Consider the following 57671-nt stretch of genomic DNA (forward strand, 5'->3'; position numbering starts at 1 on the left):
GCTCGATACGTGCCGAACGAAGTGCGCATTGATCGCGGCCCGATCCCTCGATGCACCGTCGACGAGATGCTCGGTTGACCGTTCACTGAGGACAAGTCGCCGTCAGAATGTCCGCGCGACGCGACTAACGAATGACGCTTGTTGGCCGACCGCTGCCCCACGCGGTTGGCTTTGGTCGACCCGTTGGAGACATTACGAACATCACGGAAGACCCGACGGCGCAGTGGCCCGATGCGTACAAGGCCCGAACAGATGCGGCGACAGAAGCAGCAAGGCGTCGATCCGGGCGCGGCGACAGTGGATGTCGATGCGGTGGCCGTCGTCGTCGAAGTCAGTGGCAGTAGAGCATTGGCGACGGGTGTCGGGGAACGCTGATGCGTCACTTTATTGAGGCGCTGACGATAGCGACGCATCCGTTCGGCATGTGCAAAGCGGCCACGACGACTGAGTTTATAGCGTTGGCCAGCCTCGCGCAGGCGGGCGCGGCGCGAGGCCTGTGAGCAGTCGCCACCGCAGTAGATCTGGCCGCGATCGCAACGGCGGCACACGACGACCTGCGCCCGGCAGCGGGCGCACAGAAAGAGGCGGCCAGTGGCCGGCATCGGCGGTCCCCCGTCAATGCCGAAGCGGTATCGACGAGGCGGATCAGCCGTGCCATACTGGCCCGGCACCCGTACCCCGTTGTGCGCGTGTGGGGCTCGACACTGGAATGAACTTGGCGGTTAGGACCGGTGTCGGGCCTGTTTCTTCGGCGGTCAGTTGTAGTCCTTCTTCTACCGCATCCCGATTCCCGCGTCATCCCCCTGCCGAACCGCACATCCCCGGTGCGTCTGCGCTCGCCCTACGGGCTCCCTCCGACGCACCCGAATCTGAGCCTCATGAAACGTCCCAGAGTCGCCGGGCTGAACAGCAATCGCGTCGCACGGCTGTCCGACGCCGCCATCCAATGTCGGATTCCGACCGCCATTCACAAGTGTTCTACGTGGGTCAATATTCGATGCAAATTACTACGCAGGGTGGGTCAGGATTCCGTGCAAATCAACAAGCAGTGCACCGGCCGACCGTATCGGTATCTTTACGCTGCCGAACAGCCTGCGCCTGACGAGATGCGTGGGGTCATGCGGTACGACTGGCACAGCGATAAGCTCGAACGATATGAGGTGCCCTTCGGCGATCAGAACAGCGAGCCGGTTTCCGTACCGCGACGGGCAGCCACGGAGGAAGACGACGGGTGGTTGCTGTGTTGCGTATATCGACGTGTGACACATACCAGCGATGTAGTCGTGCTGAATGCGCGTGATGTTGCTGCCGGGCCGGTCGCAACCGTGCATCTGCCGACGCGCATTCCAGCCGGATTTCATGGTGCCTGGTTGGCGAATGAAAATTGAAGTGGATTGAACTTGGGCGAGTGCGAAGTGGAGAGCGTTCCGACGGACAAATGGCCGTTTGCGAAACGCGATCACTTGAATGTCCGAGCGGCCCTTCGGGCGAAGGTCCTTTCATGGTCGAACTGCGACCGACTATCTGACAGCGAAGGCGTCCCGCAGGAACTTGGCCACCGGCTTTCGCTGGCCGGCCTGATCCCTCCACGCCTGAAGCGCGAGCCCACGCTCGTCGATTTCTCGTCGAACCCCTCCCGAAGAGGAGCACAATCACCTTGCTGCACCGTCAATCACCCCCGTAAGGAGTAGCCATGAGCACCGAAGCTTTGAAGAAACTGTGGGCGGAGTTCGACGATCTCGCATCCAAGAGCGAAAGCGAGGACGTTCAATTTCTGATCAGGGCCATTAAGCTGCACGCGAAAGTAATGGACTCCCGCCTCGCTGCCATTGAGGCGACAGCAAGCGCGTCCACCAAGCATCCAACGAAGTAGCCTTAGGGCTACGCTGAACAAGCAGCTGAATTGGCGGCGTGTTGGCGATGTGGAGGTGTTCAGGTCGTGAAGCCGACCGTCACTCCTTTGCTTTTGGCCCTTGCGGGCATTGCACGCGGGCGTTTTGCCCGCCTTTCGCCCATTACGGGCGCAACTGCGCCATCAATCGCGTGCGCGACAGGTACACGTTGGCGAGCGCCAAAGCGACGAAGGCCCGGTTCGCATTCTTCGCCAACCCGCGGTAGCGCACCTTCGTGAAGCCCCACAGTCGTTTGACCACCGCGAACACATGCTCCACGCGTGCACGGATCCTCGACTTGTGGCGGTTCTTGCCGCGCTGCACCTCATCGACTTCACCCGCGCGACGGGTGCGCTGATTCGTGAAGTCGCGCGCCTTCGGCGCTTTGCTGTGGATCAGCGCTTTCTGGCTGGCGTATGCGCTGTCACCGTAGACCCGCCGCTCCTGTCCGTGCAGCAATTGCGGCAGCGGATGCCTGTCATGCACGTTGGCCGGCGTGAGCACTGCGCTGTGCGCCAGGCCGCTCTGGCTGTCCACGCCGATATGCAGCTTCGCGCCAAAGTACCATTGCTTGCCTTTGCGCGTCTGATGCATCCCGGGGTCGCGCGACTTCTGCTCATTCTTCGTCGAACTCGGCGCACCGATGATCGTGGCGTCCACGATCGTGCCGCTCTTGAGTTTCATGCCGCTCGCCTGCAGCACCCGGCCGACTTCGGCAAACAGCTTCTCGCCCAGTTTGTGGGTTTCGAGAAGACGACGAAATTTGAGCAGCGTGGTGGCATCTGGTGCCGCCTCGCAGCCCAGATCAATTCTCGCAAAGCGACGCAGGCTGGCACTATCGTAAAGCGCCTCTTCACACGCGAAAGAGCAATCGTCAATAGTGGTGTACGGGCGGGACGGCATGATCAGGCGGCCAGCGCTTGAGGAGCCGGTGTGCTTTCAATCACCGGGTTTCCGTCTTTGAACGGAACGCCCTTCAGAAGCTGATCAATTTTCTCGGCGCTGCGAATCTTCCTCCAGGTCTGCCCGGCCGCTTCAATCAGCTTGAACGCCATCGCCAGGAAGGTCGCGCGCGACAGACAGTTGCGCGTGCGGCTCGTGCGATGGCGTACCGTCGCAAACGTCGATTCGATCGGATTCGTGGTCCGCACATGCTGCCAGTGCTCCGCAGGGACATCGTAGAACGTGAGCAGTGCGTCTCGATCCTTCGTGAGCTTCTCGACAGCCTTCGGGTACTTGGCCGCGTACACGTCGACGAACTGATTGAACGCAACAATCGCATCGGCGCGCGTCGCGGCATTCCAGATCTCTGCGAGCGCCGCCTTGGCCTTGCCGTGCTGCGATTTGGGCATCGCGTTGAGGATATTTCCGACCTTATGAAACCAGCAGCGCTGATGTCGCGTTTGCGGGAACACCTCATCGAGTGCCGCCCATAGTCCCATCGCGCCGTCACCAACCGCGAGCAGTGGCGGCGCCTGCAGGCCGCGCGCTTTCAGATCGAGCAGCAGTTCAATCCACGACTGTTTCGACTCGCGGTAACCGTCGCTGAGCGCAACGCGCTCCTTGCCGCCGTCCGGTTTCACGCCGATGATCACGAGCAGGCACTGCCCGTCCGAATCCTCTGTGCGGGCTTGAGTATGGATGCCGTCGGCCCACCAGTAGACCCAGCGCGAGGCGGACAGGTCGCGCTTGTTCCACTTCTCGTACTCTTCTGACCATGCGGCCTTCAGGCGGCTCACGACGCTCGCTGACAGCCCTTTAGCCTGCTCGCCGAGCAGCTCGGACAGTGCGTCGCCCATGTCGCCGGTTGAGACGCCTCGCAGGTACAGCCACGGCAGCGACGATGACACGCGCGGCGACTTGCGCACATAGGGCGGCACGATCGTCGAATTGAACTTGATGCCGGAGCTCGAGCGGTCGCGAACCTTCGGTACCTTGACCGGCACCGGGCCTACCGCCGTGACGATCTCGCGCTCTGGCAGGTAGCCGTTGCGCACGACCGCGCGCCGGCCGTCCATCGTCTTCACATTCGAATATTGCTCGAGCATCGCCGCCAGTTCCGCCTCGATTGCCTGCTGGATGATCCGCCGCGCCCCTTGCTGGATCAGATCGTCCAGGCCGGGTGCGCCCTCAAATTGCGGTTCTGCTGTTTGACTGCTGCTCGTTTCCTGCGTATGTTTCGCCATGGTGGTGGAGTTCGATTGAGGAAGTGTTACCGTGGAAAGCAACATTCTCCATCAATCGCCACCGCCTTCTCCTGCCTCCTCCCTACGCCGCATACACCACTTCCGACGATAACTCATGTCCGGACGTCGGCCTGTGCAGCACCAATGGCACAAATTCGGGAATTCCGGCGTCTACGAGGAAATCGCCACTCGTGACGCAATTTCTGGCGTCACCATCGCACGTCAATCCTCCTGGTCGTGCCGCCCGGCATTGTGCAATTTAAGGGGGGCCCACTATGGCAGCCGTTCGCCCCTGGTTCGTTCACGCAATAACTGGCAATCCTCGCAATGCTCTGCGGTCGGACAGGCGACAAGAGACGAAAATCCGATGTCACGATGGCAGTCAACGCACACGCCATAGCTATGTGAATCGAGGTGCAGGCGTGCCTGAGCAACCGCAGCGAATTCAGACATCAGGTGACGTGTTGTCGCCAGATGCTCATCCAGGACCTGCCGCGCGCGACCTTCTTCCGCTCCAACCGGCGTGGCAAGTTCGGATGACTTAATGCTGTGCTCCATGGATTCGCGCGCAAGGGCCGCTCGAACTTCCGCTTCCTCCCTAGACAGCAAATCACGAAGCCGGCTTTCCTGTTGACGCGTAATCGGCTTCATTGCTGCTCCCCATGAGGATTCCGTATGCGAAGGCTCGTCAGGCTAGATGCAACCGAGGCCGGCGAGATCGAGAATGTGAATCTGCTTGCCGTCCGTGTCTACCAGGCGCTTTCGTCGGAACTCTGAAAACATGCGGCTGACCGTTTCAAGCTTTATCCCGAGATAACAACCGATCTCTTCGCGTGACATTCGCAAATTGAACTCCACCGGCGAGTAACCCCGCGCCTTGAAGCGTATCGAAATGTTGAGCAAGAAGGCCGCAAGACGTTGTTCAGCCGTCATCGTGCCAAGCAGCATCATGAGGGCCGACTCACGAGCAATCTCGCTACTCATCATCCGATGTACATGCTCCTGGATCGCCTTTACATCGCGGCACAGCAGTTCGAGCTGAAGGAATGGAACAATGCGGACACTGCTGTCTTCGAGTGCGACAGCCTCACAATTGTGATGCATCGTAGAGATACCTTCGAACCCCAGTGCGTCGTCGAAGAAATAAAATCCTGTTACCTGCAACGGGCCATCGCGATGCCGGACAACAGTCTTGAACGATCCCGCGCGTATGAAATATATGCTCCGGAACGAATCGTTCTCACGGTATAACGTGGTGCCGTCTTTGACCAGCCGCGTCGAAGACGTGATTGAATTGAGCCGGTCAAGATCGGTGGCCGTCAGGCCACGCGGAACAATCATCGACCGCATCGGATGATCGGGAGCGAATGAAACGGTGTTCGACGCCGGAGGCACACGAGGCCCAACAAGCCACGGATACGTAATTTCAAGCACGACATTCTCCCGCTGGTTCGGTGGCACTTGCGAGGCAGGTCACCGGCTATGCCTTGAAGAGCAGTCAATGTCAGATTGAGCGCTGTTCCTGGCGACTCGGAACGAAGGGCTGCTTTAATCTTCGCCGTGGATCGCGTGTTTCGTTGTCCCGGCGTCAGTCGAAAACCTCGCGCGGCATTGCTCGCTCGGGAACACTCAGCCTCTGTTCGAGAGCACGCCACAGGACGTTCCGTGTGATGTGACAGTAAAAACCGACGGCGTGCACGAAGGATGCGCCGCCCACGCAGATCGTGTCCAGTGCTTTTGGGAAGTAAGGGATGTTGCGCGGGTTATGACGTAAGCCGGGACAAAACTACTGTCTTTCCCGCTGTGTGAGTAGATGCCACTCGCGCCGCCGATGCTTTGCATCCAAAACCACCCCGGCCTTCAGACTGATCGACTGCCGACAACTCGGCGGAGCCCTATTGCCCCGGAAATGATCGTGCCCGTCGAGCACTGGTGAATGTCGCTTTCGGGCGTGGCCCGCCGGCCGGGACGTCTCGCCGAGCCGGCAATGACATGCGTCAATTGAACGACAAGGTGCAGAAGTAGGCTGGCAGTGCCGCTCGAGTGCTGACGGATGCCAATGCGCGCGGAAGCATAGAAGAAGACGGGCGCCGCGCGAACGCCAGCCCGCACGTCGGCACGGCCCACTAACACACCGAGGCAAACTTCTGGCATTTATTTTATTGGCCGCAATCTTTCTTTCATCCACCGGATTCCTCGTCAGCGCTTCGCTAGCGCCGGCGACGGTGCCGGCGATTGTCCCCGCCCATGCTGCCAGAGAAGGGGAAGGCGGGGCGACGGCCCCGCAGCCGCGCCCCGAGTTGCCCGCGATCAGCGCTACGCTCTCTCAGCCAGGATCCTGAGCGGCCCCGCCAACACCGCGGCGAACGAACCCATAAATGGCATGGGTGTAGCCGCCGCACCGCTTCGATGCAGTGACGCCCTATGTGCAATAGCAATCGCAGCGAACGGCAGTTGTCCGATTAAAGACGGCCGTTACGGTCATCCATCTCTGAACGGCAGTTCAGGGTCGCCCCGCGACAGTCGACATGGGTCCGCATTGCGCTCAGCGGACCGATAGCTGGGGGAGGACAGCGGGGAAGTCGCCCTCCAGCTGACGGATGCTCAGTCCGACCGTCTAAGGCAAAGCTGATCAAGTCCACCGCAGAACTGCTCCGAGCGTTATAGATCGGGGTGGATAAGGAAGGCAGAACAGGATGAAGCAGCAGACGTTGGCGATGGCAGCTGATGAAGGTGCGGGTTTCGAGACACACCGCAAGCGAACACGGCGCGATGAGTTTCTCGATACGATGAATGCAATTCTGCCGTGGACTGAGTTGTGCGCGGTGGTCGAGCCGCATTACCCGAAGCGCGGCAATGGCCGCCCGCCGATTGGTCTGGAGCGCATGCTGCGAATCCATTTCATCCAGCACTGGTTCAACCTGGCCGATTTCGCGTGTGAAGAGGCGCTTTACGATAGTGCCAGCCTGCGTCGCTTTGCGAGAATTGATCTGGGCTGCGAGGCGGCACCAGATGCCACCACGCTGCTCAAATTTCGTCGTCTTCTCGAAACCCACAAACTGGGCGAGAAGCTGTTTGCCGAAGTCGGCCGGGTGCTGCAGGCGAGCGGCATGAAACTCAAGAGCGGCACGATCGTGGACGCCACGATCATCGGTGCGCCGAGTTCGACGAAGAATGAGCAGAAGTCGCGCGACCCCGGGATGCATCAGACGCGCAAAGGCAAGCAATGGTACTTTGGCGCGAAGCTGCATATCGGCGTGGACAGCCAGAGCGGCCTGGCGCACAGCGCAGTGCTCACGCCGGCCAACGTGCATGACAGGCATCCGCTGCCGCAATTGCTGCACGGACAGGAGCGGCGGGTCTACGGTGACAGCGCATACGCCAGCCAGAAAGCGCTGATCCACAGCAAAGCGCCGAAGGCGCGCGACTTCACGAATCAGCGCACCCGTCGCGCGGGTGAAGTCGATGAGGTGCAGCGCGGCAAGAACCGCCACAAGTCGAGGATCCGTGCACGCGTGGAGCATGTGTTCGCGGTGGTCAAACGACTGTGGGGCTTCACGAAGGTGCGCTACCGCGGGTTGGCGAAGAATGCGAACCGGGCCTTCGTCGCTTTGGCGCTCGCCAACGTGTACCTGTCGCGCACGCGATTGATGGCGCAGTTGCGCCCGTAATGGGCGAAAGGCGGGCAAAACGCCCGCGTGCAATGCCCGCAAGGGCCAAAAGCAAAGGAGTGACGGTCGGCTTCACGACCTGAACACCTCCACATCGCCAACACGCCGCCAATTCAGCTGCTTGTTCAGCGTAGCCCTAGAGCAATCGTCGTGCCGTTGCCAATGGCGTTACATCATTGCAAAGACCGGGAGTGTCAAAAATCACCAAGCCCATTAAACAGAACGTGCTGACGGAACGTCAGCTAGTACGGCCGTAGGGCACCCAAAAGGGTAAGGACACGGGTGCCGCCTGCGTCCGTCACGTACGGTCATGCGGCTGAAGTGATCGGGTGACCGATCCCCGCTGGCGTTATCAAGCCTGTGGGCGATCAAGTGCCGCGGCATGGGATCGGTAGTACCCAACCCCGCACCGACATCGCAATCATCTGGACCCATTGTCCGTGCTCGGGTGAGGAGCTGACATTCGAACGACACAATCGCCGTAGCAGCGAAAATGGCGCTCCCTGGCCGACTGCGTCCCTCGAGCGAGCGCGACGATCATCTCGGGTACGCGCGTTATGCGAAAGGCATAACGCGACCCACAAGGGACAATCGAGTTTCGCCAGACCGGTCGTCCGCCGGCGTCCTGTGTCACACCGGTTTACAGCCTGCGCGTTCTGACCAGCTTTTCATGTCGTCAATCGAGCACTGGCCATTGCGCCATGCGATATGACCATCTGGCCTCGCGACCCATACAGCACCACTCGCCGGTCGATACGCGGCTGCAAATTCACCCGCCGTATCAGTCAATGTCGTCACGAGTTCTGAGTCCGGCGTGTCGCAGCCCGGTGCCCTCACGAGAATTGCCGATCCAGCGTCACTGGACCACGCAGCGAAAGCTCGCCAGAGTTCACTGAAAGCGCCGGATTGCGGCTCCGTCGCGTCGACGTAACCAATAAGCGCATACCGGCCATGGCCGATAAACTCATGCAGCCGCCTTGCATGTCCGACAAAACGTTGCGATAGACCACCGGCATCCGGAAGCCGGTCGCCCGGTGCAGGTGACGCCGGGTCTGCGTCGGGCCAACCATCGGTGACGATCGGGCTTCCGCGATACGTGACGAACAGTTGTGTTTCGCGCATTGCCGGATTGCTGGCCTGCCGCGCGAGAACGGCATTGAGTGCCGCGCTCGTCGATTTGACGACATCGACGCCGACGGGATGTCGTTCCGCCTGGTAGCTATCCAGCAACTCCGGCGCCGCGAGACCCTTCGCGACATGGGCAAGCTTCCACGCAAGATTGTGAACATCCTGCAGGCCCGTGTTCATGCCCTGACCGCCTACGGGAGGATGAATGTGCGCGGCGTCACCAGCAATAAATACCCGGCCGCGCCCGTAACCCGATGCGATGCGATGGCTTACCCGATAGACCGACGACCATCGCATTGACGACAGTCGCACGCCCTCTGGCAGTGACGGCAACAGCAGACCGCACATCATGTCGAAGTCTGGTGCGTCAATCGCCGCGAGTGAGGACGCCCGGTCTTCTGGCACGATCATCGAGAGCCGGTAGCGTCGCGTCGAGCCACGAACGGGCACGGCTGCCGCACTCGTCTTCGCGTGCTCCGGACCGGCCCTTTCGAACCGGTACATGGGCCCGCGCGACAATGTCCAGTCCACTTCCATGTCGGCGAGCGCAAAGGTCTGCGGATACTGCTCGCCTTCGAACGATAAACCGAGTGCTGAGCGCACCTTGCTGTGGGCTCCATCGCACCCCACGAGCCACTTGCAACGCACGACGTGCGCCTCGCCGTGGGCGTCGGCTAGATACGCCCTGACGCAATCCGTATCGTCCTCGAACCGGTCCAGCACAAGACCATAGTTTACCTGACCACCGTGCTCGGCGAATGCTGCCTCGAGTAGGCGCTCCGTCTCGTACTGCGCGAGCGAGAGTGATCCGTAAGACAGACCATGTTCTGGCAAGCGCATGCTGCGCCCCGGCACCATCGCGCCATCGACCCATGTCTCGACGCCGGTCAGCCATACACCGGCCTCGATTGCGCGATCCACGATACCGAGATCGTCGAAAATTTCGAGCGTCCGTGGCGTAATGCCCAGCGCCTTGCAGAAAAATCCCCTCGCGGGCATCTTGTCAATCACGCCTACGGCGACACGCGCGCGCTGCAATTCGGCGCCGAGCAGCAGGCCGACCGGTCCTGCGCCGATGACCAGCACATCCACGTCTTCCATGCGTTCCTCCTGACGGACCCGTCGCACAGCTTTTGAAGATGCAGAAAAGCATAGTCCGGCACTGTGCGTGTTCGTACAAAAGAGCTCAAAATGCGTAGTTCGCATTAAAACTGACACCGTTGCGATAATAATCGTGTCACCGCCCCCGCGCCGGGCTTCCGACGTGATGCCGTCAATGTGAAGCTGAGACGCGGCAGCGGCCAGCACGTCGCCGCTGCCTACGAACTGCCGGTGTCGACTGCGGATTCAACCGGTCGATGCAACAGATTGATGGAACCGCTGGGCCGGTGTGTCAAAGTTTAGCGTCTTGCGCGGACGCTCGTTGAGACGCCTCGCTACAGCGTCGAGTTGAGCTTGGGAATAGGCAGAGAGGTCAGTGCCTTTCGGGAAGTACTGCCTCAGCAGTCCGTTCATGTTTTCATTCGAGCCGCGTTGCCACGGATTCTGCGGATCGCAGAAATAGACCTGGATTTTGGTTGCCACGGTAAAGCGCTTATGATCAGCCATTTCCGTACCCCTGTCCCAGGTCAGCGATTTATATAGTTCCCGCGGTAACTTGCTGGCGTGTCGTATCAACGCGTTGACCACGGCCCCGGAATCCTTGCCGGCGACTTTTACCAGCATCACGAATCGGCTCTGACGTTCGACGAGGGTTGCAATCTGGCTGGTAGCGTTGCCGAACAGCAAGTCACCTTCCCTGACCGGGTGGCCGGTTTCGCGGACATTTCCCTCGCCCGGATGTCCATGCAGATCAGTCGACGACCCTGCAGGTGCCCCAGGCCGTCCTGAGCAGGACGCCCGCACCCGGCGCACCTTGCCCGGTCGGGCGCGCAAGAAAGGTCACGACGTTTCCGTCCGGGTCCGTAAAAGGCCCGATGTCCACTACCTCGAGCTCGATGGCACCCGCAGTGATACGGGAACCAATGAACGCACTCGTTCGTTCCCGCTGCGCCATGGCACTGGCGAGCGTCAGCCGACGTGGCTTCCCCACGATCCCTGGAGCGTTCATCGATTCTGTCTCTCGTTGCACCGGCATCGTTACATCACGCGACGTTCTCTGCTTGCAGGGGCGTCATTGTAACAACTGCCCGTGTGGCAGACGGTGCGCGTAGCGCGTTGGATAACTGGCGTCCTGCGACAAGTCAGCTGCGCGGCCCGGAGACGACACCGCATACCGCAGCCAGGGACGCCTCCACGCAACCCTGGCGCATCGCGGTGTTTCTCCCCAACGATGCGGGAATGCTGACGGGTATCTTGCCGGCACCCAGGAACACCCCTCTCGATCGGGCACACGGGCGCCGCGGACCGACTACGCGTTGTTGCCCGAACCGCAGCGGCAACGCAGCCGGTCGGACATGCTCACTGCCGTAACCGCTGGTGGCGCCGTTAGCGGCATCCTGCAACCGTCAGCCGGTCCTGCCAGACACGCAGGGACAGCATGCGGCCTCGACGGCGAGATCAGCGCGGAACCCGGCCGCGCAGTAACCGCGGCGCGATCGCGCCTTCCGGGGCGGCGACGTCATGTCCCGCCATTGGCCTGCCGCGCCCCGTAGCCCTGACCGTCCGGACCGAAATCCCACGTCCAGAGACCGCCCGTGGTTACGCGGATGCGATGGCCGCCCTGCGTCGACCAGCGTTCGGTCATCCCGGCGGCATCGTCGCCAGGCACCCCGCTTTCGACGATGATTGCCACCGCATCGAACGGGGTCGTTTCGTTGGCTTCGGTACTGTCGCAAAGGGCCGACCAGGCTTTCATTTCGGTTGTATCCATGGTGTCTCTCCATACCGTTGACGAAGACCCATGTTTACATCGTTTCCGGTGTGAGGCACGTACCGTTATGGATTCCTTTTTATATCTGGCGCGCCTCACCGGCTTCGGTTCAGCGTGCCGAACGCCACCCGCCTCGTCAACGCACGCCACCGCCGCGAACACAGTCGACAACGGATGCCGCATCTATCCTGCGAACGTCATCTGCGAGGCAGGATTGGCTGTCCGACGCACAATCGGCCGGCCGACGCAGCCGTCGTGCACCGCCAGCAGAAGCGGACAGCGCTTTGACCCTGACGGACGTGCCCGTGCTGCGCACCTGCGAACGGCCGGAAGCCGCGCAAACGGTATCGGGAGTGCGGTCTTGCTGTTCCCTGCACGGTATCACGGCGTGCTCGCCGTCAAGGGCTGCGCGCCTGCGGCGCTTGCGGCCACGGCCGGCTTTGCCCCCTGACAGCCTGCGCTGCGCCGTGTTGAAGACGGTCCCGGGCAATTCCGCCCTTTCAACCGGAGATCGTCATGAGCGAGAAATCGTACGTCTCAATCGAACAGCATATCTGCGTGGTCTGTGGCTGCGCCTTCGAGACCGGCAACATCCTGCTGGAGTTGCGAGTGCGGCCCAATCTCGAGCGGTATACGGCGACTGGCTGGGGGCTTTGCCCCGAGCACCAGAAGCTGGCAGACGAGGACTATGTGGCGCTGGTCGAGTGCGACCCGCAACACAGCGGCCTGTCTGCGCACAGCGAGCGCGTGAAACCCGGGCAGGCACACCGGACAGGCCGGGTGGCACATTTGAAGCGTCGGGTGTTCGCCAGAATATTCAGCGGCGTAGCTGAAGAGACACAGCCCTTTGTATTTGTCGAACCCGGTGTCATCGAACTGCTCCAGTCCATGATCGCACCGACCAAGGATTGATGGCGCATCGCAATCAATCCATGCGCCGCCCTTCGGGGCGGCGCACTGTCCTGCGTCGTAACCACGACGCAGCCAGGCCGGTCATACGGCAGCCCGGACCGGTTTATCCACCCCGCGCCGCATAGGCCGGCATGTGTTCGCGACCGGTGCCATCGGCCCAGGCTCCGGCCATCCTGCTCGAGAACGCGTCGATTTCCACAACCTTGTAAGCGGCCGTCGAAGCGTACACGATCGGCACCTCGAATCGCCAGCGTGCGCCGCTCACGACGTGACTGGCCTGCGCAATCGTATCCCGTGGCAGATTGCCCTGTCCGCCATAGACGGTTGATCCTGATCGCGGCGAAGCGCAGTTGTCCGTCTGTCCGGTTGGTTGCCGTTCCGATGAACGACCGGATTCCAGTCTGCCCGGTTCCCACTGTAACGTCGGACAGTGACAGGGACGACACCCCCGGAATCTCCTGCGCATCCGCGATCGTGAAGGCCGGTGCGGACAGCATCAGGATGGCAAATTTCTTCAAGGCTTGACTTCCTTTCTGGATGGCACGGGAACCTGAATTCCCATCGCGCAGCAATGCCCGCGGCTCGCCGCAATGGTCCGGGTTTTACGGTCCCGAACGAAGGCATCGTTGCCTGTAAACCGGCAAACACGACGGTGGCCGCACGGGCCGGACGTCTCCCTGCACTCACGTTCCGGGCCAGGCTTTCGTGCTTCGCACCGGGCCGCCTGGAGCATCCCGGCCCTGACGGGCATCAATCCCTTGACGCCCCCCTTAATCCTGGAAGACCTGGTCAGGTGGAGGCCGCACAGGCGGCCCCCACGATCGCGCTCGCCGCGCGGCGGCTCATCCCGGTCAAACCCGGAGCTTCGCAGCCGCCTGCCCCCTGAGTTCCCGCCCGACACCCGCGACCGTAGCCGATGGCCGCCCGGCGTCAAGGGGCGAGGGACCGTGTTGCCCGCACCCCTCCCTCGCCTTTTTCCTTGACGCCGGGCGGCCATCGGCTCCTTGAGTCGCACGGGCGCGAACTCAGGGGACTGGCTGCAGCACTGCCAGACCCCGGGTTCCACCGGGATGAGCCCAACCCCTACAAGGCGGGCGGAATCTTGGGGCCCGGTCAGCGCAACACCCCTCAACCTTCTTTTGCTGTGGAGAGTGTCATGCAACTCGCTTCCTCCTTCCGTTACGGTTCCCCGATGCTCCGCTCCGATTCGGCGCTGTCGGACGACCAGATCCGCCGCGTCGCCCCGTCGATCTTCGCAGACGGCAAGCACGAAAGCCGCTCCGAACGCTACACTTACATTCCCACCATCGACGTGCTGCGCGGCCTGCGCAACGAAGGCTTCCAGCCGTTCATGGTCTGCCAGACGCGCGTGCGTCACGACGACCGCCGCGAATTCACCAAGCACATGATCCGCATGCGGCACGCCGACGAAATCACCGGCGAAGAAGCCAACGAGATCATCCTGCTCAATTCACACGACGGCACGAGCAGCTATCAGATGCTCGCCGGTGCCTATCGGTTCGTCTGCCAGAACGGCATGGTCGCCGGAGACACCGTGCGCGATATCCGCGTGCCCCACAAAGGCAACATCGTGCAGAACGTCATCAACGGCGCGTTCGATGTGCTCGACGGCTTCGACCTGATCCGCGAGCAGAAGGAAGGCATGAAGGCCGTGACGCTCGACCGCGACGAACAGCACGCGTTCGCCCGCTCCTCGCTCGCGCTGCGCTACGACCCGACCGATACCGAAGCACCCGCCCCCATCACCGAAAGCAGCCTGCTCGCGCCGCGTCGTTTCGAGGACCGCCGCGACGACCTGTGGACCGTGTTTCAAAGGGTCCAGGAAAACCTCACGAAAGGCGGCCTGCATGGACGCTCGCGCAGCGGACGCTCCATGTCCACCCGGCCGATTACCGGCATCGACCAGAACGTGAAGCTCAATCGCGCGCTGTGGATGCTCGCTGAATCCATGCGCCAGTTGAAAGCATAACCCGCACCGGGCGGCGTCAACCGCCGCCCACCTTTTTTCAGGACTCCTTTCCGGGTCAGGTCCTGAACAACTCCGCCGTACCGACCCGGATCTTTTTTCCAACCTTCTGGAGTCAGTCATGCGAGCGAAAGTACAAACCATCACGGCAGACACCGGCACAACCGCCTCGCCGCTCGAAACCAGTTTCGGCAATGAACAACCAGTCGTCACCGTGCCGTATTCCACCCTGCGCCCGTCGCCGCTCAATGTCCGCACGAAACCCCTGTCGGGCATCGATGCTCTCGCCGCCAGCATCCGCGCCAAGGGCCTGCTGCAAAACCTCATCGTGCACGAAATGAAGGGCTCGCGCAGCAAGCGGCAGAACTACGGCGTATGCGGGGGCCGTCGACGCGAGGCCGCGCTCGACCTGCTGTTCAAACAGAAGCACATCACCGCCGACTACCCGGTTCCCGTGCGCGTCGTCAGTGAAGGCGAAGCCCTCGCCATTTCTCTGATCGAGAACAGCGAACGCGAAGAACTCGACCCGTTCGACGTGCTGCGCGCGTACCGGATGCTCGCAGAGGAAGGGCGTAGCGTCGATTACATCGCGGCGCTGTTCTCCGCTTCACCGCTTACCGTCAGGCGGCGCATGAAACTCGCCAACGTGTCATCCAAACTGCTTGCGCTGCTGCGCGAGGACGCCATCACGCTTGACCAGCTTGCGGCCCTCGCACTCGCGGACGACCATGAAACGCAGGAACGCATATGGCTCGACTCGAACGACTGGCAGCGCCAGCCTAACTATCTGCGGCAGGCCATCACGCGCGCCGAAATCGACGTGAGCCGCAGCCGCCTGGTGCGCTTCGTCGGCCTCGCCGCGTATGAGGCGGCGGGCGGATACGTGAGGCGCGACCTGTTCAGCGACGATGAAAACGCCGGGTACATTGCCGACGCCGAACTGTTGCAGCACCTCGTCGCGCAGAAGCTCAACGCCGCCGCAGAGGAAGTGCGCGCCGAGGGCTGGGGCTGGATCGAGACGCGCGTCGAGCGCGACTTTCTGGAACTGAACCGCTACGGCAGACTGCGCCCGGTGCAACGTCCCTACATCGACGACGAGCAGCAGCAGATGGACGCCCTCACCGCGCAGCAGGACGAACTCGCGGAAAAGCTCGAAGCCCTCCCGGAGGACGACGAAAACGCCTACGAGGAAGCCGACCGGCTCAACGAGGAAATCGAGCGCGTCAACGCCGCGCTCATTGCCCTTGAAAGCGTCGCGCTTGTATGGGACGAACACCAGATGGCCGAGGCGGGCGCATTCGTGATCGTCGGGCAGCAGGGCGAACTCATCATCGAGCGCGGACTCGTGCGGCGCGAGAACGCCAGCGCGCTCGAAGCAGCGGGCGCAGACGTGACCGGCACGCCGGAAGCCGAAGCAGACGAAACGGTATCGGCAAAGGCACCGAAAATCCGGCCCGTTCACAACGCGAAACTCTGCCAGCGCCTGACCGCGCACCGTACCGCCGCCGTTCATGCGGAACTGATCGCACAGCCCGCCGTTGCACTCGCCGCGCTGCTGCGTCACCTGGCGCCGAAGGCGCTGCCCGAACACTTCGGTCACACATCCCTGCCTGACTTCCTCGCCCTCACCGGTAACAGCAACCACGACAGCCTGATGAGCGCGGCCGACCTGGAAGGCGGCCCCGCGTGGAGCGCCATCGTGGCACAACGCGCACGCTGGACAGCGGAACTGCCCGCGAAACGGGCCGACCTCCTGCCCTGGCTGATCGAACAGGACCCCGGCACGACCCTGCTCGATCTGCTCGCCTTCTGCACCGGCACCCTGCTCGACGGCCTCGCGGCAGAAGAAAAGCCGCACCCGATCAACGCGCTCGCCAGCGCGCTGAACCTCGACATGACCCGGTACTGGCAACCTACCCGCGCCACGTATTTTGACCATGTCAGCAAGGCGCGCATCGCCGAAGTCGTCGCCGCCGCCGTCTCACCCAAAGCCGCCGCCGACCTCGAAAAGATGAAAAAGGCCGACGCGGCGGCTGCCGCTGAACTGCGCCTCGCGACCGTCACCTGGGTGCCGGAAATCTTCACGGACCGGGAGATTCCCGCCGCTGCCTCATGGGGAGGGCGGTACAGCGACGATGAGGACGACGACAGCGACGGCGTGGACCGCGATCACGCCGATTCCGCAGGCAGCCCCAAAGCGACTGAAGGCGACGGTTCTGAGACTGAACCCGGTGCGGACGGCGACACCAGCCACGGCAACGGACTGGAACACGTCAACGATACGCCGCCTGATGTACCTGACGCGCCGGGCACGCGTGCCACCGCCAGCGGGCCGTCACCGTGGCCCTTCCCGACCGCTGACAGCGTAGGGAGCGCGGGCGCCGCGCCGTCCGGCCCGCTCGCTGCCTGACGCGAACCCGCCGGACCACCATCGTCCCGCCACAGGGCCGCGCAGACGACAGGGTATTCGCATCACGCCCCGCCGTCTGCGCATCCTCCAACGGGAACCGGAGAAACCATCATGTTCAAGCGTATCCGCATGGTCGTAGTCGCGGCCAACGCCGCAGGGTCCCCCGACCTCTTTCTCACCGCCGTCGAGGCAACCGACACGCAGTATCAGCACGGTCGCCACTACGATATGGCATTGCTGCGCGCCCGCGAGGAAGGTTACGGCAGCCCGATGGTCGCCTTCGACCAGTTCGACGCGGCGGCCGACATGCTCCGCTGCGCCGCTGCGTTCATCGAAGGCGATGCTCCCATAGCCTGATCCACGCAGGCAGGGGTCAACCGCCCGCCGTTTGCCTGCCTCAGCCCTTCCGGCCATGCACCGCCAGTCCCCCGACAAAACACTTGCTGTTCCCGTGAAACCGCGTGTGAATGGTGCGCATGATGCCCCGACAACCTGACCGGAGAACCCCGTGAACACGTCCACCCTGCCCGCCGCCGCAAGCCAGCAGCTTGCCGAAATCGCTGCGAAATTCCTCGGCCTGGAAACCCTTGAAACCCGTCGCTCCGACCGGCTCGACTTCCATGACACGGCGGTATGGTGCATCAGGGAGGCACTCGAAGCCGCATGGCTCGCTGGTGCCGCGCACGCACAGAAAGGCACACCATGAAAGGCAGCCTCAACACGGAACCCGCCAGCGCGCCTTGCACGGCACAACAGAGCCGCAGGCACGGGCAGCCCTGCTACCGGGGTCACCGCCGCAGCGTGGGAGACGGAACCGCCGAAGGGTAGGCCGTCCGCGACCAGTGCACACCCGCCCACCACCCTGCCGCGCCGCCCGCACCCGCTGCCAGCAGCGTCATGACCAGGGCGCCTGCCACCAGCGCGTAGCCCACGCGCGCCAGCCGCAGCATCGCGATGCGCTCGAATGCGCCGAGCGCCGCATCGATCCGTTGCCGCTGCTCGCGGGCCGCGACTACCGTCGCGCCCACGAGCCGGTTCCCCGCTGCCTGCGCGATCCGGTCCGCCGCGTGGGCTGTAAGTGCCGCCAGTGCATCGCGGTTCAGCGCCGCAAGCGCCGCGCGATGGCGCGCCTGGTGCTCGGCGGTCATCGCCTCTGCAATGGCGATGGTTTCCTTGCAGCGTTCCAGCGCCTCACGATGCTGCGCCATCAGTGCCTGCGTGGCCGCGTGCGCTTCGGCACGCGCGGCATCGACGCCGCCCGCACCCGCCTGGTGGATGCGCTCCGGTATCACCTCGTAGAGGCGCACGTAGTATTCGAGCACCGCCAGCACCGACCACAGTGCATCGTTGTCGCGCAGGTTCAGTGCCGCCGATACGCGCCGCATGCGCAGCAGGCTGGCGTCATCCGGTGGCGCACCGCTCACTTCGAGGAAAAGCCGCACGAGCGGATCGGCCGGACGCGGGTGCCGTTCCCGCCGCGAACGCCGCTCACTCATGGCCCGTCACCTGCGCAAACATCGCGTCACAGCACGCCCGCCAGCGCAGCAGTTCCGCTCGCTGCCCGATGGGCAGCGTCTCTACCGCCTTGCGCACCGAGAGCCGCTGACTGCGCAGATCATCCGCCACCCGGTCAGCCAGTTCCGGAAAATCAAGTGACCGGCCCTTCGCCTCGATGGCCTTGCGCAACTTCGAGTCGTGGTACAGCACGAAGCGTTCGGGCGCACCGTAAAGCCCGTTACGCACGACATGCACCGTTGCATCCGGAAACGTTTCGCTGAACTGGCGCAGCAGTTCGAGACTGTCGCGCTGCCGGTTGATGACCCACAGCACGACGAGCCGCCGCCCGAGTTCACCGAGCGTACTGCCCAGCGTCGCGCCGTACCGGCTGACCCCGTCCTGGTTACGCGCCGCCGTACTGACCACCACGGCGGCATCGCGATGCGCATCGCAGTAGTTCACCACGTCGATCCAGCCGCCCGCCGTATCCAGATCGAACGACGCACACTCGATCTCGTCGTGGACCGCACGCATCACGTCCGGGTTCGACGTGTCGTTTTCCACCAGCACGGCCTTCACGCCCCTGCGTTGCAGGTGATCGACCAGCGCGAGCGCAACCACGCTCTTACCGACGCCGCCCTTGCCGCCGCCAACGAGGTAGATCAGATTGACTGCCGTGTCCGCTGTCGTGTTCATCGCGACTCCCTACAGGTCGTCGGTGTCGGGCCGGATCGCAAATCCGAGTGTGCCCTGTACCGGCATGGGTTGTTTCGTTACGGTCTTTCCCCCATCCCGGCGAACCGGATTTGTGCGCGCCGGATTGTCAGGCGCACGTGTCGCTGATGTCGCGGCCGGCCCTGCCGCTCTCGTGCCCGATGGTGCGCGTGCGCCGCCCGCGCCGCCCTTCGCGGCAGCGCGCAGGCCATACCGGAGCGCGCCTGCCGTGATCTCGATGCCGTGCGATTTCGCCGCCTCCGCGATCTGCTCCAGCGTGTAGCCCTTCGCCTGCGCCGCTCGCACGCGTGCCCGCATCTCCTTCATCGCGTCGCGCAACGTGACGCCGCGTTCGGCATCCGGTTTTTCCGGCAGCGCATCGAGTGCGCGCCCGAACGCCTCCCATTGCGACTTTGCATAGACCTTCGCGACAGGCATGGTCACCCTCCTGCGCACACGCTGACATCTGCCTTCGTATCAGCCGCCCCACAACCGTTGCTACGCACGGCGTTGTCACCATCCTGCGCATCACACGCGCACACGTCAACGGCCTTTTTCCACGTGACAAACGCACACGGGAACGCCTGGGATGCGATGGGACGTCGTGGGAACAACGCACTTTTTTATGCCTGTCGTGCGCACGCGACACACCCACCGACACACCACCGTTACGCATCGCAGCACTACGCACGCCGTACGCCTCGCGTTCGCACCGCCTTGCACGCGTGTTACGCACGAACATCGTTCGCCGGTTTGCCGTGCGCGACGCCCGACTGCACACTATCAACGCACGTCGCTGCGCCGTGCATTGACCATCCATCACGACTGCCGCGCGCATCGTCTGCTGCGTGACAACCCCTCCCGTACGTCTGACGTTGTGCGCTGCCTTCACCTGTCGCTGCGAGCACATACGCACAGCAACGCGCATCCGGTGCGCACGGGATGCAACGCTGCACGGGACGACCCTTCGCACCGCTTTGCACGTCGTTCACGCATCCCTCGCGTAGTCGTTCACGCACCGCCATACGCATCTGTTTCGCGCCGCGAGTGGCGCCTCTGCTCAGCCGGTACGCACGTCGTACACACGTCGTTCGCACGCGATGCTTCAGGGCCTGAACAGAAGGTTTACGCCGTGGCGGACACCCCTGCACAAAACGTTTACGCCGGGCAACAAAAAGCGCACGGAAAACACTGTATTGCAGGATAGGCTAGCGCCGGTTTTGGGCGCCCATGCGTGTATGCCACCACACTGATGCTCACGCGGCACGCCACACACCGCGTGGGGCGCGTGCGTTTCCCTCCCGTGCACGGGCTCGAACATCTGCGTGCGGCGAATGCCGTCAGTGACATCCTTGCCGGCGACTTTTACCAGCATCACGAATCGGCTCTGACGTTCGACGAGGGTTGCAATCTGGCTGGTAGCGTTGCCGAACAGCAAGTCACCTTCCCAGTGCCCGGGTATTGCGCGATCCTCCGCCGTGGCGGGGCGTTCACTGATCGATACAGCGTCGCGAATGTTAGTGCGGTCTTCGGTTTTCAATGTGTGATGGCGAGACCGGCGCATGACCCGAGAGCGTCTCAAGTGTTCAAGCAATTCCTTTTTCAGGGCACCGCGAGCTTGAATATAGAGGCTCCGGTAGATCGTCTCGTGTGACACCAGATGGTCCTTGTTGACGGCATAGGCATGCTTGAGCCAACCAGAAATCTGCTCAGGGGACCACTGCAGCTTCAGCTTTGCAGCGACAACTCGCGCCAGCGTCTGGTTTCTCACTAATTTGCAAACCTTCGGGCGACGTGCCCGATCCCAGGCGAGCGCGTCCGCCTGACTCGCTCGATAACCCTGGTTGCCTGCGTTGCGCTGCAGCTCGCGGCTGATCGTGGACGGAGCACGTCCCAGCCTGGCCGCTATCGACCGGATCGACAATCCAGACACGAGAGAGCGGGAAATTTCCTCGCGCTCCGCGAGCGTCAATGTCCGCGGCGCGCGGTGTCTCTGCGGTGGCTGGATGCCGCCGGTCTCCGATAGTATCCGCTGTATCGAAGAGTGGCCCCGATCGAACAGTTTGGCAATCTGATGAATCGTTTCGCCTTTACGCCAGCGCTCCCACATCAGTGCCTTCTGGCTCTCGGAGTAATAGATCCTCGGTCGCTGTTTCATTTGCAACACCTCCGCTGCTCACGCAGGTTCTAGTGTGTTGCATCGACCGGTTGAATCCGCACATGGCACTCGTCCACCAGGAATCGCTATGCTTTTCAGGTGCGAGGGTGATACAGCGTCGCCAGTCCGGAAAATGTCCGGCCGCACTACGCGGGTGAGGCGTGTGCCCGACGTGTTGCCCTACGTCCACGCTCCCCCTCGCCGTTACCCCAGGCGCAACGTTCCGGGCGGCTACTCTCTCGCCTGTCCGGGCACAGACGATGCAGCGCTGACCTCTCCCTTCCGCTTCAAGGAGCCGTCACATGGCAACCACCAGCACCCGACGCAAAAGCACCCCCGTGAGCAATCTGACCACGCCCACGGACCTCGGCGCAGAGGCTCGCAAGGAAGTGTCAGCGGGGTTGACGCGTTTGCTCGCCGACGTGTTCGCCCTTTTCGTCAAGACCAAGAATTTCCACTGGCACGTGAGCGGCCCGCACTTCCGCGACTATCACCTGCTGCTCGACGACCAGGCCGCGCTCGTCTTTGCCATGGTCGACCCGGTCGCCGAACGCGCCCGCAAGCTGGGCGGCCCTACCCTTCACTCGATTGCGGAGATCGCCTCGCTCAAGCGCCTCAAGGACAACGACGAGGCTTTCGTCGAACCGGAAGCCATGCTTGAGGAACTGCGTCGCGACAACGAATCGCTCGTGAAATACATGCGCGAACTGCATCAGCTGTGCGACGACAAGGAGGATGTGGCGACGGCCAGTCTGATCGAAAACTGGATCGACCAGACAGAGGAACGCGTATGGTTCCTCTTCGAAACCACGCGACACACGCGGTGATCGACCGCGCGCGTGAGGGCGCACGCGTTGCGGTGCCATGACGCCGCCGCTGCGCAATGCATCATCCAGAGTGGCGCGTCAGCGCTGGCAGATCCGTCCGTGCGGCGGTGCGTGACCGTCCGGCGTCAGGACGGCCGCACAGCAGGCCCTTCGTGCAGCGCCAGCCTTCCCCGCGCCACGCGACCGGGCGACCCGCACCGGTAATAAAGCCCGGAATTTGTAATTGTGACAGTACGCGTGCCGGGCGAGGCAGCACGGCGGACAGTCCAGCTCAGCGCGCGGCAACCCCCGTCCCCGCATGCATGCGCCGCGCCGGTGCCCCGGTGTGACGCGCGATCAGTTCGAGAAGCAGCCCCGCAGAAAACGGCTTGCGCAGAAAGGCCGTGACCGAGGGGCGCGCGGTCAGCGAAAGCGCGCTCATCACGATGACTGGCGTCCCGCGACAGCCTGGAACACTACGCAGCCGGCCCAGCAGCTGTTCGCCGCCCATGTGCGGCATCATCCAGTCCGTGACGATGATCTCCGGGGACCACCCACGCAGTTGCGCCAGCGCCTCCCGACCGTCCGATGCGGTGCGCACCTCATGACCATGATCGCCCAGGATCAGGTCCATCGACTCTCTTATTGCCGGCTCATCGTCTACCACCAGCACCCGTGCCATCGCGTTCCCCGTCGCCTATGCTGCCGGCATCAAAAAGCAACGAGCATGCCGGGCCTCTGGTTGCAGACGCCCACTGCTAGAATCGTCTGATCCCCACCGACGGGCGGCGCCCGGCATTGACATCCTGTGCCGCGCAGCCGCCGACAACCTTTGAAGGGGCCGACCATGCACGACGCCGGCGAGTGGAGTGAAGAACAGAGCCTTGAATGGCTCAAACGCTGGGCCACATCGACCAGCGACCATGCTGTGATTGCCGTCTCGCCTTCGGGCCACGTATTGAGCTGGAACCCCGGCGGCCAGACCATGCACGGCTACCCCGGTGCCGAAATAATCGGTCGGCATATTTCCGTACTCTATGCCGACGGCGACTGTCGGCGCGCCGTCCCCGAGAGCGCCCTGCGCGAGGCACGTCAGCACGGCCGGCACGAATTCGAGGGATGGCGTCGACGCAAGGGCGGCGACCTCTTCTGGGCCAGCGTCGTGACGACGGCCATTTTCCGCGAAAATGGACACCTCGACGGCTTCGTCGAGGTGGTGCGCGACGTCAGCGACAAGCGCAAGGCGCACGAAGCGGTCATCGAAAGCGAGCGGCGCTTCCGTCTGCTCGTCGACGGCGTGACCGACTACTCGATCTTCATGCTGTCGCCCGAAGGTGACGTCACGAACTGGAATCAGGGCGCACGACGCATCAAGGGCTACACGGCAGCCGAAATCATCGGCTCGCACTTCTCGCGCTTTTACACCGCAGAGGACATCGCAGCCGGCTTGCCCGCCAGGGGACTCGACACCGCGGCCCGCGAAGGACGGTGCGAATCGGAAGGGCTGCGCGTGCGGCGTGACGGCTCAACGTTCTGGGCGCACGTCATCATCGACGCGATCCGCGACGAGGACGGCACACTGGTCGGCTTCGCCAAGATCACCCGTGACATCACGGAAAAGCGCCAGGCCGACGAGCTGCTCGAACAGACCCGCGCGGCGCTCTTCCAGGCGCAGAAAATGGAAGCGATCGGCAAGCTCACCGGCGGCGTCGCGCACGACTTCAACAACGTGCTGCAGGTGCTGCGCGGCAACCTTGAACTGCTGCAGAGCCGCCACCGTCACGACGGCTGGAGCATGGAGCGGCTCGGCGGCGCCATCGACGCGGTCGAGCGCGGCGCGAAGCTCGCGTCGCAACTGCTCGCGTTCGGGCGGCGCCAGGCGCTGCGGCCGATCGTGGTCAATCTCGCCGCGATGGTCAGAGGAGCAGACGATCTACTGCGCCGGGCCCTCGGCGAAACGATCGAGGTCGAAACGGTGGTCGCCGGCGGTCTGTGGAATACCCAGGTCGATCCGCACCAGCTCGAGAACGTCATCCTGAACCTCGCCATCAACGCGCGCGATGCGATGCCCGGCGGCGGCAAGCTCACGCTCGAGTTGGCCAACGCGATGCTCGACGACCACTACGTGCGCTCGCTGACCGACGTGCCGGCGGGCCAGTACGTGATGCTCGGCATCACCGACACCGGCATGGGCATGTCGCAGGAGGTGCTCGAGCGCGCGTTCGATCCGTTCTTCACGACGAAACCCGAAGGGGAAGGCACGGGCCTCGGCCTGAGCATGGCTTACGGGTTCGTGAAGCAGAGCGGCGGCCACATCCGCATCTACAGCGAAGTCGGTCATGGCACCACGGTACGCATCTACCTGCCTCGCTCGCTGACGGAGTCGCAGGCGACCGTCCCCCGGCGCAACACGCCGCTGATGGGCGGACAGGAAACATCCTCGTCGTCGAGGACGACCTGAACGTCCAGGCGACGGTCATCGACATCCTGATCGAACTGGGCTACAGCGTCCTGAAGGCCAACAACGCCGAGCAGGCGCTTGCCGTCCTCTCGAGCGGGGCACACGTCGACCTGCTGTTCACCGACGTGGTGATGCCGGGCACGCTGCGCAGCCCGGAACTGGCCCGTCAGGCCCTGCAGCTGCTGCCGCATCTCAAGGTGCTTTTCACGTCGGGCTACACCCACAACGCGATCGTTCATGGCGGCCAGCTCGACCCGGGCGTCGAACTGCTCAGCAAGCCGTACAGCCGCGAGGACCTGGCGCGCAAGGTGAGACAGGTGCTCGGTACAGACGGAACCGTGCTGGCGGCGATTCCGTCGAGCCAATCACCGCCGTCTGTGCAGCCTTCTACACCGACGGGACTGCACGTGCTGGTCGTCGAGGACGATGCGCCGTCCCGGGACGCCGTGTGTGAACTGCTCGCAATGCTCGGGCACCGGCCCACCGGCGTCGGCTCGGTCGCGGCGGCACAAGAACTTTTCGCGCACCGGCCGATCGACGTGCTCATGACCGACGTGCATCTGCCCGACGGCTCAGGCCTCGACATGGCCCGCGAGGCAGCCGGCGAGCATCCCGATCTGCGGGTCATTGTGGCGTCTGGCGACGCAGTGCCGCTGCCGGACGCCCTTCCAGGCTGGCAGGTGATCCGCAAGCCCTATGGAACGGACGATCTCGCGACGGCGCTGGCGGCATGCAGGCGGACGTGAACGCCCTCCACCCCTGTCGGGTTAACGCGATACGGGATCGACGTCCAGGGGCTCGGTGCCGACGACCGCCGCACGATTTCCATCGAGCCGCTGGCGCAACATTGTGATACCCGTTGATCACTCCGACTCTGCGCCAGAGAGCCCATGCGCGAGACAGACAGGTCGTAAGGACAGTTTTTTGATGCCTCGAATTACCTAGTCAGGCACACAATCCAGGCGCCGTTGCTGCGCTCCTGACGCTTGCGCTCGCGGCTTCGCCTGGCCTGTGCCAGCCCGACGGCCGGGCTGGAAGTTTCAGCCTCGATCTGCCAGATCTCACAGCGGACATAGTCCGGATCATCAGGCTTGCCCCCATAGCTCCACGATCCACTTGGAAAGCGCACTACGGTCCAAGGTTTCTTCATTGCAATGCTCCTTTCCAGGTGCCAGTGACGACTGACGCGCCGCCGGTCGGAACGTGGCGCAGCGCCATGCGGCCGACTCGCAGGCAGTCCACTCGCTGGACCGGTACCGCACCGGCACTGCACGACAGATCGCGTTGCCCGGTTGCGGCGGCCCTGATATTCATCGGGCGGCCCGGCCACGGACGCCGATTCTATGTCCCGGGCTGACATGGCATCGCTGCGGGACTACGCCACTCGCGATGCGCGCTCCGGCCTGGCACCGCTGCAATGGGGCGGCGCTGAGCGCGCTTAGGCCGCCGTTGTCTGGCAGTTACCCAAGGGACGCAGGTCACCTAGGCGGAACGCCCCACGGACGGGGCCGTCCGCGACGACCTTGATCGACCTGATCGGAAATTGTCCGAGGTGGACGGCGCCGGATCGGCGGTGGGGGCCAGCTCGTTGGGGACCGGCTGCCCGCAGCCGCGCCGCCCTTTTCACGGCATGGATATACACTAATCCAGTGTATATCCATGGGATCGTGCCATGCATGTCGCAAAATGGGGTAACAGCCTGGCCGTACGCCTTCCGTCGAGCCTGGTGGAAGCGCTGGAACTGCGGGAAGGCGACGACATTGAAATCGTCATCGACGCGCCACGCACATTTGCCGTGCGTCGCAAACCGGGCGCGGATGCGTTGATCGAACGCCTGCGCCAGTTCCGCGGGAAGCTGCCACCGGACTTCAGGTTCAGCCGGGACGAGGCGAATGAACGAGGGTAAAACGAGGATTTTCGCCGACAGCAACGTTGTGCTTTACCTGCTGTCGGGCGATGCAGCACGGGCAGACCGTTCGGAATCCCTCCTTAGGCAGACCCCGACGATCAGCGTGCAGGTGCTCAACGAGGTCACGAACGTCTGCATCCGCAAGCTCGGCATGACCAGGGAAGAGGTCGCGCAGTTTCTCGGCGTGGTGCGCACCGACGAATTCAACCGCGAAGCGGTTTGGCTAACCAAGGCGCGTTCACAGTGACCGTTGTGCGTGAAGCACCGGCATCACCCCTTCGGCGGCGTCGGGCGACGCCTGTACCATTTCATCAATGGTCGTATCGACATACCGTGCGCAAAAATGGACGCCGAAACCGTCGCGAGCGTCAACGTGATCAGTTGCCGCGCGATGGATTGGTCGATGCCATGGCGAATCGCGAACATCAAATAAAACACGGAGCCGATTCCCCGTATTCCGAACCATGAAATCATCACTCGCGCGCGTCCCGTACCCGCCGCACCGAGCGTTCCGACCGCGACCGCGATAGGACGCACGAGCACGAACATCGTCGGAATGAACCACCACAACGCGTACCACGTAGTGGCATAGGGAAGAAGCGCGCCGACCAGCAAGACAACCGTCAGCTCGGCAAGATGTTCGAGCTGAGCGTTGAATCCCAGCACCGCATCGGTCATCACCGTGCTGGCATGGTGCGAGTGCGTCGCCATTAGTTCATACGCGTGCCCTTTCGAGCCCGTGGCCGCGCCGAGCGACACAGTCCCTTCCCGTGGTTTGTCGTGCACCCGCTGAAGAGCCAGGCCGGCGGCAAAGACGGCCAGAAACCCGGACGCATGGCAGAGTTGCGCCGCCCCATAGGCGATGGCGACCAGGCCGAGCGACAGGAACTCATCGAGACCAACGGCCTCCGAATGCCGCGTACGCAGATAAACGACAAGGCGGCCAATCAGGGCACCGAGCCCCGCGCCGATGAGCACCCCGCCGACACTCGCCCATATCAGGTCTATCGCAAGCCAGCGCCAGACAGCAAACGAAGCGCCATCATGCCGGGACAGCAATGCGAGGCCCAGTATCACGAACGGATACGCCGTGCCGTCGTTCAACGCCCCCTCGCCAGCAAGGTTGAAACGCAACTGATCGGGATCCGTTCCGCGTTCTGTCCGCACGCCGGATGCCAGAACGGGGTCCGTGGGAGCAAGAATGCCGCCGAGGAGCACCGCCGCGCCCAACGGCAGCCCCAGCCCCCACATGCCGACCGCTGCAATCAGCCCCACCGTGATCGCCATCGAGACAAACGCGAGGCGCAGCGGAACGATCCATCTTCGGTCGAAAATCGGTACGCCCATGCGTAACCCGACGGTAAACAGCGAAATCAGCAGCGCCACTTCCGCCACCCGGCCGATCACATCGGCGTGATGCAGCGGATCCGGCACGATCAGCCCGAGTCCGCCGGGACCGACGAGGTAACCGGCGACCAGATAAATCGTCGCGCTGCTCAACAGCAGACGCGCCAGCGGCGCGCTCGCCACCACCATGGTGATGAGCAGAACGCCGCACAACAGATACCAGATGGGATCGGACATGGATCGCGGACAACATCGCAGGGACGCTCGCCGGGCGAGCCATATTCAGGCTCACCGAAGCCGGCGCAGTGAACGGCGGACGGCAAGCGGAAGGTTCGACTCCATTCTGACATCCGCATTTTCGCCTTCGCGTCGAATTACCGTCGGCCCCACATCAGTACGATACGTGCAGACATGCGTCCGGTCTGGATTTATTCCCGCGCAAAGCCATGTACCGTTCGAAAGGAACCTATGCCGCGGTTTTGAACGGAGTCGCCGCCGTGCTGCGCGCAGTAGTCGCATCGAGGTCGCGACCTGCAACTGCGAGGGCAAGCGCCGGATTCAGGCTGTCGACCATCGAGGTCGGCATCAGGATCGTCGCGCCACGTTCCTTGGTCGTTTCGTAAATGATGTTCATCGCGCGCAGTTGCAGCGCGCCGGGTTGATTTTCATAGATCCGCGCCGCCTCGACGAAATTCGCAGCCACCGCGGCTTCCGCCGAGCCCAGAATCACGCGCGCCTGCTTTTCGCGCTCAGCCTGGGCCTGACGGGACATCGCGTCCTGCAGCGCAACCGGAATCGCGACATCACGAATTTCCACGGAACCGACCGCAATGCCCCATGCGGCCGTCTTGCCGCCAATCTCCTCGCGCAGATGCACATCCGCCATGGTCCGATCCGACAGGAGTGTGGCGAGCATCGACGAGCCGATCAGTTCGCGCAGCGTGGTCTGGGCCACGCGATCGATCGCCTGTCGATAGTCGGTAATCGCAAGCGCCGCCCTTTGCGCGTCCTGCACATGCCAGAAGATGATCGCATCGACGTTGACCGGCACCGTATCCTTCGTCAGCGCCTGCTCTGCGTTGAAGGCCGTGGTCTGAATACGCTCGTCGATGATCGCCACCACGTGATCCAGAATCGGAACGATCATGAAAAATCCGGCGCCCTTGACACTCTGCAGCTTGCCGAGTCTGAGGATCACGAACTTCTCCCATACATTGGCGACCTTGACGGACAGTGCGATCAATATGCCGATGACGATCAACGGAGGCGCCAGATAGAGATTGATCCATTGGCCGGCTGCAACGCCGGCCAGAATGAATACAGCGGACAGGAACAAGGTAATCGGACTCATGGTAGCTAACCCCAATCTTGTTGTGGACGATGGAAGCCGGCGACGTCAACCGGAACAGCATTGCGGTCACAACGGCATCGCAGGAACCCTGAAATCGCAAACTCAAGGTATTCGCCACAGCCTATCTCGCCGGTGCATCAAGGTCGGTACGTTGCCGTACCGGGTTCCGCACGGACATGCTTTCGCCGCGGGCACTCCCGCGAACGTCCGACATCGGACAGACACCGATCTCGAACGGCAGCATAATTGATTTATTCGATCGAACCCGCCCGACGCATTCGCGCTCCACGCGAGATTCGATCGCTTACCGAATCCCTATGGAGGCCCACCATGAAATGTACTCCCCGCCCGCTCCCGCCGCGATCCGCAACGGCGCTTGCCGTGGCGCTGCTTATCGGCATGACCATGCTGACCAATCCCGCCGACGCCGCGACGCCCGTACAGCACATCACGACCGTCGCCGCTCACACCACGGTCGATATGCGAATCAGCAGCCTGCATTCGCGCCTTCAGATCACGGCCGCACAGGAATCCCTCTGGCAGCCGGTCGCGCAGGTCATGCGCGACAACGCCACCGCGATGGATACGCTCAGGCAGTCCCATACCGCTAACGCAGGCAGCATGAGCGCCGTCGACGATCTCCGGTCCTATAGCCAGCTCATCGATGCGCATGCGGACGGCATCAGGAAACTCACGCCGCCGTTCGAGGCGCTGTACAACAGCATGTCGGACGCACAGAAGCACAACGCCGATCTGATTTTCCGCAACGACAGGCACGCCACGGCGAAGAAGAGTTAGGTCAAGGCTACGCCCCATCAATCGACTGCGAACCGGTGCGACGCCATTCGGCGCGCCGGTCCGCCCATTGGAGAACACCATGAAAACTTCGATCACGCACGCGCCAGCCAGGGGCTCGACACGCGTAACGTGGCCCGGCGCCGTGAGTCTTGCACTCGCTCTGACCTGCCTCCTCACAGCGCTGCCGCTGCGGGCCGAAGGCGCTCACCGCGGCGGGCATCAACACAGTCAGGAACGCGGCGTCCGGCAGCAGGGATACCGGCACGAAGACCGTCGCCGAAGCAACGGTTATGGCGGCGACGAAGACTATGTCTATGGCGCGCCCCCCATTGTCTATGCGCCGGAAGCGGCGCCCGGCGTGAACCTATTTCTCCCGCTCTAGCGGTTTTTACGCCGTCGTACCGCATCGGTAATCGCGCTGGCGTAACGTCGAGACGTCGTCAGCCAACCAGGAGAGGATCGTGTTAAGACGAACATTCATATAGAGCACGCCCGGATCGGTCCTCGCACTCGGCCTCGCGTTTTCCGGTTGCACCACTACCAGCCCGTTCGACGCCAATAGCGTGCAATCCAACAAGCGCCACACCATCGACGCGGGCGTCGACTCCACGCTTGAGCGCCTCTATAGCGCGGCAAACGGCTCGCGCGAACTCGTCAGCAAGGCGCACGGTGTGCTGATTTTCCCTTCGGTCGTCGATGCCGGCTTCATTGTCGGCGCGGAGTACGGCGAAGGCTCGCTGCGCCGCACGGACACACCTCCGGGTACTACAGCACGACAACCGGCTCAATCGGCTGGCAAGTCGGCGCGCAATCGCGTGCCATCATTTTCCTGTTCATGACCGACGACTCACTCAACCGGTTCCGCAGTTCCGACGGCTGGTCGGCGGGTGGAGACGCATCAGTGGCAGTACTGAAAATCGGCGCGAATGGCGTGGTCGATACCAGCACGGCAACCGGACAGGTGGATGCGTTCGTGCTGTCCAACGGGGGGTTAATGGCCGGCGCCTCGCTCGACGGCACCAAGGTCAGCCGGCTCAAGTCTCTGTAGCAGCCGGCCGCAGCGGGAACGCACAGGGAGCGTGGCATGGACCCATTTCACGCGTCGAATTACGCGGAGCAATCATGTTACGCAACATCAAGGACCTGCGCGGCTACATGGTGAGCGCATTCGACGGCGACGTCGGCACGATCGATCAGGCTTACTTCGACGACGAAGCGTGGGGCGTACGCTATCTGGTGGTCGAAACAGGCAACTGGCTCAGCAATCGCCAGGTCCTGATTTCTCCCTATTCGGTCAAGCGCACGGACGCGGAATCGAACATCGTCCATGTAAACCTCACGCGGCAACAGGTGCGGGATAGCCCGAACATCGACATGCACAAGCCGGTCTCACGTCAGTACGAGATCCAGTATCTGCGCCACTACAACTATCCGACGTATTGGGGCGGCGCGAACCTGTGGGGTATGGGCGCGTGGCCGGCGTTCGACCCGACAGATACCGCGACCGACCCCGAGCCCGATTCCCCTCCGTGCGCCGGCCGGCCACATGTCGAGCCGTCGGGCGATGTTCATCTGCGCAGCACGGATGAAGTGATGGGCTACCACATCAAGACCATCGACGGCACGACGCCCGTTCATCGCGGCTATGAAGTGGCGCTGCATGAATACTATGGCAAGGACGGGTACTGGTCGCGTGGCGAGCCGGCATCACGCGACGCCGCGTTGTAAGCGCAATAACGCTCAACACGGCACCATATGGCGCATACATCCAGGCCGGGATGGCGTGTCCGTGCCTTGCAGCAGCTCAAGACCCGCACATCGCCTTTGAGCAGCAACCCTGTGAGAGAGCATATGCACCAATCGACTTCCCCCTCGCCGCGCGCTCGCAGACGGACCACGCAGGCAGAGCGAGTGGAACACCTGCTTCTCCGCTTATGCGCAGGCGTTTCCCGAACTGGCGGCGGAACTGCAGAACGTGATGAGTGGCGATTTACCGGCCGGCTGGGACCAGGATATTCCGCTTTTTCCCGCCGACGCCAAAGGCATCGCCACGCGGACGGCGTCGGGCAAGGTGATGAACGCCATCGCACCGCGTCTGCCATCGCTGATCGGCGGCTCCGCCGATCTCGATCCGTCCACCTTCACCGCGCTCTCCGGGCTCGGCGACTTCGAGGCGCCCGGCGCCAGCGCGCGCGACAGGCAGGGCTCGAGTGGAGGCGGATGGAGCCGTGCGGGCCGCAATCTGCACTTCGGCGTGCGCGAGCATGCCATGGGGGCGATCCTGAATGACCTGGCCGCTCATGGCGGAACCCTGCCGTTCGACGCGACGTTCCTGATTTTCCCGGACTACATGCGGCCGCCGATCCGGCTTGCCGCGCTCATGCATCTGCAAGTGATCCAGGTCTACACGCACGACAGCCTGGCGCTCGGCGAAGACGGCTCGACGCATCAGCCCATCGAGCAGCTGGCGAGCCTGCGGGCCGTGCTCAACCTCAACGTGATCCGCCCCGCCGATGCCAACGAAACCGCGATAGCCTGGTGCGTGGTGCTGGAAATGCGTGACCGGCCGACCGCGCTTATCCTGACGCGCCAGAATGTGCCGACTATCGACCGTACCCGGTTCGCCACCGCCGACGGCCTGCGGCGCGGCGGCTACGTCCTCGCGGATACGCCCGGTGGCGAGCCGGCGCTGATCCTGATCGCCACCGGCTCCGAAGTCACGCTTGCGATGGCCGCGCGCGAGCAACTGCTGACGCGCGATGTTGCCGTGCGCGTGGTCTCGCTGCCCTGCTGGACGCTGTTCGATGCGCAGCCGCAAGTGCATCGGGACGCGGTGCTGTCGCCATCGGTCAGCGCGCGGCTGGCAATCGAGGCTAGCGTGCCGCAAGGCTGGCACCGCTATGTCGGCGAACACGGTGAGGTGCTCGGCATCGAGCGTTTCGGCGCATCGGCCCCGGCCGACGTCCTGCTGCGCGAGTATGGCTTCACGTCCGACAACGTCTGCGCGCGCGCCCTCGCGCTGCTGCGCTAGCCATCGGACAGTCCGGAGGCGCAACCTGAGCGCCGCTTCGTGCCCAGTTGGCAATCGTGGTGCCGACTATATTGTCGACTGAGCCGCAAGTGTGCTGTCGACCAGCGATCTGGCCTCGTCGACGATACGCGTCAGGTGATCCTCGCCGCGAAAACTTTCGGCGTAAATCTTGTAGATATCTTCCGTTCCCGACGGGCGCGCGGCAAACCATCCATTCTTCGTGACCACCTTGATGCCACCGAGGACCGCGCCGTTGCCAGGCGCGCGGTCGAGCACCTGTTCGATCTTCTCGCCGGCCAGTTCGGTATGGGCGAACTGCGCGGGCGAGAGCTGCGCAAGCAGCGCGCGCTGCGTTGCCGTCGCCGCCGCCTGGACGCGACGTTCGACCGGCTCGCCCAACAGCTGCGTCAGGTCACGATAAATTTCCGCGGGGTCACGGCCGGTTCGGATCGTGATTTCAGCCGACAGCAACGCGGGCACGATGCCATCCTTGTCGGTCGTCCACGCGGTACCGCCGAGCCGCAGGCAGCTCGCGCCCGCACTCTCTTCGCCCGCGAACCCCAATGAGCCGTCGAGCAAGCCGGCGGCAAACCATTTGAAACCGACCGGTACTTCGTAAAGCGCCCGCCCCAGCTTTTCCGTTACCCGATCGATCATCGCGCTGCTGACGACCGTCTTGCCCACCGCCGCATCGGGCCGCCATTGCGAACGATACCGATACAGATAGTCGATCAGGACAGCGAGATAATGATTTGGCGGCAGCAACCCGGCATCATGGGTAACGATGCCGTGGCGATCGTGATCGGTGTCGCATGCAAAGGCCACCTCGAAGCGATCCTTCTGGCCGATCAGCGTTTGCATCGCATACGGCGACGACGGGTCCATGCGAATCTGACCGTCCCAGTCGACGCTCATGAAGCGGAAGGTCGGATCGACCTCGTCGCTGATCACGTCGAGATCCAGGCCGTAGCACTGCGCAATTGGCCCCCAATAATGTACACCCGCGCCGCCCAGCGGATCGACGCCCAGACGGATCGGCGCACCGTGCAACACGTCCATGTCGACGACGTCGACGAGATCGCTGACGTAGGCGTTGAGGAAGTCGTGCCGGTGAGTCGTCGTCGCACGCAGCGCGCTGGATAGCGGCACTCGCCGCACCCCGCGGAGCCGGGCGCCGAGCAGGCCGTTCGCCACGGTTTCTATCCAGCCGGTCACGGTCTCGTCGGCCGGGCCGCCGCCAGGCGGGTTGTACTTGAAACCGCCGCTTTCCGGAGGATTGTGCGATGGCGTCACCACGATGCCGTCCGCGAATCCCGCGGTGCGGCCGCGATTGTAGGCGACGATTGCGTGCGAGACGGCCGGCGTCGGCGTGTATTCGCCATTCTGCGCAATCATGACCTCGACGCCGTTCGCGGCCAGCACCTCGAGCGCGCTTGCGCAGGCGGGTTCGGAAAGCGCATGGGTATCGATTCCGAGAAACAGCGGACCATCGATCCCCTGCTGCTTTCGGTAGCGGCAAATGGCCTGCGTGATGGCGAGCACATGCCACTCGTTGAAACTGCACGTAAGCGCCGAACCCCGATGCCCCGAGGTGCCGAACGCAACCCGCTGCGCCGCAACCGCCGGGTCCGGCCTGTCGCAGTAGTACGACGTGACAAGCCGGGGAACGTTGACCAGCATCGCATGGGACGCCGGTTTTCCGGCGAGAGGATTGATGCTCATTGCGATATTCCTTCGTGGTCCAGCTTCATGATAACGCCGGGCCAGCGCATTGGTTGAGCTGTCGTACGTCAGTGCATTCCCGTCCGTGCGCTTTAGTCAGTGAACGTGGCTGCCGAAGAGTCCCAGCAGCCCGACGACGATCAGGTAGATCGCAACGATGTAGTTCAACAGCCGAGAAACCACGAGAATCAGGATGCCCGCAATCAGCGAAACCGGTGGACCGGTACTTGTGAGTATTGGCATGACATTCTCCCTGGTACATGCTGGAATGAACCCGGTGCAAATGTCGTGTGTCCGCCAGCATGACACCGGCCGGAAAATCGAGGCACTCACCTTCGGCATCGCAGTTTGCGCTTCGCCCCAAGGCTGTTCACGACATTACGCGAGATTCGGCCAGGATGCAGTACGTCAGCGTACCAATCGCTTCCCGAGCGCTTCCCGACAAGCGTTCATGACACAAGCGTCCCGCACGGCGCACGGTCATGCCCGCATACCTTGACCGGTAGCGTACCGACAAGGCGCCCCCCGCCCTCTACGCTTGATCATGAATTCGATGGACAGGATCTGCAACCCGACAAACCGCTAACGTTTCCATAAGGCTTCGACCGGTTTCGACCATCGCCGGGATCCGTACCATTCAGTTTGGATTCCAATGTGAATCACCCATCTACTCTCATGGAGAACGAACATGGGCATCATCGTATTGGTCGTTGTGATCCTGCTGCTGATCGGTGCAATTCCCAGTTGGCCGCACAGCCGGAATTGGGGCTATTTCCCGAGCGGCATCCTCGGTATCGTCGTCGTGGTGGTGCTGGTTCTACTTCTGATGGGACGCCTATGATGGAATGCCTGTAAAGACCGCGTATGTGGACCGTGCCGGCACCACGATGCATCACCGGCAGGAAGCTGCTGGTATACGCATCATTGCGGAGATCGGCAAATTGCCCGGCGGATCGCCCCTGAACAAGCAGGCCATCAAGGCACCCATCGCTTGCAGTCGCGAAAAAGAGACGATGCCCGCAAGAGCGAATCCGGCAAAACCCCTTTAGTCGACGAACGAAGTACGGCACCGTACCGACTTCATTCGTGCCTGCACGCACCTTGGTGCTGTGCCATGCGAGTTTCGGATTGCAATACGCCCGGAACGACGACGGCAACAACCTTCTCCAATTTTTCGTAGCGACGGGATACTATCCGCCCGGAGCGGCAACTCTCATGAATTTAACTACACTGCTTCTCTTCTTCGTATCCGCCTGGACCGGCTTTTGGGTCTCAAAATGGCTGAGACGGCGTCCCGCCGGGCATCTGTCAGAGACTCACTGCGTTGCCTCCGGACTTAAGAGCAAAACGTCCATATTGTCGAACCGGAACCGGCGGCAGGATCACCGTTGGTGGCACAACGGCTCGTATCGCCCCGTCACGAGATGTCGCAATTCCGGCCGCCTGACGGAAGACCGTATTCGATGGGCAATGCTGCCCAGACCCGCCGGGACCTGGCACATGTCGCATCGAACTATCCTGCCGGTCCGGTGTTCGCTGGCATTACGGCATCGGACAGGATTTACCGCAATCTCCAGGGAGATGCCATGCAGATCGGGATGACAGGACTGGGACGAATGGGCAGCAGCATGGTCCGACGCTTGCTGAGGAAGGGCCATGAATGCGTCGTCTACGATTCCAACGACGAGGTTGTAAAAGAACTCCAGCAGGCGGGGGTGATCGGCGCGGCTTCGCTCGAGGATTATGTTTCACGCCTAACCAAACCGCGCACGATTTGGTTGATGCTGCCCGCCGCGGCGGTCGACCGGGAACTGGCCGCGCTGATTCCATTGCTCGATGCCCATGACGTCATCATCGATGGCGGAAACGCGCACTATCACGACGACATTCGCCGCAGTGCGGAATTGCAGTCGCACGAGATTAACTACGTGGACGTGGGGACGAGCGGCGGCGTCTTTGGGCTCGAAAGAGGCTACTGCCTGATGATTGGTGGGGAAGAAAGCGTCGTGCAGTCTCTCGCCCCGATTTTTTCCGCGCTCGCCCCAGGCGCCGACCGGGTGCCGGTAACGCGGGGCCGGAGCCGCCACGACAGTACCGCCGAGCACGGCTATCTGCACTGCGGTCCGCATGGCGCGGGACATTTCGTCAAGATGATTCACAACGGCATCGAATACGGGCTCATGGCCGCGTATGCCGAAGGCCTGAATATCCTGCGCAACGCCGACGCCGGCCGACGGCTGGACGAAGCCAATGCGGAAACCACGCCGCTTCGCGACCCGGAGCACTATCAGTATGTGTTCGAGCTACCGGAAATCGTGGAAGTCTGGCGCCGGGGCAGCGTAATCGGTTCGTGGCTGCTGGATCTCACCGCCGCGGCGCTCGAAAGCGATCCCTTGCTGACGCAGTATGCCGGCCGTGTGTCTGACTCCGGCGAAGGACGCTGGACGATCTCCGCCGCCATCGATGAAGCGGTCCCCGCGCCAGTGCTGAGTGCGGCGCTCTACGAACGCTTCAGCTCGCGCGGCGATGCGGATTTCGCCGACAAGGTATTGTCCGCCATGCGCCATGCCTTCGGCGGTCATCTGGAAACGCTGGCGGCAAAGCCGGGCATCTGAGCATGGCCACGCCCCGCTCGGATGCATTCGTTTTTTGGGCGCCACCGGCGATCTGGCTGGCAAACAGATTTTCCCCGCGCTGCAGGCCATGACCCGGCACGGCCGGCTCGACATGGCGGTCATCCGCGTGGGCAGGTCGGCGTTGACCCGCGATCAATTCATCGCGCTAGCACACGACAGCATCGAGAAACACGGCGCCCCGGATGAAGAAGTGTTCAAAAGCCTTTCATCCCAACTCCAGTACGTCGGTGGCGACCTGCTTGACGATGCGACCTTTCAGAAGCTGCGAGCGCTACTGGGCGACGCGGTATGCCCACCTATTACCTCGCCATTCCGCCCGGGATGTTCGGCAGCGTGGCGAAGGGGCTGTCCGGACCGGGGCGTCCACCCGACGCCCGGCTGATTGTCGAAAAGCCGTTCGGCCACGATCTCGCCTCGGCGCAAGCGCTCAACCTGTTGCTCACGCAATCTTTCCCGCCGTCAGCCCCGTTTCGCATCGATCACTACCGCGGCAAGGAGCCGATCCAGAACTTGCTCTATTTCCGCTTCGCGAACGCGTTCATGGAACCACTCTGGAATCGCCGGCATGTGGCGAGCGTCCAGGTCACCATGGCCGAATCGTTCGGCGTGCAGGGGCGCGACAGCTTTTACGAAAGGTCGGCGCCATTCTCGATGTCATGCAGAATCATCTGCTCCAGGTGGTTTCGCTGCTCACGGCCGAGAAACCGGTCGACGATCAGCCCGGTGCATTGAGCGACGCCAGGCTGCGGGGGTCTTCGAAGCCATGCGGTGTCGATCGCCCCGGACGAGGCCGTGCGAGGCCAGTTCCGCGGCTACCGCGAGGAACCCGGAGTCGCGGCCCGCTCCACGGTAGAAACGTTCGTCGTATTGCGCCTGCATATCGACAACGAGCGCTGGTCAGGCGTGCCGTTCTATCTTCGCGCGGGTAAGCAACTCGCGGCCACCTCAACCGAGATCATGGTGACGCTCAAACACCCAACTCGCGAGATCTTCGATGCGTCTGCACCGGAACAGCCGAATTATTTCCGGTTCAGGATAAGCCCCGACGTCCTCATTTCGATAGGCGCACGGGTCAAGATGCCCAGTGAAGCCATGCAGGGCAACACCGTGGAACTCGTCGCACATCGTCGGCCCGGCGATGAAATGACACCCTACGAACGCCTGTTCGACGACGCGATCCAGGGCAACGCGACGCTATTCGCCCACTACGACTGCATCGAGGCGGCCTGGCGCACGGTGACGCCAATCCTTGGCAACAGCGTGCCGCTCACGATGTATGAACCGCAGACCTGGGGTCCGGCGCAGGCCAACCGGATCATCGGCGGAGACGATCGCTGGCACAATTCCGACACGTCCCCCGGCGCCGGGGAAGGTCGGTACGGCGTCATACCCGGAAAACCTTCAGTGATTTTCGAGCCGCTTGCGGATCGCCTGTAACTCGCGTCGCCGGCTTGCAGTCGATTCCGGGTAAGTCATCTTCAGCGATTCGAGCGTGTCGAGCACGATCTGCGAAACGATCAGCCGCGCGTTCTGCTTGTCGTCGGCGGGCACGACGTACCACGGCGCGGCGCGCGTACTCGTCGCGCCAAGGCATTGCTCGTATGCCTTCATGTACCGCTTCCAGAATTTGCGCTCCTCCGACGTCCGCTGCACTGAACTTCCAGTTCTTGTCCGGTTCGTCGATGCGCTCCACGAAACGCCTGCGTTGTTCCGCCTTCGAGAGATGAAGGAAAAACTTGACGATACGCGTGCCGTTTCGTTCAAGATGCCGCTCCAGATCCACGATCGACCGATACCGGTCGTGCCATACCACCTCCTTGTCGTGCGATGAATCCGGCAACCCTTCACTTCGCAAAAGCTCCGGATGCGCGCGCACGATCAGGACTTCCTCATAGTACGAACGGTTGAAGATGCCAATTTGTCCGCGGGGCGGCAAATCTCGCGTGGTACGCCAGAGAAAGTCGTGCTCCAGCTCCGCGGGGGTCGGGTGCTTGTAGCTGAAAACCTGGCAACCCTGCGGGTTCACGCCCGACATGACATGTCTGATCGCTCCGTCCTTGCCGGCCGCATCCATTGCCTGAAAGATCAGCAGAATCGCATGGCGGTTCGATGCGTAAAACAGTTGCTGCAGCGAACTGAGCCGCGTCACATGCTCAGCGAGCAATTCCTGATAATGCTCTTTGGAGTCATACAGGGGCGCGACCTTCGTCGGCCATTTTGCAAGACTGACTTCATCGACTTCCTGCAAACAAAAGTCTTCCGATCTGATTTTCATTTCGCTTCCGTTCGTATCGTTTCCACATGAACTGCCTCGCCTCCGTTCCCGGGTTTCAACAGGAACGGCCACGCGTGCTACGTAATTTTCAGGTAAGCAAAGACCGGAATTTTGGCCGCGGCAAGCACGACCGCAAAAATCACGGCCGCCGCCAGCACACCCGCAATCACGGCGACAGGAAGCGGCGTCATCGCGATCCCGCCGATAGCGAGGATCACGGCAATCAGGACATCGACCACCGACGACGCGGCCAGCCAGCGACTGGGACGCGCCCCCCACATGTGCCGGTGCTCGCGAATCGCATAGAGCGTCGCCTGGCTACCGAACACGAGAACGACAAAGGTCAGGGTCTGCAACGCGCCGGTGCCCAGCGCCATCGCGAACCGGCCGATCGCCAGCATGCCGATGCAGAAGGCCAGAAGCGCGATGCCGATGACGACGCCGGCAATCGTCAGGTTGCCAATGCGCCAAGCGTTCGGCCGCGGCGAAGACGCCACGTTATCGGTCGTCAGCGACATGGCCAGAAAGTCGCCCGCAATCATCAGGATCACCATCAGCAACGGAGTCAAAATCGCATGTCCGGTCATGACGAGACCGAACACCAGAAAAAGCGCGGTCACGATCTTCTTGATGATCGAATTCAGCGTGTAGGTCAGGATGCGCTGGAACGTCATGCGGCCTTCCTTCACTGCCGCCACGATGCCGCCGAGCCCGGGTTCGGTCAGCACCATGCCCGCGGCCGATTTGGCGACGTCGGTGGCCGTCGAAACCGCGATGCCGATCTGCGCCTGGCGCAGCGCGGGCGCGTCGTTGGCGCCGTCGCCGCACATGCCGACGATGTGGCCGCTGTGCTGGAACGCCTTGACGAGCTTGTATTTGTCTTCGGGCAGCACGCCGGCGAACACCCCGAAGGCTTCCGGCTTTACGTCCTCCGGAATGGGTCCCGGCGGACAAATCGCGCCGTCGAGACCGACCGCGTGCGCGACGGCGGCGGCGGTCGCCGGCGCGTCGCCCGTCACCATCACGGCACGCACGCCAAGACCGTGCAGTTCCGTGACGAGCGCGGCCGAATCGCCGCGCGGCGGGTCGCTCAATGCGATGATGCCGGCCAGCTTCAGCGTAGGCGGCGTACCCGCCGCGACGGCCAGTACCCGAAAGCCCTTCCCCTCAAATTCGGTCGCGAGCGCCGTCGTCGTCGGCGACGGTTCCGCAAGCCCCGTCACGACCGCGAAAGCTCCCTTCACGATCCGCTGCACGACACCGGCCGAATCAGTTGCGCTCGCTTCGGACATCTTCTTCGCCGGATCGAATGCGGTGAACTTCAGCAGTTTCGGCGCGTCCGCCGCGACACTGCTCGCCGCCGACGCGCGAATCGCCGTATCAACCGGGTCCTGCCCACCTTCTGCACTCGCCAGCGCCGCGAGCGCGAGTACATGCCGATCGTCGAAACCGGGCATCGGCCGCACGGTCGTGACGGTCAACGCATTACGCGTCAGTGTGCCGGTCTTGTCGGCGCACAGCACGTCCATCGTGCCAACCTCTTCCACGGCGGTCAAACGCGTGGACAGCACCCCGCGCCCCGCCAATGCCCGGGCGCCAAGGGCGGCCGACAGCGTGAAAGTCGCCGGCAACGCCACGGGAATCGATGCAAGCACGGCGGTCAGCACGAGCGGCACGATCTCGGCAATCGACATGTGGAGATACAACGCGCAGGCAAGCAGCATCGCGATGACCGCGCCGCTGAATATCGCCAGATTGCGCACGACGAGCAATATGGCCTTCTGCTGCGAACTCGCCACATGCGCGGTCCGGACCAGTTCCGCCGTGCGGCCGAAGCGCGTACCCATGCCGGTCGCGGTCACCACCGCCACGGCCTCGCCGCGCCGCACCAGCGCGCCGGCGAACGTCTGCGTACCAGCGACGGCTTCGATCGGCACCGATTCGCCGGTGAGCATCGAATGGTCGAGCAATGCGTTGCCCGAGACAAGCTGCATGTCCGCCGCCACCACGCCGCCGAGCGATAGCTTGACCACATCGCCCGTCACCAGATCCGCCGCCGGGATGACCGACCACACGCCGTCGCGCTGCACCGAGGCGTTCAGCGCCAGGCGCGATTTCAGCGCAGCGAGCGTCGCCTGTGCGCGGCTTTCCTGAAAAAGCCCGAGCACGGCATTGAACACGAGGAGTCCTGCAATGATCGCCGCCTCGACGAAATTTCCCAACGCGCCCTCCAGCACGATGGCGGCCTCCAGCATCCACGGCACCGGCGCCCAGAATTTGCCGAGCGCCGCGCGCAATGGATGCGCCGAGGTGTCCGGCATCGCATTCGGACCCGACGCGGCCAATCTTCCACGCGCCTCGGCACTGCTCAGGCCGCCCGCCGGCGGCGCGGGTGACGCGGGTGGCGAGCCAGCCACGTTCGTTGCGGGATTGGGCTCTATTACCGTCGCTGAGGTCATGATGGACAGGCTCCTGTGGCAGATAACGGGTTGCGACGACATCCGCCCCGCTTTCACCCGCGTTTTTCCCGCGAGCGAATCGGGATCGATCCATTGCTTCGGACGGGCGGAAGGTCTGCGGAAAAGCCGGTCTGGCAGCGGCCGTTGCGATGGCTGGTACACCTGTAGCCAGCCCAGTTTGTGAACCAGCGACGGACAGGAATGGAAATTGAAGATGACCGGCTTGTCGACGGTGAACAGCGAGTCGAAATCTCGATCCGACAGGCCGTGCCGATATCCGATGTCGGGCATCGGCCTGAACAGATCGACCACGTTGACAAAGCATATCTTCAGGCTCGCAAACCGCTCTTTCAGAATCGCGACGGCCGCGAACGACTCCATGCTCGCCATGTCGCCGGCACAGGCCATCACTACATCGGGCTCCACGCCCTGACCGGACCTGTGCGACCGCCTCGTGCGTGGAATGCGTCGCCTACTTTTACATTTTTACTCTGTCCTGCAATGGCCTGTAGCGCCATTTCGTTGCCGCGGGATCGATTTCGGCCGCGTCTTCCTCCCGCTTTTTCTCGCGCGCCTCATCGGCGCGCTCATACTCTTCGCGGTGGTCAGAACTGGTCTTTCGAGTATCGCGTGGGAATGGCATGGTGCCTGCTCAGACTATCTGTGTTGACGGTGGATGCGCTCGACGCCCCGGTTCGAAACTCCGTCCCGATTCGTTCCAAAGACCGCGTTGATACAAAGCGAAGCCGAACATCAGCGTCATCCCGGCTACGATTCCCCATATTGCGGATGTCATGCTGTGTCCTTCGCTACGCCCTTTGTCGACGAACGCGGCGTGTTAGCGCTCAGTAATGGCTGTCGGGTCTTTCGTAAGCCGGCAATGTTTTCGGCCGGAATCTCGCCGCTTGATACCGATGCTTGATCCGGCATCGCAATACCAGATAGATCGTGGCGAATATCGCTGCCGCGAAGCCCACGGTATAACCTGTTAAAGTGGATATCGACGAACAGCCACAGGCTGTCTCCAGCATCCATCTAAAGTGCCTGCAATATGGATATATCGCCGACCGGCGGAGAAATCCGGATTCAGTGTTCCAAAGCCATCGTGCTGCCCGTACAGTTTCATGTCTGTACGGTGCAGAACTTTCCTGCATCCGCCAGCACAAAGCGCTTCGCACAGGATTTCGAGCGCTCGACGCTAAACATCGGATAACGAATTTGTACGGCGTCGTACCGCATCGAGACCGGCTTGCGCGTAGCGTCGAACACACCGTCGCATACGCAGAAGTGAAGCATGCGCGAACGGACACTCATCTGGAGCACGCCCGCACTAGCCGCTTGCGGCTGCGTCAGTGGCAGCCCATCGACTACCGGCAGCGAAATCACGTGGCTCGATTCGCTCCAGTTTACAAAGGATCTACATGGATGCACCGTCCGTGCTTCCGATGGCGAAATCGGCAGTGTCAATCAAGTCTATTTCGACGACGAAGCATGGGGCATCCGTTATCTCGTGGTCGAGACCGGAAACTGGCTCCATCACAGGCAGGTGCTCGTTTCGCCTTATTCGCTCAAGCACATAGACTGGTCGTCGGACGCCGTCCATGTCAATCTGACGCGACAGCAGATACGCGACGGACCGACACTCGACACGCACACGCCGGTATCGCGCCAGCATGAAATCGAGTACCTGCGCTACTACGACGATCCGATATATTGGGGCGGGCCGAATCTGTGGGGCATGGCCGCATATCCCAGGTCCGATCCGGTTGCGCTGGAACTCGCGGCGCCCGCCCCGGCTCGCCGCATCCTGCACGCCTACCGGGCGTTGCCGGACGTCCATCTACGCAGCAAAGACGAGGTCAAGGGCTACCATATCGATGCGATAGATGGAAACATTGGCAGCGTGTCGGGTTTCATCTACGACGATCCGGCATGGGTTCTTCGCTACCTGATGATCGATACGCGCAACTGGTGGCCCAATGGCAAGAAAGTCCTGATCGCCACGCGCTGGATCGACCTCGTCGACTGGTTCGCCGCAACCGTGTCGACTTCGCTCACGCGCGATGCGATCCGCCGTAGCCCTGCCTATGACGGATAGATACCCGTTCATCGAAGCTACGAGGCGGCGCTACACGGGTTCTACAACCGCGATGGGTATTGGCTGGATACCTAACCATTCGCCCAACCCTAACGCCTCGAAGGCGTTCCGGATCCGGGTCTACCGAACGACCAAGCGCGGCGAAGGCCGCCACATTACGAATAAGCGCCTTGCATGCCTGCCGGCCGACCTCGCAGGTTGCAATTCTCCATGCGCTTACCCGTCTAACCTTCCACGCTCGAAGACAGACCGTCACAATCGAAGGCGGGAAAAATAGCCCGGAGTACGCCCATCAATTGGCTCGCACAGCGACGTGCATCTTCGGGCGCATTCGCGTCGATTGCTTCGAAGAGGTTGACGAAGACCGTTAGAAACGCATCAGAGACGGGCGTTTCACGAGCATGCTCGCGCAGGTACGCACAGTAACCAAATACGTGCTTGATGAACTCGATCTGTTGCGCCGCGAATTCGTCATCGTCGAGCGCCAAAGGAACAAAAGTGAGGTGTCGGTCAGAGAGTCCGGCAGGCAGCCGGGCATAAGAGGAAATATCGCTCATGCGGCTCCTCCACGGATGACCCAGGCGCGGCATGAATGCGAAAGGGAATAAACCCAGCATCACGACAGGTTATGCGTGTGCTATAAATGTCGATAAAAATTGACACGTTGGGCGTGCCATGAGTATTTCACGGTGCCAAATTGATGTCAAATTAATTTGACATCAATTTGGCTATCACACAATGCGATTGGATTGGTCCCAGTTATTCGATGAGCTGAAGCGTCGAGGACGCTACGATAGCGACGCGCAACTGGCTGACGCCCTGATGCTCACCCGCGCGCAAATCTCCGCGTGGCGTAACGGCAAGAGCGATCTCGGCACACTCACGAAGATCAAGATCCTCGATGCGCTGGGCCATAATACGTTGCGCTCGGCGTTGGTCAGTCTGTTGCCCGAAAAAAATCGCGAACAGCACCTTATTCATCAGAAACACCTTATCGCCAGGGCAAGTCAGACCGAACCCGAGTCCGACGCCAGCTCCCTCACGCCGGGCATGGCACCCGTGCCGCGCGTCAGCACGAACCGCCTGCTGGCGACGCTGCCGCCGGACGAGCGCAATCGCATCGAGCCTCACCTGTCGGTCGTGGACATGCCGCTCGGCGAGGTCGTGTATGAATCGGGCGACCATCTCAGCCATGTCTATCTCCCGACTACGGCCATCATTTCGATGCTTTATGTCATGGAGAATGGCGCGTCGGCGGAAATTGCCGTGGTCGGCAACGATGGCCTGCTCGGGGTCGCGCTCTTCATGGGCGGCGAGACCATGCCGAACCGGGCCATCGTGCAAAGCGCCGGGAAGGCGTTCCGTCTGAGCGGCCAGATCGTGAAGGACGAGTTTGCCCGCGGTGGCGCTCTGCAACGCCTGTTCCTGCGCTATACGCAGGCGCTCATCACGCAGATGGCGCAGACGGCCGTCTGCAACCGGCATCATTCGATTTCGCAGCAGTTTTCCCGCTGGCTGTTGTTGAGCCTCGACCGACTGGAATCGAATAACGTCCGCATGACACAGGAACTGATCGCCAACATGCTGGGCGTACGCCGCGCGGGCGTGACGGAAACCGCGAGGAAGCTGCAGGACGAGGGCGTCATTCGCTATACGCGTGGACTGATCGAAGTACTGGACCGCCATGCGCTCGAAGCACAGGTTTGCGAGTGCTACAGGGTGGTCAAGCGCGAAAGTGATCGCCTGCTGGGCGATAGTTGAGCCAATCGTCGAGCCAACCCGGCAACGCAAATCGGCTGCGCAAACGAGCGATCTCACTGCGGATTGCGTCGCACCGGCGTGAACACCATGCCACCGCCGTCCATGCCGCCCCCCTGTTGCCAGGCCACCTTGCCGGGCGCCGACGGCTCGCTGCAACTGTGTTGCACGTCCGCTTCGGTTCCTTCCATTGCCATATCGCCGCCGGCCTGCTCCTGTGACCGCTGCCGCTGCCCTGCGCGTACCGCCGCAGCGTCATCGTGCGGCCTTCCCGCATAGCATTGCGCCATTTTCGCAAACTCCTCGTACGTGCTGCCTGCAAGTTATCGGGTAGCATCCGCCGCTCTAATGCGCCGACGCTTCGCCGGACGTTCCACCTCCATCGTCGCGACGGACTGCCTGCTCTGCCCGAGTTCCGGCACCGGTCAAGACTCCACGGTGTTCGCCGTGGAGTCTGGCTTTCCCCGTATCTTTCCTTTGCATCCGTTTTCGCGTACCGCTTCGCTGCTGGCCGGCTGTCTCGCACGACGTGCCGTCTTCCGGCGGCGCATTGCCCATGCCGTCGTCCGTCGCGTTGCCGACGTCGAACACGAGCCTCCTGTTTTCGGCAAGCTCGTCCACATTCACACGGCTAACTGTCATCTCGCGTTCCTTTTGTCCAACGATTTCGACGATAGAGCAACCCACATGTCAGGCCCGGCTTCGCGCATTCGACGCGCGTACCATGGATTCATCATTCAACCAGTTGGCCCGTTGATCTGTACGCTATCGGACTATCGCCACGCCCGCGCCGACCGTGTGTTGATTTGCACGAAACCTGATGCAATTGTCCGGCGCTTTCGAAGCCTCGTGCCAAAGGCACACGTCGAGCGCCCCTGGGAGGCCACCACGTATGAAGCAATTCCTCAAGCCGGCATCGGCGACCATCGTCGCAAAGAATCGAGGACGATGGCTATGTCCACGACTCGAGTTGCACAGCTCGAAATGAGAGAGTCGCCACCCTGAGAGACAAGCTGCGCGCGATCATGCAAGCAGTCAGTACGGTGCCGTACCCGGGCCGGCTCGATTGGACTGCCGCTCTTGCACCGCACCTATCGGCGTGCGTGCATGCGTATTCCTCGTCGGAGCCGCCCCCCCATCGCGGTGGCGACTATCGGAGTGTCGCGACCGGCGATGAGGGTCTCTGCGGCCATTCAGTTCAATGGCGTCGTGGCGGGCTGCACTAATGACGTGTCACGGGCCGATGCCCAGTCGCTTCGGCGCACGTGATGGATGATCAATGGGATGCCTGCGAAAACAACGATGCCGAGTACGACCAGTCCGGTATAAAGCAGCGGCGAGCCGACCGGCAACTGGTCGGGCGGAAAAAACGACACGACGAAACTGAAAAGCACCCCGGCAAAGCCGATGCCGGCGGTCAGCCACATGCCGGCCAGACCACCGGGCAGCCTGAACGGTCGCGGCAGGGCGGGCGCGGAATAGCGCAACTGGATCGCCGCCGCATACATCAGCATATAGGCGATCAGATACAGCGCGATCGTCATCGCGGAGATCAGAAAAAAGGCGACTGACACATCGCGGATGACAAAGTAAAAGCACGAAATGACCGTCACGATCAGCCCCTGCACCAGCAGGATGTGAGTAGGCATACCCTTGCGGTTTTTCGCCTGGAGGATAGGCGGTAATTCGCCCTCCTGTGCTGTGGCGAGCAACCCTCGCGACGGACTTCCGAGCCAGGCAAGCACACCGCTGATTGCGCCGATGCCGACCAGCAGCGACAGCACCGCCACCGCCCAGCCCATATGCCAGAGATCGGTGATCACCGCGCCGAATGCGTCAAATACGCCCGATTGCAGCGAAATTTCCCCGTACGGCAGGATGGCGGCGATCGGCAACGCGCCCAGCGCAAAGATGAGGACCGAAATCAGCGCACCCAGACCAATCGCCGCCGGATAGCCGCGACTCGGGCTGCGCATGTCTATCACATGGACCGCCTGTACCTCCACGCCGGCGAACAGCAAGACGATGCCGGCAAGAAACGAGATCGTGCCGAAACCGTGAATAGCGGGCCAGAAGCGGGCGTGGCCGTCCTGCGACAGGACCTTGTCGGTCAGGTGTTGCCACCCGAGAGGATGGCCGCTGCTCACCCAGTAGCCGAGCAACGCCAGCAGCACGAGGCCCGGCACGATGGTGCCGATGACGAAGGTCCAGTTCGCGATTCTTGCAAACACTTCCACACCTTGCAGTACCACCCACGTCGAGAGCCAGTAAGCGACGATGCAAAAGAGGCCAACGTAGATGCCGTTATTCGCCAGTTCCGGCCGGCCGACCGTATAGGCGAGCGCGGCCGCGCCAAAAGTCAGCGCAACCGGATACCAGACCACGTTCTGTATCCATTGCAGCCAGATAGCGAGGAAGCCCCAGCGCGTGCCGAATGCTTCGGCAACCCAGGTGTAGATGCCGCCGCGCCGGTCGGCAAACGCGCCACCCAGCTCCGCCGACACCAGGGACGCCGGAATCAGATAGAAAACGACTGTAAAGGCCAGATAGACGAACATCGTCATCTCCTCCTTCGCGAGCAAAGGCAGTCCGCGTAGACTGGTGACGACGGCGGCCGCGGTCATCAGCCCGATCGACGTGACGCTCAGATACTTGCCGCGCGTCGCGGCATCTGCCGTCGTCGCGTTGGCGGCGGTGGGTGCAATCTTGTCCATTTCGTGCTCCTGTGAGCAGGGAACGTCAATCGTGATGGAAGGTAGGACCGGCCGTGGAGTGAAGCACCGGGTTTTTCACCAGATGCGCGATGGCGTGCCGGATGTCCTCGAGCAGCATCGCCGCCATGTCGCGGCTGACGCCGCGCCGGATCAGCACGCGCTGCACAATGGTCTCCTCACGCCCGGTCGGCAGCTTGTATGAGGCGATCTGCCAGCCGCGCATGCGCACGCGGTCGGACAGATCGAACAGTGTGAAGCCCGCGGTCTCTGGATGCCTGAGCTTGTAGCAGACAGCCGGCAGTGCGCCGCGACCGTCGTAAATCATCTCGATTGCCTCGATCTTCGACAGGCCATCGGCGAGCGCCTGAGCCGTATCAGCGCACTCCTGCTGGATGTGCCGGTATCCTTCACGCCCGAGCCGCAGCATCGTGTAGTACTGTGCGATGATCTGCCCCGCCGGCCGCGAAAAGTTCAGCGCGAAGGTCGGCATGTCGCCGCCCAGGTAGTCGACACGGAAAATCAGGTCGTCGGGCAAATCCTGCGGGCTGCGCCACACAATCCAGCCCACGCCGAGCGGCGCAAGGCCGTATTTATGACCGGACGCGTTGATGGATTTGACGCGCGGCACACTGAAGTCCCATCCGAGGTCCGGTTGAATGAACGGCGCAATGAATCCGCCGCTGGCCGCATCGACGTGGATCGGAATATCGATCCCCACGTCGCGTTGCAGCGTGTCGAGCGCAGCTGCAAGCGCGCTGACGGGTTCGTAGACGCAGGTGAAGGTGATGCCGAGCGTAGCGACCACGCCAATGGTGTTTTCATCACAATATTCCGCCAGATCTTCCGGCCGTAGCCCCAATGAATCGCCGCTCAGTGGCACCTCACGCATCTCGATGTCGAAATAGCGTGCGAATTTTTCCCAGCACACCTGCACCGGTCCGCACACGAAGTTCGGCTTGTCCGTCGACTTGCCTTGCGCCGCCCTGCGCTTTTTCCACTGCCATTTGAGTGCGAGGCCACCCAGCATGCAGGCCTCACTCGAACCGGTCGTCGAACAGCCGGTGGTCTCCCACGCTTTGGACGCATGCCACAGATCGGCGAGCATATGCACGCAGCGCATTTCGATCTCGGCGGTTTGCGGATACTCGTCCTTGTCGATCATGTTCTTGTCGATCGACATATCCATGAGGTGTCGAACCTCCTCGTCAATGTAGGTCGTACAAAACGTTGCAACGTTCTGCCGCGAGTTTCCATCCATGAACAATTCGTCGCGCACCAAATCGAATACGGCACGTCGATCGGAAGACCCTTTGGGAATCCGGTACTTTGGGAGTGGCGAACCGGAAATCGTCGCAGCATATTCGTCGGCAACGGCGTCGGGTTCGGCGGATGGCAACTTGAGAAAGGTCATGGCGTGAAACTCCTGAATGGCGAAGGAGGAACGTGGCAGGTGCCATAACGAGGCGCCCGCCCCAATGTCATTGCAGCGTTGATCGCTTGAAGGAGCGGAAACGGAGGACTCCCCTCGTTCGGCCTCGCTCTTGACTAGCGTGCCGGCAAGCGAATGACGACCGTCCCCGACCGAAACGCATCGTCGGGGACGAAGGCGTCGTGCAGGCTATCCCGATCAACGGGATAGAAAGTTCGACGGGGTTTGACGCGTCGAGGATCACGGTGCGCGTATTGACCAGGGGAGTCGGTCCGGTGGCGTACCAGCGCGAAAATCCGTAGCTAGGCACGCCGCGATACGTTTCCATTGCCACGCTGAAAGACATCTTGAACGTATGCCCTTCACGATTTTCAATGACCGCGCGAAAGTATGGAGGGGTTTCTGCCAGACCTGCGGCCTGACCCGCACCGGGTTTTTATTTGTGCGCGTTGAACCACGTACGACACCGTACTGATTTCGGCCCGATTCTGGGCGCACCCTATGCCGGAATGCGGTGGGACACCTATACGATCGCACCGGGACTAACAGGAACGCTGCGCCATAGCTGTCCCAAAGGCTATCCCCGAAACATAAGCGCGAATGCGTGGCGCCCACGGGGAGACAACGCAGATGAGTGAGCAAACCAGACGGAAAGGAACAAACATGAAAAATCGGGCACTGATACGAGCACTGATCGTGCTGTCGCTGATTACCAGCCTGAGCGCATGCTTCTTTCCCGTCCGAGGTGACGACGACCACCATGGCGGCGGCGACTACTACCAGGAACACCGCGACTAGAAGATAGCAGACCACCCCGCCTCGTCCGGGCGTGCTCCCGACAGTTCGATTGTCATTCGCATTCGTGGGTATTCGTCGATCATTTTTATCAACCGAATAGTACTGAAGCGAATGTGGATTGCAGTCCGACCATCCTGATACGCCAACGCGTACCGTTGATGTCGAATAGCACGAATTTCATTCATAGCGCGGCCATCGAAACAACCAGGTTGGGACGACCACATATTGTGGGTGCGCCAGTTCCTTTCTGGACCCGGTACGGCACCGTACCGATTTCTTACCCCGGCTGCGCGCATCGTCTTGTCTGGGCACTTTCGATCCCCACCCCGAACCCGGCTCCGTGGCATGCGCACCAGATGCGCAATCGACATCTCAGCGAACTGCGCCGGTATCCCGCGAAATAAACTCAGGAGAGAATCATGACTACACTCGACCCGACCAATCGGTCTTCAACCAGCGGTACAGGTGCCGCGATTCTGGGCAACGGAACCGGTGACGGGCCGGGCCCTAACGTGATGGCGGCTGATACCTTGACGGGAAATAAACTCTTTACGTCCGACCACGAGGAAATCGGCAAGATCTCCGCAATCATGCTGGATGTACCCAGCGGACAGATCGCCTATGCCGTATTGGCGAGCGGGGGCTTTCTCGGCATGGGCGGCAAGCTTTACGCCATTCCATGGAGTGCGCTGATCCTCGACACGGACGAAAAGTGCTTCCGTCTCGACGTCACTGCGGAACACGTGAAGAATGCGCCCGCCTTCGACAAGGACCATTGGCCCGCCATGGCGGATGAACAATGGGGTTCGTTGCTTCACCGTTACTACAACCGGAAGCCTTACTGGATCGCCACGCGGGCCGTTACCGGGAATCAGCCGCCCGCGCAATGAAGCAGGCAACAGACAGCGACTTCGTCCACAAATCAGCTACGTATTAGCTATGGGAGATTTACCATGAACAAAGATCAAGTCAAGGGAACGGTAGAAAAGGGAAAGGGCAACGCGAACGAAACCGTTGGCAGGGCCACGGGCAATACGAAACAGGAAGTCAAGGGCGATATCCAGCGAGCAGCTGGTCAGGCGCGAAAGAATCTTGGCGACGTCAAGGAAGCAGCCAAGAAGCCCCGGTAACAGACGGCGCACTCGGTGCCTGTACCGCGTTGCGGAGAGGCTCCAGACGGCGGCTTGCATCGAGTGAATGGCTTTGCTTGCGGTCGGCGGTAGTGCCCCGCATGCAGCACTAGCACAACCTGCCCCCGACACAGCCCACGAGAACCATCGAGCGGACTGGGGCCGCTCATGACTGACGCAAAGCCTGGAATTAACCCAGCCAGAGAAAATATGCGGCTGCCCGTGAAGATGTGTTATGCCCGAGCAGGATCGGCTGGCCAATGTCCTGGGATGCTGGAACTGGTTCTATATCCGGTCCGGCTGGGCCTACGGTGAAGCTGCCCTGATCCCGAGCGCCAAAGAGCCGCGCCGTTCAGCGCGGCAAGCGGTACACAATGACGGTCACCGGCCTCAAGCATGGTTCAAACACCAGTGCCCCCTCCTAATCGAAGCGGGGATGCCTGGCCATCTCTGGAGCGGTCGGGCGGCAACTCAGCCATTCGGCGATAACAGCAGGTGTATGCATCGCGCCTGGCACGGACATTCGCAGCGACGCAGTTTCGAGCGCAGGTTTTTACGCGGAACATCGACCCAGACTATCCCCGCTAAAGCAGACGTCATACGGTCACGCCAGCAAAGGCATCTACGATATTGCGGACAGATCGGTCCCGTCCCGAACGACAGTTCGCACTCGCGGAACCCGAGCGCCCTTCCCTGCCTGCCGCGATAGTCGATAAGCCGGTCGCGTGCGAGGTGGGACGCAGACGCTCGCGGCAGGGAAAACAGCATTCTCACATTGACGTCAAATTAATTTGACAAACATACTGGATCGCTCCAGTGCCCTCTGCACAACAGGCGTGCCCGAAGCCACGAAAAACTGACTGTCTTTCGAACATACTCGCATTGACAGACTGGCATTTTGCACGATGTATGGGAACGCCACCGTACAGACGAAACCTCCGCGCATTTGCGATGATATGAACTGGCCCTGCGTGCACCGGTCACTCGGCTTACCGTCGCGCGACAGGCATTCGCGAACAGGCTGCCACTCCCGCAACGCGTCGAGTCTCACGAAAGCACTGTGACCGTTCGTTCTGGCTGCCCGCTCGCGGTCCAGGCATAGATGACCGGGGACCGCCATGTCCACATATTCAAACCTCTGCGCACCCGCTACCGATGAACGTAGCCTGTCGGACTCCCAAGTACTTGACGGGACGACGGACCCTCGATATATCCGGACTGAAGAACTGACCGGTCTTCCGTCTTGCAACACGCCGGCGAGCGACGCCCATCTCAAGAATGAAATGATCGCAATGGTCGCGCACGAGCTGCGCGGCCCGCTCTCCCCGCTGCGGCTCGCCGCATGTGCGATGCGCCGCGCGTCCACCGGCATGCCGGACATATCACGCCTCGTCGACATCATGGATCGGCAGATTGCCCAGATCGCTCGGCTGGCCGAAGATCTGACCGACGTGACACGCATCAGCCACAATGCATTGCGCCTGTGCGTGTCCGAAGTCGATCTCGTCGACGTGCTGACCGATCCGCTCGAAGCCGCGTCCGTTGCAGTGGTCGGCCGCGGTCAGAGATTGACCATAGAGGTGGCCGACTGGACGCTTCGTATAGAGGCCGATCCCGTTCGCCTGATGCAGGCACTGAACAACATCCTGGACAACGCGGTGAAATACACGCCGACAAATGGTCATATCGATGTAACCGTGCGCATGCAAGGGCACGATCTGATCGTCTCCGTACGGGACGATGGCGCAGGCGTGGCGAGTGAACTGCTGCCGCATATCTTCGATCTGTTCACGCAGTCCCGCCGGACGATTGCCGCGAGCGCGGGCGGCCTCGGAATCGGCCTCGCCGTGGTGAAAGCCATTGTGCAGGCGCACGGCGGAACCGTATCGGCGATCAGCGCGGGTCCCGGGCACGGTAGCGAATTCATCCTGCGGTTGCCCGTTGTCAGGCAATAACGTTGCGTGACCGGCAGCCGCGTGCAGGCTGGGGATTTCGATGAGCGTCCGTGCCTGGCGCGCGAAGACGGCGCTCCAAAAGTGCTCGACGCGTCGCGTGGTATCGCACACGTGAATGAAATTCGGGGCAAGCCTGACGTTCACAGGATGCCCGGGCGTACTAGCACTGCGCCACGATGGGGCTGGTTTAAAACCCGCTCATCCGATCGCTTTTTATAACGCCCGATCCACTAAGCTCTATCCCGGATAGGATTGCATATACTCCGGCCCGATATTGAGGAACACAAGGTGTCTGACGAACAGCGTCGCAGCGGAAATCACCTGCTCTCGGCTTTGCCCGCAACCGAGTGGGCACACATCGCACCGCATCTGATGCAGGTGGACATGCCGCTCGGACAGGTCGTCTATGAGTCCGGCGACCGACTCCATCACGTCTATTTCCCAACGACGTCGATCATCTCGCTGCTGTACGTGATGGAAGACGGCGCATCTGGGGAAATTGCCATCGTGGGCAACGAAGGCATCGTCGGCATCGCGCTCTTCATGGGCGGCGAAACCACGCCAAGCCGCGCAGTCGTGCAGAGCGCGGGTAGAGCGTACCGGCTGGACGCCCGCCTCCTGAAGGAGGAATTTCATCGCGGCGGTCCAATGCAGCGGCTGTTGCTGCGATACACCCAGGCGCTGATCACACAGATGGCACAGACCGCCGTGTGTAACCGGCATCATTCGATCGATCAGCAACTGTGCCGCTGGCTGCTGCTGAGCATCGACCGTCTGCCGTCTAACGAGTTGAAGATGACGCAGGAGTTGATCGCGAACATGCTGGGCGTCCGCCGGCCCGGCGTCACCGAGGCAGCGATGAAATTGCAGCAAGCAGGATTAATCCGCTACAGCTACGGCCACATCGAGGTACTGGATCGGCCCGGACTCGAAAAGCGGGTATGCGAATGCTATGCGGTCGTAAAGCGCGAATTCGACCGGTTACTACCCGATCTCCAGGCGATCTGAACGGCGCCCGAGTGGGCAAACTCCGCCAGTGCAGCAAGGGACACGATCGAGCCGGCGGCGGCCGCATTCATCCCTGTCTTTTCTATGAGGCAGGGGTCTTCTGATCCCGCCTGCGAGCCTGCGGCCGTACCGGCAGTCAAAGCAATTGGCGGTCGTGTCGCGACCAACGGCGCACCTGCCGGCGCGACCCGAGCTTTCCCTTTCGCAACATCACGTATTGGTTGGTTTTTCCATGGCGCATGGATACATGGTGAGAAGACCCAGCTGTGTCCGACCGCGCATTTCGCATTGGGACGTGCGTCGGTTCGTGGCGATCCGGGTCGCTTAAAGGCCAGTTCAAAAAGAGCCCGGAAGGGCTGTTTACTTTCCCGTGAAACGGTTAACCTTGGATGCCTGAACAACGGATCAAGGAATGCCGGCACCTATCATCGATGACGCGCTGTGGGCACTGATCGAACCACTACTTCCGCCGCCCAAGCCGCGACACAGGCGATACCCTGGGCGCCTGCCGGTCTCGGACCGTGCGGCACTCAATGGCATCCTGCTCGTGCTCAAGACAGGGATGCGATGGAATCATCTGCCGACCCGGTTGGGCTTCGGCTCTGGAGCGACTTGCTGGCGTCGGTTGCACGACTGGCAGCAAGCCGGAGTGTGGGACAAACTGCACGGGCTGCTGCTCGACAAGCTGCGCGAATCCGGCCAGCTCGACTTCTCATATGCGGCTGTCGATTCATCGTCCGTGCGCGCCGTTGGGGCAGGCCAAAAACTGGGCCAAACCCCACCGATCGCGCACGACCAGGGTCCAAACATCACGTCCTCGTAGACGCGAATGGCGTTCCTGTCAGCGTGATCCTGACCGGCGCGAACCGCAACGATGTCACGCAACTGCTGCCGCTGGTCGACGCTATCCCGCCGATTCGCGGCACTCGCGGCCGACCGCTTCGCAAGCCCAAGGTCCTCTACGCCGACCGTGGCTACGATTCCGACTCGCATCGCCACCGACTTCGCGAACGCGGTATCAGACCGGTCATCGCCAGACGCCGCACCGAACACGGCAGCGGCCTCGGCAAATTCCGTTGGGTCGTCGAACGGACTCATTCGTGGCTCCATGGTTTCCGTCGTCTTCGCATCCGCTTCGAACGCCGATCTGACATTCACGAAGCGTTCCTCAAACTCGGCTGCTCTCTCGTCTGCTGGAACATCTTCAGCCGAGCTGAGCGGCCATTTTGAACTGGCCTTTTAAAGAACGTGCCACTATGACCCTCACCACTATCGAGTACAGGGGCACGAGATACGTGTTTACTCCCACCAGATCCGTACGCTAAAGAGTGAAGGCAGTTCTCGTCACTCGTCCAGATCGACGTCATTCCTTCCGACGAACTCAAGGCACGGTGCTATAAAAGATTGTTCGGTGCGTTAAGGCTACGCTGAACAAGCAGCTGAATTGGCGGCGTGTTGGCGATGTGGAGGTGTTCAGGTCGTGAAGCCGACCGTCACTCCTTTGCTTTTGGCCCTTGCGGGCATTGCACGCGGGCGTTTTGCCCGCCTTTCGCCCATTACGGGCGCAACTGCGCCATCAATCGCGTGCGCGACAGGTACACGTTGGCGAGCGCCAAAGCGACGAAGGCCCGGTTCGCATTCTTCGCCAACCCGCGGTAGCGCACCTTCGTGAAGCCCCACAGTCGTTTGACCACCGCGAACACATGCTCCACGCGTGCACGGATCCTCGACTTGTGGCGGTTCTTGCCGCGCTGCACCTCATCGACTTCACCCGCGCGACGGGTGCGCTGATTCGTGAAGTCGCGCGCCTTCGGCGCTTTGCTGTGGATCAGCGCTTTCTGGCTGGCGTATGCGCTGTCACCGTAGACCCGCCGCTCCTGTCCGTGCAGCAATTGCGGCAGCGGATGCCTGTCATGCACGTTGGCCGGCGTGAGCACTGCGCTGTGCGCCAGGCCGCTCTGGCTGTCCACGCCGATATGCAGCTTCGCGCCAAAGTACCATTGCTTGCCTTTGCGCGTCTGATGCATCCCGGGGTCGCGCGACTTCTGCTCATTCTTCGTCGAACTCGGCGCACCGATGATCGTGGCGTCCACGATCGTGCCGCTCTTGAGTTTCATGCCGCTCGCCTGCAGCACCCGGCCGACTTCGGCAAACAGCTTCTCGCCCAGTTTGTGGGTTTCGAGAAGACGACGAAATTTGAGCAGCGTGGTGGCATCTGGTGCCGCCTCGCAGCCCAGATCAATTCTCGCAAAGCGACGCAGGCTGGCACTATCGTAAAGCGCCTCTTCACACGCGAAATCGGCCAGGTTGAACCAGTGCTGGATGAAATGGATTCGCAGCATGCGCTCCAGACCAATCGGCGGGCGGCCATTGCCGCGCTTCGGGTAATGCGGCTCGACCACCGCGCACAACTCAGTCCACGGCAGAATTGCATTCATCGTATCGAGAAACTCATCGCGCCGTGTTCGCTTGCGGTGTGTCTCGAAACCCGCACCTTCATCAGCTGCCATCGCCAACGTCTGCTGCTTCATCCTGTTCTGCCTTCCTTATCCACCCCGA

47 protein-coding genes and 10 pseudogenes are annotated in these 57671 nt (G+C 62.1%); 31 read left to right on the plus strand and 26 right to left on the minus strand.

What is annotated here, in order from left to right:
- Positions 1-878: 878 nt before the first annotated feature.
- Both WJ542_RS13565 and WJ542_RS13570 read left to right on the plus strand, forming a co-directional pair.
- Entirely contained in the window at positions 879-1388 is a 510-nt protein-coding gene (locus tag WJ542_RS13565) for a carotenoid oxygenase family protein (protein WP_411189770.1), read from the plus strand.
- Positions 1389-1693: 305 nt separating this feature from the next.
- Positions 1694-1873, plus strand: coding sequence for a hypothetical protein (locus tag WJ542_RS13570; RefSeq protein ID WP_411189771.1), 180 nt, complete (start codon positions 1694-1696; stop codon positions 1871-1873).
- 142 nt (positions 1874-2015) lie between these two features.
- Here the strand turns inward: WJ542_RS13570 and WJ542_RS13575 are convergent.
- The 4 genes and pseudogenes from WJ542_RS13575 to WJ542_RS13590 form a co-directional block, all read right to left on the minus strand.
- Positions 2016-2753 (minus strand): annotated as a pseudogene (locus WJ542_RS13575) (IS5 family transposase); the annotation flags it as partial.
- A 44-nt stretch (positions 2754-2797) separates the two neighbouring features.
- On the minus strand, positions 2798-4078 hold the full coding sequence (locus WJ542_RS13580; RefSeq protein WP_411188333.1) for an IS256 family transposase: 1281 nt from the start codon (positions 4076-4078) through the stop codon (positions 2798-2800).
- 273 nt (positions 4079-4351) lie between these two features.
- A complete protein-coding gene (locus WJ542_RS13585) occupies positions 4352-4729 on the minus strand; it encodes a TraR/DksA family transcriptional regulator (protein ID WP_411189772.1) in 378 nt (125 codons plus the stop codon).
- A 42-nt stretch (positions 4730-4771) separates the two neighbouring features.
- Positions 4772-5512: a helix-turn-helix domain-containing protein gene (locus tag WJ542_RS13590; protein ID WP_411189773.1), complete on the minus strand. Its 741-nt coding sequence runs from the start codon at positions 5510-5512 to the stop codon at positions 4772-4774.
- A 1262-nt stretch (positions 5513-6774) separates the two neighbouring features.
- Here WJ542_RS13590 and WJ542_RS13595 point away from each other — a divergent pair.
- Complete coding sequence (locus WJ542_RS13595; protein ID WP_411189774.1) at positions 6775-7749, plus strand: IS5 family transposase; 975 nt, start codon at positions 6775-6777, stop codon at positions 7747-7749.
- A 630-nt stretch (positions 7750-8379) separates the two neighbouring features.
- On the opposite strand, the gene WJ542_RS13600 is transcribed toward WJ542_RS13595, so the two are convergent.
- The 3 genes and pseudogenes from WJ542_RS13600 to WJ542_RS13610 form a co-directional block, all read right to left on the minus strand.
- A complete protein-coding gene (locus WJ542_RS13600; RefSeq protein WP_411189775.1) occupies positions 8380-9978 on the minus strand; it encodes an FAD-dependent monooxygenase in 1599 nt (532 codons plus the stop codon).
- 246 nt (positions 9979-10224) lie between these two features.
- Positions 10225-10779 (minus strand): annotated as a pseudogene (locus WJ542_RS13605) (IS30 family transposase); the annotation flags it as partial.
- A gap of 718 nt (positions 10780-11497) precedes the next feature.
- Complete coding sequence (locus tag WJ542_RS13610; protein WP_411189776.1) at positions 11498-11749, minus strand: hypothetical protein; 252 nt, start codon at positions 11747-11749, stop codon at positions 11498-11500.
- A 516-nt stretch (positions 11750-12265) separates the two neighbouring features.
- On the opposite strand from WJ542_RS13610, the gene WJ542_RS13615 reads away from it, so the two are divergent.
- From WJ542_RS13615 to WJ542_RS13635, 5 genes are all read left to right on the plus strand, one after another.
- Positions 12266-12661, plus strand: a complete 396-nt coding sequence (locus WJ542_RS13615) for an ATPase (RefSeq protein WP_411189777.1) — start codon at positions 12266-12268, stop codon at positions 12659-12661.
- A 1156-nt stretch (positions 12662-13817) separates the two neighbouring features.
- Positions 13818-14651 (plus strand): DUF932 domain-containing protein, encoded by an 834-nt coding sequence (locus WJ542_RS13620; RefSeq protein ID WP_411190564.1) that lies wholly within the window; start codon positions 13818-13820, stop codon positions 14649-14651.
- A gap of 118 nt (positions 14652-14769) precedes the next feature.
- Positions 14770-17058: a ParB N-terminal domain-containing protein gene (locus WJ542_RS13625; protein ID WP_411189778.1), complete on the plus strand. Its 2289-nt coding sequence runs from the start codon at positions 14770-14772 to the stop codon at positions 17056-17058.
- Positions 17059-17169: 111 nt separating this feature from the next.
- Complete coding sequence (locus WJ542_RS13630; RefSeq protein ID WP_411189779.1) at positions 17170-17415, plus strand: hypothetical protein; 246 nt, start codon at positions 17170-17172, stop codon at positions 17413-17415.
- 151 nt (positions 17416-17566) lie between these two features.
- Positions 17567-17764, plus strand: coding sequence for a DUF6900 domain-containing protein (locus WJ542_RS13635; protein ID WP_411189780.1), 198 nt, complete (start codon positions 17567-17569; stop codon positions 17762-17764).
- Between the two features lie 82 nt (positions 17765-17846).
- Here WJ542_RS13635 and WJ542_RS13640 read toward each other — a convergent pair whose 3' ends face one another.
- From WJ542_RS13640 to WJ542_RS13655, 4 genes and pseudogenes are all read right to left on the minus strand, one after another.
- Complete coding sequence (locus WJ542_RS13640; protein WP_411189781.1) at positions 17847-18554, minus strand: hypothetical protein; 708 nt, start codon at positions 18552-18554, stop codon at positions 17847-17849.
- A complete protein-coding gene (locus WJ542_RS13645; protein ID WP_411189782.1) occupies positions 18547-19251 on the minus strand; it encodes a nucleotide-binding protein in 705 nt (234 codons plus the stop codon). The genes WJ542_RS13640 and WJ542_RS13645 overlap by 8 nt, the downstream gene beginning before the upstream one ends.
- Before the next feature lie 9 nt (positions 19252-19260).
- The gene (locus tag WJ542_RS13650; protein ID WP_411189783.1) at positions 19261-19707 is read right to left on the minus strand and encodes a hypothetical protein; all 447 of its coding nucleotides are present in this window, start codon (positions 19705-19707) and stop codon (positions 19261-19263) included.
- Between the two features lie 910 nt (positions 19708-20617).
- Positions 20618-21427 (minus strand): annotated as a pseudogene (locus WJ542_RS13655) (IS30 family transposase); the annotation flags it as partial.
- Between the two features lie 302 nt (positions 21428-21729).
- Between WJ542_RS13655 and WJ542_RS13660 the strand changes: the two are divergent.
- Entirely contained in the window at positions 21730-22254 is a 525-nt protein-coding gene (locus tag WJ542_RS13660) for a Dps family protein (protein WP_411189784.1), read from the plus strand.
- 271 nt (positions 22255-22525) lie between these two features.
- Here WJ542_RS13660 and WJ542_RS13665 read toward each other — a convergent pair whose 3' ends face one another.
- Complete coding sequence (locus WJ542_RS13665; protein WP_411189785.1) at positions 22526-22915, minus strand: response regulator; 390 nt, start codon at positions 22913-22915, stop codon at positions 22526-22528.
- 165 nt (positions 22916-23080) lie between these two features.
- On the opposite strand from WJ542_RS13665, the pseudogene WJ542_RS13670 reads away from it, so the two are divergent.
- A pseudogene (locus WJ542_RS13670) lies at positions 23081-25440 on the plus strand (hybrid sensor histidine kinase/response regulator).
- Between the two features lie 191 nt (positions 25441-25631).
- Here WJ542_RS13670 and WJ542_RS13675 read toward each other — a convergent pair.
- Positions 25632-25844, minus strand: a complete 213-nt coding sequence (locus WJ542_RS13675; RefSeq protein ID WP_411189786.1) for a hypothetical protein — start codon at positions 25842-25844, stop codon at positions 25632-25634.
- A gap of 522 nt (positions 25845-26366) precedes the next feature.
- On the opposite strand from WJ542_RS13675, the gene WJ542_RS13680 reads away from it, so the two are divergent.
- The gene (locus WJ542_RS13680) at positions 26367-26600 is read left to right on the plus strand and encodes an AbrB/MazE/SpoVT family DNA-binding domain-containing protein (protein ID WP_411189787.1); all 234 of its coding nucleotides are present in this window, start codon (positions 26367-26369) and stop codon (positions 26598-26600) included.
- Positions 26587-26757, plus strand: a pseudogene (locus tag WJ542_RS13685) (PIN domain-containing protein); the annotation flags it as partial. The gene WJ542_RS13680 and the pseudogene WJ542_RS13685, both read left to right, overlap by 14 nt.
- Before the next feature lie 116 nt (positions 26758-26873).
- On the opposite strand, the gene WJ542_RS13690 reads toward WJ542_RS13685, so the two are convergent.
- Positions 26874-28187, minus strand: a complete 1314-nt coding sequence (locus WJ542_RS13690) for a cation:proton antiporter (protein WP_111484466.1) — start codon at positions 28185-28187, stop codon at positions 26874-26876.
- 229 nt (positions 28188-28416) lie between these two features.
- Positions 28417-29301 (minus strand): slipin family protein, encoded by an 885-nt coding sequence (locus WJ542_RS13695; protein WP_411189788.1) that lies wholly within the window; start codon positions 29299-29301, stop codon positions 28417-28419.
- Between the two features lie 330 nt (positions 29302-29631).
- Here WJ542_RS13695 and WJ542_RS13700 point away from each other — a divergent pair, with 330 nt between their 5' ends.
- The 5 genes and pseudogenes from WJ542_RS13700 to WJ542_RS13720 form a co-directional block, all read left to right on the plus strand.
- Complete coding sequence (locus WJ542_RS13700) at positions 29632-30099, plus strand: Spy/CpxP family protein refolding chaperone (RefSeq protein ID WP_411189789.1); 468 nt, start codon at positions 29632-29634, stop codon at positions 30097-30099.
- Between the two features lie 79 nt (positions 30100-30178).
- Positions 30179-30481: a hypothetical protein gene (locus tag WJ542_RS13705; RefSeq protein ID WP_148709294.1), complete on the plus strand. Its 303-nt coding sequence runs from the start codon at positions 30179-30181 to the stop codon at positions 30479-30481.
- 79 nt (positions 30482-30560) lie between these two features.
- Positions 30561-31147, plus strand: a pseudogene (locus tag WJ542_RS13710) (BPSL1445 family SYLF domain-containing lipoprotein).
- Between the two features lie 74 nt (positions 31148-31221).
- Complete coding sequence (locus WJ542_RS13715; RefSeq protein ID WP_411189790.1) at positions 31222-31827, plus strand: PRC-barrel domain-containing protein; 606 nt, start codon at positions 31222-31224, stop codon at positions 31825-31827.
- A 145-nt stretch (positions 31828-31972) separates the two neighbouring features.
- Positions 31973-33130: pseudogene (locus tag WJ542_RS13720) on the plus strand (transketolase-like TK C-terminal-containing protein); the annotation flags it as partial.
- Between the two features lie 66 nt (positions 33131-33196).
- Here WJ542_RS13720 and pgm read toward each other — a convergent pair.
- Together pgm and WJ542_RS13730 are read right to left on the minus strand one after the other, a co-directional pair.
- The gene (pgm, locus tag WJ542_RS13725; protein WP_411189791.1) at positions 33197-34852 is read right to left on the minus strand and encodes a phosphoglucomutase (alpha-D-glucose-1,6-bisphosphate-dependent); all 1656 of its coding nucleotides are present in this window, start codon (positions 34850-34852) and stop codon (positions 33197-33199) included.
- Between the two features lie 96 nt (positions 34853-34948).
- Positions 34949-35095, minus strand: a complete 147-nt coding sequence (locus WJ542_RS13730) for a DUF3096 domain-containing protein (protein WP_111484472.1) — start codon at positions 35093-35095, stop codon at positions 34949-34951.
- A 445-nt stretch (positions 35096-35540) separates the two neighbouring features.
- On the opposite strand from WJ542_RS13730, the gene WJ542_RS13735 reads away from it, so the two are divergent.
- The 4 genes and pseudogenes from WJ542_RS13735 (at position 35541) to WJ542_RS13750 (ending at position 38925) form a co-directional block, all read left to right on the plus strand.
- The gene (locus tag WJ542_RS13735) at positions 35541-35693 is read left to right on the plus strand and encodes a DUF3309 family protein (RefSeq protein ID WP_111484473.1); all 153 of its coding nucleotides are present in this window, start codon (positions 35541-35543) and stop codon (positions 35691-35693) included.
- A 745-nt stretch (positions 35694-36438) separates the two neighbouring features.
- Positions 36439-37467: a phosphogluconate dehydrogenase (NAD(+)-dependent, decarboxylating) gene (gene gnd, locus WJ542_RS13740; protein ID WP_411190565.1), complete on the plus strand. Its 1029-nt coding sequence runs from the start codon at positions 36439-36441 to the stop codon at positions 37465-37467.
- An 88-nt stretch (positions 37468-37555) separates the two neighbouring features.
- Positions 37556-38171 (plus strand): annotated as a pseudogene (locus WJ542_RS13745) (glucose-6-phosphate dehydrogenase); the annotation flags it as partial.
- An 85-nt stretch (positions 38172-38256) separates the two neighbouring features.
- A complete protein-coding gene (locus WJ542_RS13750) occupies positions 38257-38925 on the plus strand; it encodes a hypothetical protein (RefSeq protein WP_222708069.1) in 669 nt (222 codons plus the stop codon).
- Here WJ542_RS13750 and WJ542_RS13755 read toward each other — a convergent pair.
- The 4 genes and pseudogenes from WJ542_RS13755 to WJ542_RS13770 all read right to left on the minus strand — a co-directional run bounded on the left by WJ542_RS13755 (position 38890) and on the right by WJ542_RS13770 (position 43257).
- Positions 38890-39099, minus strand: coding sequence for a polyphosphate kinase 2 family protein (locus WJ542_RS13755; RefSeq protein WP_411190566.1), 210 nt, complete (start codon positions 39097-39099; stop codon positions 38890-38892). The two genes, WJ542_RS13750 and WJ542_RS13755, sit on opposite strands and share 36 nt — an antisense overlap.
- Positions 39100-39184: 85 nt before the next feature.
- Positions 39185-39763: pseudogene (locus WJ542_RS13760) on the minus strand (polyphosphate kinase 2 family protein); the annotation flags it as partial.
- Positions 39764-39840: 77 nt separating this feature from the next.
- Positions 39841-42648, minus strand: coding sequence for an HAD-IC family P-type ATPase (locus tag WJ542_RS13765; RefSeq protein ID WP_411189792.1), 2808 nt, complete (start codon positions 42646-42648; stop codon positions 39841-39843).
- A gap of 366 nt (positions 42649-43014) precedes the next feature.
- Positions 43015-43257, minus strand: a complete 243-nt coding sequence (locus WJ542_RS13770) for a hypothetical protein (protein WP_411189793.1) — start codon at positions 43255-43257, stop codon at positions 43015-43017.
- A gap of 346 nt (positions 43258-43603) precedes the next feature.
- On the opposite strand from WJ542_RS13770, the pseudogene WJ542_RS13775 reads away from it, so the two are divergent.
- Positions 43604-44395 (plus strand): annotated as a pseudogene (locus WJ542_RS13775) (PRC-barrel domain-containing protein).
- A gap of 149 nt (positions 44396-44544) precedes the next feature.
- Here the strand turns inward: WJ542_RS13775 and WJ542_RS13780 are convergent.
- Entirely contained in the window at positions 44545-44877 is a 333-nt protein-coding gene (locus WJ542_RS13780; protein WP_111484478.1) for a hypothetical protein, read from the minus strand.
- A gap of 493 nt (positions 44878-45370) precedes the next feature.
- Between WJ542_RS13780 and WJ542_RS13785 the strand changes: the two genes are divergently transcribed.
- On the plus strand, positions 45371-46081 hold the full coding sequence (locus WJ542_RS13785) for a Crp/Fnr family transcriptional regulator (protein ID WP_111484730.1): 711 nt from the start codon (positions 45371-45373) through the stop codon (positions 46079-46081).
- A gap of 53 nt (positions 46082-46134) precedes the next feature.
- Here WJ542_RS13785 and WJ542_RS13790 read toward each other — a convergent pair whose 3' ends face one another.
- On the minus strand, positions 46135-46269 hold the full coding sequence (locus WJ542_RS13790) for a hypothetical protein (protein WP_411189794.1): 135 nt from the start codon (positions 46267-46269) through the stop codon (positions 46135-46137).
- Between the two features lie 157 nt (positions 46270-46426).
- Here WJ542_RS13790 and WJ542_RS13795 point away from each other — a divergent pair, with 157 nt between their 5' ends.
- Positions 46427-47083 carry a hypothetical protein gene (locus WJ542_RS13795; RefSeq protein WP_411189795.1) on the plus strand — a complete coding sequence of 219 codons (657 nt, stop codon included), beginning with the start codon at positions 46427-46429 and terminating at the stop codon, positions 47081-47083.
- A gap of 188 nt (positions 47084-47271) precedes the next feature.
- Here WJ542_RS13795 and WJ542_RS13800 read toward each other — a convergent pair whose 3' ends face one another.
- Both WJ542_RS13800 and gad read right to left on the minus strand, forming a co-directional pair.
- The gene (locus tag WJ542_RS13800; protein WP_411189796.1) at positions 47272-48792 is read right to left on the minus strand and encodes an amino acid permease; all 1521 of its coding nucleotides are present in this window, start codon (positions 48790-48792) and stop codon (positions 47272-47274) included.
- A gap of 25 nt (positions 48793-48817) precedes the next feature.
- Entirely contained in the window at positions 48818-50203 is a 1386-nt protein-coding gene (gene gad, locus WJ542_RS13805) for a glutamate decarboxylase (protein WP_411189797.1), read from the minus strand.
- A gap of 648 nt (positions 50204-50851) precedes the next feature.
- Here gad and WJ542_RS13810 point away from each other — a divergent pair.
- The 7 genes from WJ542_RS13810 to WJ542_RS13840 all read left to right on the plus strand — a co-directional run bounded on the left by WJ542_RS13810 (position 50852) and on the right by WJ542_RS13840 (position 56342).
- A complete protein-coding gene (locus WJ542_RS13810) occupies positions 50852-51019 on the plus strand; it encodes a hypothetical protein (RefSeq protein WP_411189798.1) in 168 nt (55 codons plus the stop codon).
- Between the two features lie 419 nt (positions 51020-51438).
- The gene (locus tag WJ542_RS13815) at positions 51439-51909 is read left to right on the plus strand and encodes a PRC-barrel domain-containing protein (protein WP_411189799.1); all 471 of its coding nucleotides are present in this window, start codon (positions 51439-51441) and stop codon (positions 51907-51909) included.
- Between the two features lie 63 nt (positions 51910-51972).
- Positions 51973-52149, plus strand: a complete 177-nt coding sequence (locus tag WJ542_RS13820; RefSeq protein ID WP_411189800.1) for a CsbD family protein — start codon at positions 51973-51975, stop codon at positions 52147-52149.
- 1283 nt (positions 52150-53432) lie between these two features.
- Positions 53433-54104, plus strand: a complete 672-nt coding sequence (locus tag WJ542_RS13825; protein ID WP_411189801.1) for a sensor histidine kinase — start codon at positions 53433-53435, stop codon at positions 54102-54104.
- Between the two features lie 288 nt (positions 54105-54392).
- Positions 54393-55112, plus strand: coding sequence for a Crp/Fnr family transcriptional regulator (locus tag WJ542_RS13830; protein ID WP_187190766.1), 720 nt, complete (start codon positions 54393-54395; stop codon positions 55110-55112).
- A 412-nt stretch (positions 55113-55524) separates the two neighbouring features.
- A complete protein-coding gene (locus WJ542_RS13835; protein WP_411187075.1) occupies positions 55525-55935 on the plus strand; it encodes a transposase in 411 nt (136 codons plus the stop codon).
- Positions 55845-56342 carry an IS5 family transposase gene (locus tag WJ542_RS13840; RefSeq protein WP_411190568.1) on the plus strand — a complete coding sequence of 166 codons (498 nt, stop codon included), beginning with the start codon at positions 55845-55847 and terminating at the stop codon, positions 56340-56342. The genes WJ542_RS13835 and WJ542_RS13840 overlap by 91 nt, the downstream gene beginning before the upstream one ends.
- A gap of 326 nt (positions 56343-56668) precedes the next feature.
- Here WJ542_RS13840 and WJ542_RS13845 read toward each other — a convergent pair whose 3' ends face one another.
- The gene (locus tag WJ542_RS13845; RefSeq protein WP_411189774.1) at positions 56669-57643 is read right to left on the minus strand and encodes an IS5 family transposase; all 975 of its coding nucleotides are present in this window, start codon (positions 57641-57643) and stop codon (positions 56669-56671) included.
- Between the last annotated feature and the right edge of the window lie 28 nt (positions 57644-57671).

Source organism: Paraburkholderia yinzeri, assembly GCF_046581065.1.
Classification (GTDB): domain Bacteria; phylum Pseudomonadota; class Gammaproteobacteria; order Burkholderiales; family Burkholderiaceae; genus Paraburkholderia.

Excerpts from the sequence above, each read along its gene's own strand:
- WJ542_RS13565 (WP_411189770.1), top strand. The coding sequence starts at position 879 with ATGAAACGTCCCAGAGTCGCCGGGCTGAACAGCAATCGCGTCGCACGG.
- WJ542_RS13570 (WP_411189771.1), top strand. The coding sequence starts at position 1,694 with ATGAGCACCGAAGCTTTGAAGAAACTGTGGGCGGAGTTCGACGATCTC.
- WJ542_RS13580 (WP_411188333.1), bottom strand. The coding sequence starts at position 4,078 with ATGGCGAAACATACGCAGGAAACGAGCAGCAGTCAAACAGCAGAACCG.
- WJ542_RS13585 (WP_411189772.1), bottom strand. The coding sequence starts at position 4,729 with ATGAAGCCGATTACGCGTCAACAGGAAAGCCGGCTTCGTGATTTGCTG.
- WJ542_RS13595 (WP_411189774.1), top strand. The coding sequence starts at position 6,775 with ATGAAGCAGCAGACGTTGGCGATGGCAGCTGATGAAGGTGCGGGTTTC.
- WJ542_RS13600 (WP_411189775.1), bottom strand. The coding sequence starts at position 9,978 with ATGGAAGACGTGGATGTGCTGGTCATCGGCGCAGGACCGGTCGGCCTG.
- WJ542_RS13610 (WP_411189776.1), bottom strand. The coding sequence starts at position 11,749 with ATGGATACAACCGAAATGAAAGCCTGGTCGGCCCTTTGCGACAGTACC.
- WJ542_RS13615 (WP_411189777.1), top strand. The coding sequence starts at position 12,266 with ATGAGCGAGAAATCGTACGTCTCAATCGAACAGCATATCTGCGTGGTC.
- WJ542_RS13620 (WP_411190564.1), top strand. The coding sequence starts at position 13,818 with ATGCAACTCGCTTCCTCCTTCCGTTACGGTTCCCCGATGCTCCGCTCC.
- WJ542_RS13625 (WP_411189778.1), top strand. The coding sequence starts at position 14,770 with ATGCGAGCGAAAGTACAAACCATCACGGCAGACACCGGCACAACCGCC.
- WJ542_RS13630 (WP_411189779.1), top strand. The coding sequence starts at position 17,170 with ATGTTCAAGCGTATCCGCATGGTCGTAGTCGCGGCCAACGCCGCAGGG.
- WJ542_RS13640 (WP_411189781.1), bottom strand. The coding sequence starts at position 18,554 with ATGAGTGAGCGGCGTTCGCGGCGGGAACGGCACCCGCGTCCGGCCGAT.
- WJ542_RS13645 (WP_411189782.1), bottom strand. The coding sequence starts at position 19,251 with ATGAACACGACAGCGGACACGGCAGTCAATCTGATCTACCTCGTTGGC.
- WJ542_RS13650 (WP_411189783.1), bottom strand. The coding sequence starts at position 19,707 with ATGCCTGTCGCGAAGGTCTATGCAAAGTCGCAATGGGAGGCGTTCGGG.
- WJ542_RS13660 (WP_411189784.1), top strand. The coding sequence starts at position 21,730 with ATGGCAACCACCAGCACCCGACGCAAAAGCACCCCCGTGAGCAATCTG.
- WJ542_RS13665 (WP_411189785.1), bottom strand. The coding sequence starts at position 22,915 with ATGGCACGGGTGCTGGTGGTAGACGATGAGCCGGCAATAAGAGAGTCG.
- WJ542_RS13675 (WP_411189786.1), bottom strand. The coding sequence starts at position 25,844 with ATGAAGAAACCTTGGACCGTAGTGCGCTTTCCAAGTGGATCGTGGAGC.
- WJ542_RS13680 (WP_411189787.1), top strand. The coding sequence starts at position 26,367 with ATGCATGTCGCAAAATGGGGTAACAGCCTGGCCGTACGCCTTCCGTCG.
- WJ542_RS13690 (WP_111484466.1), bottom strand. The coding sequence starts at position 28,187 with ATGTCCGATCCCATCTGGTATCTGTTGTGCGGCGTTCTGCTCATCACC.
- WJ542_RS13695 (WP_411189788.1), bottom strand. The coding sequence starts at position 29,301 with ATGAGTCCGATTACCTTGTTCCTGTCCGCTGTATTCATTCTGGCCGGC.
- WJ542_RS13700 (WP_411189789.1), top strand. The coding sequence starts at position 29,632 with ATGAAATGTACTCCCCGCCCGCTCCCGCCGCGATCCGCAACGGCGCTT.
- WJ542_RS13705 (WP_148709294.1), top strand. The coding sequence starts at position 30,179 with ATGAAAACTTCGATCACGCACGCGCCAGCCAGGGGCTCGACACGCGTA.
- WJ542_RS13715 (WP_411189790.1), top strand. The coding sequence starts at position 31,222 with ATGTTACGCAACATCAAGGACCTGCGCGGCTACATGGTGAGCGCATTC.
- pgm (WP_411189791.1), bottom strand. The coding sequence starts at position 34,852 with ATGAGCATCAATCCTCTCGCCGGAAAACCGGCGTCCCATGCGATGCTG.
- WJ542_RS13730 (WP_111484472.1), bottom strand. The coding sequence starts at position 35,095 with ATGCCAATACTCACAAGTACCGGTCCACCGGTTTCGCTGATTGCGGGC.
- WJ542_RS13735 (WP_111484473.1), top strand. The coding sequence starts at position 35,541 with ATGGGCATCATCGTATTGGTCGTTGTGATCCTGCTGCTGATCGGTGCA.
- gnd (WP_411190565.1), top strand. The coding sequence starts at position 36,439 with ATGCAGATCGGGATGACAGGACTGGGACGAATGGGCAGCAGCATGGTC.
- WJ542_RS13755 (WP_411190566.1), bottom strand. The coding sequence starts at position 39,099 with ATGAAGGCATACGAGCAATGCCTTGGCGCGACGAGTACGCGCGCCGCG.
- WJ542_RS13770 (WP_411189793.1), bottom strand. The coding sequence starts at position 43,257 with ATGGATGCTGGAGACAGCCTGTGGCTGTTCGTCGATATCCACTTTAAC.
- WJ542_RS13780 (WP_111484478.1), bottom strand. The coding sequence starts at position 44,877 with ATGAGCGATATTTCCTCTTATGCCCGGCTGCCTGCCGGACTCTCTGAC.
- WJ542_RS13785 (WP_111484730.1), top strand. The coding sequence starts at position 45,371 with ATGGCACCCGTGCCGCGCGTCAGCACGAACCGCCTGCTGGCGACGCTG.
- WJ542_RS13790 (WP_411189794.1), bottom strand. The coding sequence starts at position 46,269 with ATGGAAGGAACCGAAGCGGACGTGCAACACAGTTGCAGCGAGCCGTCG.
- WJ542_RS13795 (WP_411189795.1), top strand. The coding sequence starts at position 46,427 with ATGCGCCGACGCTTCGCCGGACGTTCCACCTCCATCGTCGCGACGGAC.
- WJ542_RS13800 (WP_411189796.1), bottom strand. The coding sequence starts at position 48,792 with ATGGACAAGATTGCACCCACCGCCGCCAACGCGACGACGGCAGATGCC.
- gad (WP_411189797.1), bottom strand. The coding sequence starts at position 50,203 with ATGACCTTTCTCAAGTTGCCATCCGCCGAACCCGACGCCGTTGCCGAC.
- WJ542_RS13810 (WP_411189798.1), top strand. The coding sequence starts at position 50,852 with ATGAGTGAGCAAACCAGACGGAAAGGAACAAACATGAAAAATCGGGCA.
- WJ542_RS13815 (WP_411189799.1), top strand. The coding sequence starts at position 51,439 with ATGACTACACTCGACCCGACCAATCGGTCTTCAACCAGCGGTACAGGT.
- WJ542_RS13820 (WP_411189800.1), top strand. The coding sequence starts at position 51,973 with ATGAACAAAGATCAAGTCAAGGGAACGGTAGAAAAGGGAAAGGGCAAC.
- WJ542_RS13825 (WP_411189801.1), top strand. The coding sequence starts at position 53,433 with ATGATCGCAATGGTCGCGCACGAGCTGCGCGGCCCGCTCTCCCCGCTG.
- WJ542_RS13835 (WP_411187075.1), top strand. The coding sequence starts at position 55,525 with ATGCCGGCACCTATCATCGATGACGCGCTGTGGGCACTGATCGAACCA.
- WJ542_RS13845 (WP_411189774.1), bottom strand. The coding sequence starts at position 57,643 with ATGAAGCAGCAGACGTTGGCGATGGCAGCTGATGAAGGTGCGGGTTTC.